48 protein-coding genes (1 of these 48 cut by a window edge) are annotated in these 57,007 nt (G+C 67.8%); 27 read left to right on the top strand and 21 right to left on the bottom strand.

From position 1 onward, the window contains the following. Together INR38_RS03290 and INR38_RS03285 are read right to left on the bottom strand one after the other, a co-directional pair. Positions 1–239, bottom strand: the start of a protein-coding gene (locus tag INR38_RS03290) for an NAD(P)H-dependent oxidoreductase (protein ID WP_207442568.1). 412 nt of this gene lie to the left of the window's left edge; only the first 239 of its 651 coding nucleotides appear in the window; the start codon lies at positions 237–239; its stop codon lies beyond the left edge, outside the window. A 52-nt stretch (positions 240–291) separates the two neighbouring features. After that, entirely contained in the window at positions 292–678 is a 387-nt protein-coding gene (locus INR38_RS03285; RefSeq protein WP_207442567.1) for a MerR family transcriptional regulator, read from the bottom strand. Between the two features lie 122 nt (positions 679–800). Between INR38_RS03285 and INR38_RS03280 the strand changes: the two genes are divergently transcribed. After that, the gene (locus INR38_RS03280) at positions 801–2,309 is read left to right on the top strand and encodes a M20 family metallopeptidase (RefSeq protein ID WP_207442566.1); all 1,509 of its coding nucleotides are present in this window, start codon (positions 801–803) and stop codon (positions 2,307–2,309) included. Next, positions 2,309–3,193: an alpha/beta hydrolase gene (locus INR38_RS03275; protein WP_207442565.1), complete on the top strand. Its 885-nt coding sequence runs from the start codon at positions 2,309–2,311 to the stop codon at positions 3,191–3,193. The genes INR38_RS03280 and INR38_RS03275 overlap by 1 nt, the downstream gene beginning before the upstream one ends. Here INR38_RS03275 and INR38_RS03270 read toward each other — a convergent pair. After that, entirely contained in the window at positions 3,180–3,932 is a 753-nt protein-coding gene (locus tag INR38_RS03270) for a 16S rRNA (uracil(1498)-N(3))-methyltransferase (protein ID WP_043820677.1), read from the bottom strand. The genes INR38_RS03275 and INR38_RS03270 overlap by 14 nt on opposite strands. A gap of 13 nt (positions 3,933–3,945) precedes the next feature. After that, positions 3,946–5,043 carry a phosphotransferase gene (locus tag INR38_RS03265; protein WP_207442564.1) on the bottom strand — a complete coding sequence of 366 codons (1,098 nt, stop codon included), beginning with the start codon at positions 5,041–5,043 and terminating at the stop codon, positions 3,946–3,948. 203 nt (positions 5,044–5,246) lie between these two features. Here INR38_RS03265 and INR38_RS03260 point away from each other — a divergent pair, with 203 nt between their 5' ends. The 3 genes from INR38_RS03260 (at position 5,247) to rsmA (ending at position 9,884) form a co-directional block, all read left to right on the top strand. Further along, a complete protein-coding gene (locus tag INR38_RS03260; RefSeq protein ID WP_224986425.1) occupies positions 5,247–7,571 on the top strand; it encodes an LPS-assembly protein LptD in 2,325 nt (774 codons plus the stop codon). Between the two features lie 41 nt (positions 7,572–7,612). After that, complete coding sequence (locus INR38_RS03255; RefSeq protein ID WP_013804794.1) at positions 7,613–9,040, top strand: peptidylprolyl isomerase; 1,428 nt, start codon at positions 7,613–7,615, stop codon at positions 9,038–9,040. A gap of 76 nt (positions 9,041–9,116) precedes the next feature. Continuing rightward, complete coding sequence (gene rsmA, locus INR38_RS03250; protein WP_043783066.1) at positions 9,117–9,884, top strand: 16S rRNA (adenine(1518)-N(6)/adenine(1519)-N(6))-dimethyltransferase RsmA; 768 nt, start codon at positions 9,117–9,119, stop codon at positions 9,882–9,884. An 86-nt stretch (positions 9,885–9,970) separates the two neighbouring features. On the opposite strand, the gene INR38_RS03245 is transcribed toward rsmA, so the two are convergent. From INR38_RS03245 to INR38_RS03200, 10 genes are all read right to left on the bottom strand, one after another. Next, positions 9,971–10,396, bottom strand: a complete 426-nt coding sequence (locus INR38_RS03245; protein WP_013804792.1) for a barstar family protein — start codon at positions 10,394–10,396, stop codon at positions 9,971–9,973. Between the two features lie 149 nt (positions 10,397–10,545). Continuing rightward, positions 10,546–10,965 carry a ribonuclease gene (locus tag INR38_RS03240; protein ID WP_192368507.1) on the bottom strand — a complete coding sequence of 140 codons (420 nt, stop codon included), beginning with the start codon at positions 10,963–10,965 and terminating at the stop codon, positions 10,546–10,548. Positions 10,966–11,283: 318 nt separating this feature from the next. Further along, on the bottom strand, positions 11,284–13,593 hold the full coding sequence (locus INR38_RS03235) for an NADP-dependent malic enzyme (RefSeq protein ID WP_012207827.1): 2,310 nt from the start codon (positions 13,591–13,593) through the stop codon (positions 11,284–11,286). 209 nt (positions 13,594–13,802) lie between these two features. Next, on the bottom strand, positions 13,803–15,269 hold the full coding sequence (locus tag INR38_RS03230; protein WP_207442562.1) for a M81 family metallopeptidase: 1,467 nt from the start codon (positions 15,267–15,269) through the stop codon (positions 13,803–13,805). Further along, positions 15,266–16,561, bottom strand: a complete 1,296-nt coding sequence (locus tag INR38_RS03225; protein WP_207442561.1) for a Zn-dependent hydrolase — start codon at positions 16,559–16,561, stop codon at positions 15,266–15,268. Before INR38_RS03225 ends, INR38_RS03230 begins: the two co-directional genes overlap by 4 nt. A gap of 32 nt (positions 16,562–16,593) precedes the next feature. Then, positions 16,594–17,304, bottom strand: a complete 711-nt coding sequence (locus INR38_RS03220; RefSeq protein ID WP_207442560.1) for an ABC transporter ATP-binding protein — start codon at positions 17,302–17,304, stop codon at positions 16,594–16,596. Then, complete coding sequence (locus tag INR38_RS03215) at positions 17,301–18,080, bottom strand: ABC transporter ATP-binding protein (RefSeq protein ID WP_012207823.1); 780 nt, start codon at positions 18,078–18,080, stop codon at positions 17,301–17,303. Before INR38_RS03215 ends, INR38_RS03220 begins: the two co-directional genes overlap by 4 nt. Further along, positions 18,077–19,069 (bottom strand): branched-chain amino acid ABC transporter permease, encoded by a 993-nt coding sequence (locus INR38_RS03210; protein WP_170962116.1) that lies wholly within the window; start codon positions 19,067–19,069, stop codon positions 18,077–18,079. The genes INR38_RS03215 and INR38_RS03210 overlap by 4 nt, the downstream gene beginning before the upstream one ends. A 5-nt stretch (positions 19,070–19,074) precedes the next feature. After that, positions 19,075–19,935, bottom strand: coding sequence for a branched-chain amino acid ABC transporter permease (locus INR38_RS03205; RefSeq protein ID WP_012207821.1), 861 nt, complete (start codon positions 19,933–19,935; stop codon positions 19,075–19,077). Between the two features lie 172 nt (positions 19,936–20,107). Continuing rightward, complete coding sequence (locus INR38_RS03200) at positions 20,108–21,313, bottom strand: ABC transporter substrate-binding protein (protein WP_063328574.1); 1,206 nt, start codon at positions 21,311–21,313, stop codon at positions 20,108–20,110. A 244-nt stretch (positions 21,314–21,557) separates the two neighbouring features. On the opposite strand from INR38_RS03200, the gene INR38_RS03195 reads away from it, so the two are divergent. After that, positions 21,558–22,574, top strand: a complete 1,017-nt coding sequence (locus INR38_RS03195; RefSeq protein ID WP_071953989.1) for a FadR/GntR family transcriptional regulator — start codon at positions 21,558–21,560, stop codon at positions 22,572–22,574. Between the two features lie 113 nt (positions 22,575–22,687). After that, positions 22,688–23,704, top strand: coding sequence for a tripartite tricarboxylate transporter substrate binding protein (locus INR38_RS03190; RefSeq protein ID WP_207442559.1), 1,017 nt, complete (start codon positions 22,688–22,690; stop codon positions 23,702–23,704). A 79-nt stretch (positions 23,705–23,783) separates the two neighbouring features. Here the strand turns inward: INR38_RS03190 and INR38_RS03185 are convergent, their stop codons facing one another. Continuing rightward, complete coding sequence (locus INR38_RS03185; protein ID WP_013804783.1) at positions 23,784–25,142, bottom strand: aspartate aminotransferase family protein; 1,359 nt, start codon at positions 25,140–25,142, stop codon at positions 23,784–23,786. A 245-nt stretch (positions 25,143–25,387) separates the two neighbouring features. On the opposite strand from INR38_RS03185, the gene INR38_RS03180 reads away from it, so the two are divergent. Further along, on the top strand, positions 25,388–26,356 hold the full coding sequence (locus tag INR38_RS03180) for a LysR family transcriptional regulator (RefSeq protein WP_207442558.1): 969 nt from the start codon (positions 25,388–25,390) through the stop codon (positions 26,354–26,356). Positions 26,357–26,783: 427 nt separating this feature from the next. Here the strand turns inward: INR38_RS03180 and INR38_RS03175 are convergent, their stop codons facing one another. After that, complete coding sequence (locus tag INR38_RS03175) at positions 26,784–27,041, bottom strand: DUF2061 domain-containing protein (protein WP_043783055.1); 258 nt, start codon at positions 27,039–27,041, stop codon at positions 26,784–26,786. A gap of 150 nt (positions 27,042–27,191) precedes the next feature. Between INR38_RS03175 and INR38_RS03170 the strand changes: the two genes are divergently transcribed. The 5 genes from INR38_RS03170 to sigJ all read left to right on the top strand — a co-directional run bounded on the left by INR38_RS03170 (position 27,192) and on the right by sigJ (position 34,171). Next, the gene (locus tag INR38_RS03170; RefSeq protein ID WP_207442557.1) at positions 27,192–30,962 is read left to right on the top strand and encodes a PAS domain S-box protein; all 3,771 of its coding nucleotides are present in this window, start codon (positions 27,192–27,194) and stop codon (positions 30,960–30,962) included. Further along, a complete protein-coding gene (locus INR38_RS03165; RefSeq protein ID WP_012207812.1) occupies positions 30,959–31,960 on the top strand; it encodes a two-component system response regulator in 1,002 nt (333 codons plus the stop codon). Before INR38_RS03170 ends, INR38_RS03165 begins: the two co-directional genes overlap by 4 nt. A gap of 94 nt (positions 31,961–32,054) precedes the next feature. Beyond that, positions 32,055–32,579, top strand: a complete 525-nt coding sequence (locus INR38_RS03160) for a GNAT family N-acetyltransferase (protein WP_013804779.1) — start codon at positions 32,055–32,057, stop codon at positions 32,577–32,579. A 79-nt stretch (positions 32,580–32,658) separates the two neighbouring features. Further along, entirely contained in the window at positions 32,659–33,159 is a 501-nt protein-coding gene (locus tag INR38_RS03155) for an NUDIX hydrolase (RefSeq protein WP_034397443.1), read from the top strand. Between the two features lie 70 nt (positions 33,160–33,229). Then, entirely contained in the window at positions 33,230–34,171 is a 942-nt protein-coding gene (gene sigJ, locus INR38_RS03150; RefSeq protein ID WP_207442556.1) for an RNA polymerase sigma factor SigJ, read from the top strand. A gap of 8 nt (positions 34,172–34,179) precedes the next feature. On the opposite strand, the gene INR38_RS03145 is transcribed toward sigJ, so the two are convergent. The 3 genes from INR38_RS03145 to fur form a co-directional block, all read right to left on the bottom strand. Continuing rightward, positions 34,180–35,394, bottom strand: a complete 1,215-nt coding sequence (locus INR38_RS03145) for a DUF1501 domain-containing protein (protein ID WP_207442555.1) — start codon at positions 35,392–35,394, stop codon at positions 34,180–34,182. A gap of 18 nt (positions 35,395–35,412) precedes the next feature. Then, a complete protein-coding gene (locus tag INR38_RS03140) occupies positions 35,413–36,990 on the bottom strand; it encodes a DUF1800 domain-containing protein (RefSeq protein WP_207442554.1) in 1,578 nt (525 codons plus the stop codon). A 142-nt stretch (positions 36,991–37,132) separates the two neighbouring features. Further along, a complete protein-coding gene (fur, locus tag INR38_RS03135) occupies positions 37,133–37,558 on the bottom strand; it encodes a ferric iron uptake transcriptional regulator (protein ID WP_013804774.1) in 426 nt (141 codons plus the stop codon). 156 nt (positions 37,559–37,714) lie between these two features. Here fur and INR38_RS03130 point away from each other — a divergent pair, with 156 nt between their 5' ends. The 4 genes from INR38_RS03130 (at position 37,715) to INR38_RS03115 (ending at position 40,527) form a co-directional block, all read left to right on the top strand. Further along, positions 37,715–38,263: an outer membrane protein assembly factor BamE gene (locus INR38_RS03130; RefSeq protein WP_065345015.1), complete on the top strand. Its 549-nt coding sequence runs from the start codon at positions 37,715–37,717 to the stop codon at positions 38,261–38,263. 124 nt (positions 38,264–38,387) lie between these two features. Further along, a complete protein-coding gene (gene dapB / locus INR38_RS03125) occupies positions 38,388–39,224 on the top strand; it encodes a 4-hydroxy-tetrahydrodipicolinate reductase (protein WP_063328566.1) in 837 nt (278 codons plus the stop codon). A 64-nt stretch (positions 39,225–39,288) separates the two neighbouring features. Then, positions 39,289–40,023, top strand: coding sequence for a MotA/TolQ/ExbB proton channel family protein (locus INR38_RS03120; RefSeq protein WP_207442553.1), 735 nt, complete (start codon positions 39,289–39,291; stop codon positions 40,021–40,023). 24 nt (positions 40,024–40,047) lie between these two features. Continuing rightward, positions 40,048–40,527 (top strand): biopolymer transporter ExbD, encoded by a 480-nt coding sequence (locus tag INR38_RS03115; RefSeq protein WP_012207802.1) that lies wholly within the window; start codon positions 40,048–40,050, stop codon positions 40,525–40,527. A gap of 27 nt (positions 40,528–40,554) precedes the next feature. Here the strand turns inward: INR38_RS03115 and INR38_RS03110 are convergent, their stop codons facing one another. Further along, positions 40,555–41,769, bottom strand: coding sequence for a mechanosensitive ion channel domain-containing protein (locus INR38_RS03110; protein WP_043783749.1), 1,215 nt, complete (start codon positions 41,767–41,769; stop codon positions 40,555–40,557). A gap of 362 nt (positions 41,770–42,131) precedes the next feature. Here INR38_RS03110 and leuS point away from each other — a divergent pair, with 362 nt between their 5' ends. Genes leuS through holA form a run of 3 tightly spaced genes read left to right on the top strand, consistent with a single transcriptional unit; the run spans position 42,132 to position 46,476 of the window. After that, complete coding sequence (gene leuS, locus INR38_RS03105) at positions 42,132–44,867, top strand: leucine--tRNA ligase (protein WP_207442552.1); 2,736 nt, start codon at positions 42,132–42,134, stop codon at positions 44,865–44,867. Between the two features lie 44 nt (positions 44,868–44,911). After that, a complete protein-coding gene (lptE, locus tag INR38_RS03100; RefSeq protein ID WP_012207799.1) occupies positions 44,912–45,418 on the top strand; it encodes an LPS assembly lipoprotein LptE in 507 nt (168 codons plus the stop codon). Positions 45,419–45,423: 5 nt separating this feature from the next. Further along, entirely contained in the window at positions 45,424–46,476 is a 1,053-nt protein-coding gene (holA, locus tag INR38_RS03095; protein ID WP_088166372.1) for a DNA polymerase III subunit delta, read from the top strand. Between the two features lie 10 nt (positions 46,477–46,486). Here holA and INR38_RS03090 read toward each other — a convergent pair whose 3' ends face one another. Next, positions 46,487–46,789: a hypothetical protein gene (locus INR38_RS03090; protein WP_013804767.1), complete on the bottom strand. Its 303-nt coding sequence runs from the start codon at positions 46,787–46,789 to the stop codon at positions 46,487–46,489. A 189-nt stretch (positions 46,790–46,978) separates the two neighbouring features. Here INR38_RS03090 and INR38_RS03085 point away from each other — a divergent pair, with 189 nt between their 5' ends. The 7 genes from INR38_RS03085 (at position 46,979) to gshB (ending at position 56,889) form a co-directional block, all read left to right on the top strand. Then, a complete protein-coding gene (locus INR38_RS03085; RefSeq protein WP_207442551.1) occupies positions 46,979–48,259 on the top strand; it encodes a glutamate-5-semialdehyde dehydrogenase in 1,281 nt (426 codons plus the stop codon). An 89-nt stretch (positions 48,260–48,348) separates the two neighbouring features. After that, entirely contained in the window at positions 48,349–49,806 is a 1,458-nt protein-coding gene (trkA, locus tag INR38_RS03080; protein WP_012207796.1) for a Trk system potassium transporter TrkA, read from the top strand. 10 nt (positions 49,807–49,816) lie between these two features. After that, positions 49,817–51,283, top strand: coding sequence for a potassium transporter TrkG (locus INR38_RS03075; RefSeq protein ID WP_013804766.1), 1,467 nt, complete (start codon positions 49,817–49,819; stop codon positions 51,281–51,283). 81 nt (positions 51,284–51,364) lie between these two features. Next, positions 51,365–52,660, top strand: a complete 1,296-nt coding sequence (gene gshA, locus INR38_RS03070; RefSeq protein WP_012207794.1) for a glutamate--cysteine ligase — start codon at positions 51,365–51,367, stop codon at positions 52,658–52,660. A 97-nt stretch (positions 52,661–52,757) separates the two neighbouring features. Beyond that, positions 52,758–54,626, top strand: a complete 1,869-nt coding sequence (locus tag INR38_RS03065; protein WP_207442550.1) for a potassium transporter Kup — start codon at positions 52,758–52,760, stop codon at positions 54,624–54,626. A gap of 50 nt (positions 54,627–54,676) precedes the next feature. Further along, positions 54,677–55,858, top strand: coding sequence for a benzoate/H(+) symporter BenE family transporter (locus tag INR38_RS03060; RefSeq protein WP_192368496.1), 1,182 nt, complete (start codon positions 54,677–54,679; stop codon positions 55,856–55,858). Positions 55,859–55,938: 80 nt separating this feature from the next. Then, a complete protein-coding gene (gene gshB / locus INR38_RS03055) occupies positions 55,939–56,889 on the top strand; it encodes a glutathione synthase (protein WP_012207791.1) in 951 nt (316 codons plus the stop codon). Positions 56,890–57,007 lie beyond the last annotated feature (118 nt).

The raw sequence follows: 57,007 nt of genomic DNA, 5'->3' as shown, positions 1-57,007 counted from the left end.
TGCAGGTCAGGCTCCAGGGGCTGGTCCTGGCGGTAGCCGGCATGCAGCAGCGGGTCGAAGTCCAGTTCGCCCAGGCGCAGCAGGCGTACCTCGGCGCCGCTGTCGCGTGCGCCCTGTGCGTAGGCGTCGGCCAGGCCTGCGCACAGGCTGCTGGCCGACGGGTGGCCGAGGATGATCAGGATGCGCTGGGGATGCGTATCGGCAGGCGGGTGGGAGGTGCTTGGAGACATGGCGCCCATGTTCGCCTTGCCCCTTGGGGCAGGGTCAAGCACCCGGGCTCAGGCCGCGTGCTCAGGCCAATGCGGGTTCGCAGGCGCCCTGGGTACCTGTCGTCTCCAGGCTGCAATCGAGCAGTTCGCGCTCCAGCGCCGCCAACTGGGACTGCTGTGCCTGAAGGCGCCGGATTTCTGCCTGAACCTGGGTGCTGCGCTCACGCAGCAGCCGGGCCAGGGCTTCCCAGCTTGTGGCCTCATGGATGCGGTGCAGGCCGTGCAGCTCGTCCAGCCGAAAGCCCAGTCCCAGCGCCTGGCGTATGCGCTGCACAAGCACCAGGTCCTGCTCGCCATAGATGCGGTAGCTGCCTGCCCGTGCCACGGCGCCGAGCAGGCCCCGTGATTCATACAGCCGGACGGCCTTGGGCGAGCAGCCGGCGCGTCGGGCGAGTTCTCCGATATACATGGCGCGATCGTAGTCGTTGGCAGCGGGGTGTCTGGGGTCCGTGCCGCCTTGGCGCACAATGACCGGATCGCGGCGCTGGCTTCGCTCGAACGGTGCGCCGACCCATGACACGAGGACCCGCCATGAACGCACGCACCCCTTCGCAACTGCTGCAGCCCGCAGCCGCGCTTGACCAGATCAGCCGCTCCTGGGACGAGCGCATCGTCCCGGCGCTGACCGAGTACATCGCCATTCCCGCCAAATCGCCCATGTTCGCGCCCGACTGGGAGCAGCAGGGCCACCTGGAGACCGTGCTGCGCAATGCGGCCGACTGGGTGCTGGCGCAGAAGGTGGCCGGCCTGACGCTGGAGATCGTGCGCCAGCCCGGCCGCACGCCGGTGCTGTTCTTCGAGGTGGAAGGCACGCAGGACAAGGCGGCCTCCAGCCCCACGGTGCTGATGTACGGCCACCTGGACAAGCAGCCAGAGTTCGACGGCTGGCGCAGCGACCTGGGCCCGTGGACGCCCAAGTACGAGAACGGCAAGCTCTATGGCCGTGGCGGCGCCGACGACGGCTATGCGGTCTACGCCAGCATCGCGGCCGTGCAGGAGCTCAAGCGCCAGGGCGTGCCGCACCCGCGCATCCTGGGCCTGATCGAGACCTGCGAGGAAAGCGGCTCGCGCGACCTGCTGCCCTATGTCGATGCCCTGCGCCCGCGCCTGGGCGATGTGGGCCTGGTGATCTGCCTGGACAGTGGCGCCGGCAACTACGACCAGCTGTGGCTGACCACCAGCCTGCGCGGCATGGCCAGCGGCACGCTGAAGGTGGAAATCCTCACCGAGGGCGTGCATTCGGGCGATGCCTCGGGCGTCGTGCCGTCGTCCTTCCGCATCCTGCGCCAGGTGCTGGACCGGCTGGAGGACAGCAAGACCGGGCGCCTGCTGCCCACCAGTTTCCACTGCGAGGTGCCGGCCGAGCGCATGGCGCAGATGCGCGACACGGCGGCCATCCTGGGCGAGGAAACCTATGCCCGCTTCCCCTGGGCGCACTACGACTGCGGCGGCTCCACGCTGTTCGCCCTGCCCACCACCACCGACCCGGTCCAGGCCCTGGTCAAGCGTACCTGGGAGCCCACGTTGAGCGTGACCGGCGCCGAGGGCCTGCCCGCGCTGCAGGACGCCGGCAACGTGCTGCGCCCCTATACCGCCTTCAAGCTCAGCCTGCGCCTGCCGCCCCTGGTCGATGCCGCTGCCTGCGTGCAGGAAATGAAGGCGCTGCTGGAGGACAACGCGCCCTACCAGGCCCGTGTGACCTGGCAGGGCCTGTCGGGCGCCAGCGGCTGGAATGCGCCAGCCATGGACGGCTGGTTCGAGGACGCGCTCAACGCGGCAAGCCAGGCGCATTTCGGCGCCTCCTGCGGCTACATCGGCCAGGGCGGCACGATTCCGCTGATGAACATGCTCAGCCAGGGCTTTCCCAAGGCCCAGATGATGGTCTGCGGCGTGCTCGGCCCCAAGAGCAATGCCCACGGTCCCAATGAATTCCTGCACGTGCCCTATGCCAAGAAGCTCACGGCCGCCGTGGCCCAGGTGATCGCCGCCATGGCCGGGGCGCAGGCAGCCGCCGAGCCTGGCGCTGCTGGCGTGGCGTGATGGCAGCGCCGGCCCCCGCACCCGTTCCCGCACCTGCCTCGCAAGGCCAGGTCACGCGCCTTGCGTCCAGCGATGGCGCCGAGCTGTCACTGCGCGACTGGCCCGTGGACGGGGGCCAGGCGCGCGCCACCGTGCTGCTGGTGCACGGCCTGGGCGAGCACATCGGCCGCTATGAGGCGCTGGCCCGGCGCCTCAATGCCTGGGGCTATGCGGTGCGCGGCTACGACCAATACGGCCATGGGCGCTCGGCAGGGCCGCGCGGCGGCTTGACGGCCGATGGCCGGCTGCTGGATGACCTTGCCGCCGTGGTCGATGCCACGCGTGCCCAGCAGCCCGCTGGCCAGCCGCTGGTGCTGCTGGGCCACAGCCTGGGCGGCCTGGTGGCTGCGCTGTTCGTGGCGCGTGCCATCCGGCCTGTCGATGCGCTGGTGCTGTCTTCGCCAGCCTTCGACGTGGGCCTGTCGCCCATCCAGAAACTGCTCGTGGGCACGCTGCCGCGCCTGGTGCCCGACCTGCGCGTGTCCAACGGCCTGCAGATTCCCTATCTCTCGCATGACGCGGCGGTCTGCGATGCCTACCGTGCCGATCCGCTGTGCCATGACCGCATCTGCGCGCGGCTGGCGCGGTTTCTGGCGCAGGGCGGCCCGCAGGTGCTGGCCCGCGCGGGGCAGTGGAGCGTGCCCAGCCTGCTGATGTGGGCGGGGGACGACAGGCTGGTGGCACCGGCCGGCAGCCAGGCCTTTGCCGACCGCGCGCCGCCAGCCGTGGTACAGGCGCAGTGCTTTGACGGCGCCTACCACGAGCTGTTCAACGAGCGCGATGACTTCGCCGCGCCCGTGTTCGCGCGGCTGCGCGACTGGCTGGGCCGCTTCAGGCCAGCGTGAGCGCCGCCAGCGCGGCCAGGGGCGCGGTTTCCGCGCGCAGCACGCGTGGCCCCAGCGTGACGGGCACAAAGCCTTGGGCGCGGGCCAGGGCCTCCTCGGAAGGCGACAGGCCGCCCTCGGGGCCGGAGAGAAAGACCACGGGTGCATCCTCGGCCGTGGCATCCAGGATCTCACCCAGCGGCCGCGTGCCCTCGCCCAGCGACAGCAGCAGGCGCAGCGTGCCGGGCGGGAGCTGTTTCGCACCGCCCTCCAGCCAGTCCTCCAGGTCTGCAGGGGTGTGCAGCGGGGGAACGCGGTTGCGCGTGCACTGCTCGCAGGCCGATACGGCCACGGCCTGCCAGTGGGCGAGTTTTTTCTCGGCGCGCTCGCCCTTGAGCTTGAGCACGCTGCGCTCGGCCACCAGCGGGGTGATGCTGGCGGCACCCAGCTCGGCCGCCTTCTCCACCAGCCAGTCCATGCGTTCGTTGGCCGTGATGCCGGCCAGCAGGTGCACGGGGCGCAGGGGCTCGCGTTCCACGGCGTGGTGCGCGCCTATGCGCACGGCCACGTCGCTGCGGCCCATGCGCAGCACGGTGGCCTCGAACTCGCCGCCGCTGAAGCCTTCGCCGGCACGGCCTTCGAAGAGGGTGATGCCGTCGCCGGGCTGCAGGCGCAGCACCTGCACATGGCGTGCCGCGCCGGGCGGCAGGTCGATGTCGGCGCCGCTGCGCAGCGCAATGGGGCAGTGAAAGCGTGGCATGGCGTATCCGTTCTCAGACGCGCCCGTAGGCCCAGCCGACCTGGGGCTGGATGTTTTCGATCTGGTCCACCAGGCGCAGCAGCGGCGTCAGCTCGCGGTAGCGGCTGCAGGTGGAGCGGATGTAGTGGATGAAGCGCGGCGCGTCGGCCAGGTAGCGGGGCTTGCCGTCGCGCAGCGTCAGCCGCGCGAAGATGCCGGCCACCTTGAGGTGGCGCTGCAGGCCCATCCACTCCACGCCCCGGTAGAACTCGCCGAAATCGTCGCCCCAGCCGCTTTGGCTGCGCGCGCCGACCAATCCCGACTTGCGCGCCTTCTCCCAGTAACGCACGGTAATGTCGATGACAAAGTCCTCTTCCCAGCTGATGAAGGCATCGCGCAGCAGGCTGGCGACGTCATAGGTCACCGGGCCATAGACCGCATCCTGGAAGTCCAGCACGCCCAGCGGGCCGCTGGCGGTCACGGGCTGCATGAGATTGCGCGTCATGAAGTCGCGGTGCACGAAGACGCTGGGTGCCGCCAGGTTGTGGGCCACGATCTGGTCGAAGGCCTTGGTCAGCGTGGCCTGCTGCCTGTCGTCGAGCATGGTCTCGCGGTGGCGCGCGATGTACCAGTCGGGGAACAGCTGCAGCTCGCGGCGCAGCAGCGCGTCGTCATACGCGGGCAGCACATCCGGGCGCGAGGCGGTCTGCCAGGCCAGCAGCACCTCCAGCGCCGAGCGGTACCAGGCTTCCGCGTCCTGGGGCTTTTCCGGGTCCAGCGCCTCGATGACAGTGTGGCCGCCCAGGTCGGACAGCAGCATGAAGCCGTGCGCCGCATCCCAGTCCAGGATCTGCGGCACGGCCAGCCCGGCCGAGGCCATCAGCGCCTGCACCTTGGCGAAGGGCGCGCAATCTTCCTTGTCCGGCGGGGCATCCATGACGATGAGGCTGGCGCCCGCGCTGGTGTCCAGGCGCAGATAGCGGCGAAAGCTGGCATCGGCCGAGGCAGGGCGCAGGGTTTCGGGGCGCAGCGCGTGGCGGGCGGACAGCGGGGCCAGCCAGGCGTCGAAGGCGGCGTGGCGGGCGGGGTCGGCCCAGACAACGCCGGCCGTGGGGGTGTTTGGATGGCTCATGGATAATCGCGATTCTACAAACCGCCACCCCGGCGAATGCCCGGCGGTGATGCTAGGCTTGCGCCTTTGTCCACCCGCCGCTGTTGACCACCGTGTACCTCCGACCGCCGCTCCCCGATCCGCTGGCTGCCCGCGCGCCCGCGCGCCCCGCTGTACGCCCGCTGGCCTGGCTTGTGGCTCTCGCATGGGCCGGTGGCTCCACCATGGCCCAGGCCCAGCCCGCTGCAGCCGACGAAGGCCGGCTGCAGCAAGTCCGCCCGCTGCGCCCCAGCACGCTGATGCAGGAAACCTATCCCGAGGCGGTGCGCTCCCAGCAGCCCGTCTATGTGCGCGGTGACGCGCTCAGCGGCCAGCCGGACATCAACTCGGTGGTCGAGGGCAATGCCGAACTGCGCCGTGGCGACACCATGATCCGCGCCGACCGGCTCGAGTACCAGGTGCCCGACGACCGCGTCAATGCCTCGGGCGCGGTGCACATCAACCAGGCCGGCAATGTCTACGAGGGCTCGCAGCTGGACCTGGAGGTCGATGCCTTCAAGGGCTTTTTCGACAACGCCGGATATCGCTTCCTGGCCAATGGCGCCTACGGCAAATCCTCGCGCGTGGACTTCATCGACCGCGACCATGCCGTGGTCCACGATGCCACCTACACCACCTGCCAGCGCGATGACGAGGCCAGCTGGGAGCCGGCCTGGATGCTGCGCGCCCGGACCCTGCACATCGATATGGCCGAGGAAGTGGGCGTGGCCGAGGGCGCGGCCCTGCAGTTCAAGGGCGTGACCGTGCTGCCCGTGCCGCGCATGAGCTTTCCGCTGTCGGACAAGCGCAAGTCGGGCCTGCTGCCTCCCACCATGGGCCTGGACAAGCTCAGCGGCATCGAATACACGCAGCCCTACTACTGGAACCTTGCGCCCAACCGCGACATGACCCTGTATCCCTCGGTCATGAGCAAGCGCGGCGTCAACCTGGGCGCCCAGTTCCGCTACCTGGAGCCGACCTATTCGGGCGAGGCCTATGCGGCCTACATGCCCGGCGACCGCCAGCGTGACCGGGACCGCTGGGCCTACTCGCTGCAGCACCGGGGCGTCATCGACTCGCCCATCGGTGGCCTGGGGTTGAACATGAACCTCAACCGCGTCAGCGACGACAACTACTGGCGCGACTTCCCGCTGGCCGCCAAATCGCTGCGCGAGCGCCTGCTGCCCAACGATGTGAACCTGTCCTGGGCACGTGGCGACAATGTGCTGACCCTGCGCACCCTGTACTGGCAGACCATGCAGGATGCATCGGCGCCCATTGCCCCCCCCTACGGCATGAAGCCGCAGCTGCAATGGCGCTACACGCCGCTGGACCTGCCGCACGGCCTGGACTTCAGCTTTGTGGCCGACACCACGCGCTTCGAGATCGACAAGCCTCTGGCCGGCATGACCTACAACAACGGCCAGCGCAGCTACATGCTGGCCCAGGTGAGCCGCCCCTTCCTGTCGCCGGGCGCCTTCATCACGCCCAGGATCCAGTTGCACACCAGCAACTACCAGGTGGACAGCCTGATGAGCAACGGCAGCCGCAATGCCTCGCGCACGCTGCCCACGGTCAGCGTGGACAGCGGCCTGGTGTTCGAGCGCGACACCACGCTGTTCGGCCGCCAGCTGCTGCAGACCTTCGAGCCGCGCGCCTTCTACACCTACACGCCCTACCGCGATCAGAGCTTTCTGCCGCTGTATGACACGGCGCGCAACGACTTCAACTTCGCGAGCATCTACTCCGAGAACGACTACAACGGCCAGGACCGCATTGCCGACAACCACCTGCTGACCCTGGGCGCGACCACGCGCCTGATCGACGGGGCCACGGGTGCGGAAAAGGCGCGCTTCGGCATTGCGCAGCGCGTGCGTTTCTCCGACCAGAAGGTCATCCTGCCCGGCGAGGTGCCGGCCACCAGCCGCCTGTCCGACGTGCTGCTGGGCGCGGCCATCAACTGGACCGATGCCTGGTCCACCGAAGGCACGACCCAGTACAACCGCGACCTCAACCGCTCGGTGCGTACCACCTTTGGCGCGCGCTACAGCCCCAGCTCCTACCGCACGGTGAACGTGGCCTACCGTACCCAGTACGACACCGTGGCGCGTACCGACGCCAGCAAGCTGGTCGATGTGGGCTGGCAATGGCCCATCAACGACCTGTGGGGCGACAAGGGGCGCGACCTGGGCGCTGGCCGTGGCCAGGGCGGCGGGCGCTGGTACACGGTGGGCCGACTGAACTACAGCCTGAAGGACCGCAAGCTCGTCGATACCGTGGTCGGGCTGGAGTACGACGGCTGCTGCTGGATTGGCCGCGTGGTGCTGGAGCGCCTGCAAAGCTCCATCACCCAGTCCAACACCCGGCTGCTGTTCCAGATCGAGTTCGTCGGCTTCTCGCGGCTGAGCCTGGGTGCAGACCCGCAGCGCAGCCTCAAGCAGAATGTGCCGCGCTACCAGTACCTGCGCGAGTCCGTGACGCCTCCCAGCCGCTTCACCAACTACGATTAGAGCCAACGCTCCAAACACGCTTTTTGCAAGGCATCTCTCCCATGCGTTTTCTTTCCCAGACCCATTGCTGCGCAGCTGCCGCTGTGGCGCTGGCCTTGCTGGCCACCACAGCCCAGGCGCAAGGCCTGCGTGTTCCGGGCCAGTCCAGGGCGCCCCAGGCCGGCGATGCCTCCGTCTCGCGTGCGCTGGACGCCACCAACCTGCCCTCGTCGCGCGATCGCGGCGCCAAGGCAGGCGTGCGCTCGGCCGATTACATCGTCGCCGTGGTCAACTCCGAGCCGGTGACCAACAACGAAGTGCGTGCCCGCATGGCGCGCGTGGCGCAGAACATCGCCGAGCAGGGCGGCCAGATGCCTCCCGAGGCGCTGCTGGCCCGCGAGGTGCTCGAGCGCCTGATCGTCGAAAAGGCCCAGCTGCAGGAAGCCAAGGACACGGGCCTGCGCGTGGATGACTACGCCGTGGACCAGGCGCTGACCAATGTGGCGCGGCAAAACGGCCTGGACAAGGCTGGCCTGCAGTCCCGCCTGCGGGCCGAAGGCGTGAACGAAAAGCAGTTCCGCGAAGAGCTGCGCCGCCAGATCACGCTGCAACGTCTGCGCGAGCGCGATGTGGACGGCCGCGTGCGCGTCACCGATGCCGACATCGATCGCTACCTGGCTGAGCAGCGCAGCGGCGGTGCCGACAAGGCACCGGCCGCCGTGAACCTGGGCCACATCCTGATTTCCGTGCCCGAGAACGCCAGCCCCGCCGAAGTGGCCGAGCGCGAGGCCCGCGCCAAGCAGGCCGCCGAGGCCGCCCGCACGCAAGGCGACTTCCTGGCCGTGGTCAAGGAGTTCTCCGATGTGCCCGACGGCCAGGGCGGCGGCGCCATGGGCATGCGCCCGCTGGACCGCTATCCCGAGCTGTTCACCAAGGCCGTGGGCCAGACGGCGCAGGGCGGCATCGTCGGCCCCTTCCGTTCGGGCGCGGGCTTTCACGTGCTCAAGGTGCTGGAGAAGTCGCAGGCCGGCATGCCGTCCGTGGTCACGCAAAACCATGCGCGCCACATCCTGCTGCGCATTGGCGACCAGATGACCGAGGCCGATGCCGCCAAGCGCCTGGCCGACTACAAGCGCCGCGTGGACAGCGGCCAGGCCAGCTTCGAATCGCTGGCCCGCGAGTTCTCGCAGGACGGCAGCGCGCGCAACGGCGGCGACCTGGGCTGGGCCTCGCCCGGCCAGTTCGTGCCCGAGTTCGAGCAGGTGCTCAATGCGCTGCAGCCCGGCCAGGTCAGCGACCCGCTGGTCTCGCGCTTCGGTGTGCACCTGATCCAGCTCATCGAGCGCCGCCAGGCTGCGCTGACGCCGCGCGAGCAGCGCGACATGGTGCGCAACGTGGTGCGCGAGCGCAAGCTCGAAACCGACTACCAGACCTGGCTCCAGGAGCTGCGTGGCCGCGCCTACGTCGAGTACCGCGAGCCTCCGCAATAAGACACCCCCCGAGCAGCTGCGGCTGCGGCAGTCCACAATGGAAGGCGGTGCCATGGCGCACCGCCTTGCTTTTTCTATGAAACACATTCCTCGCAAACGCTTCGGCCAGAACTTCCTGACCGATGACGGCATCATCGACGGCATCGTGAGCGCCATCGACCCCCGGCCGGGCCAGTCCATGGTCGAGATCGGGCCGGGCCTGATGGCCCTGACCCAGCCCCTGGTCGAACGCCTGGGCCGGCTCACCGTGATCGAGCTGGACCGCGACCTGGCCGTGCGCCTGCGCCTGCACGAGCAGCTCGACGTGGTCGAGTCCGACGTGCTCAAGGTGGACTTCCGTGCCATTGCCGCGCGCCTGGGCGTGCCCAAGCTGCGCATTGCGGGCAACCTGCCCTACAACATCTCCAGCCCCATCCTCTTTCACCTGCTCGAGCAGGTGGACGTGGTCGAGGACCAGCACTTCATGCTGCAAAAGGAGGTCATCGACCGCATGGTGGCGTCGCCCTCCACGGCCGCCTATGGGCGGCTGACGGTCATGCTGCAGTGGCGCTATGCGATGGAGAGCGTGCTGTATGTGCCGCCCGAGAGCTTCAATCCGCCGCCCAAGGTGGACAGCGCCGTCGTGCGCATGGTCCCGCGCGAGTCGCCGGCGGCACTGGACGCGAAGCTGCTGGAGGAGATGGTGCAGGTGGCCTTCAGCCAGCGGCGCAAGATCCTGCGCAACACGCTGGGGCGCTGGCTGGAAGCCAAGGGCTTTGACGGGGAATTCGACCTGCAGCGCCGCGCCGAGGAAGTGCCGGTGTCCGAATACGAGGCACTCGCCGCCCGGTTCACGCGGGCCTAGGCACAGGCACTCAGCGACTGCAGCGCCGACAGAGCCCACAGCGCCCGATTGGGCGCTGTCGGCTCTGGGCAATCAATGTCCTGTGCTTACAGGAACGAGTAGAAGCAGCGGAACGGAATCTTGCGCTCGGCCCAGTACTCGGCCGCGTCGCGGAAGCTGTCCAGCAGCTGCTCGCGCACTTCCTTGTCGAACTTGGGCGTGGTCGGGATCTGGTCGAGCACGAGCACAAAGCCCGGCTGCGGGCCGGCCTTGTGGATGGGGTCGGTCAGGCAGTCGTAGAGCGCGTCGAAGTTCTTGCCGAAATGCGCAGGGAAGAAGAACTGCGTGGCCAGCAGTTCCAGGATATCGGCCTTGGTCTGCGCATGGGCCAGGTTGGCATACAGAAAATGGCACCCCAGCGTCTCGGCCGCCTGTTGCAGATCCTCCACCCTGTAGGCGCGGATGGACTGCACGATGTTGGCGCGCACGTTCCGCAAAGGGGTGTCGGGGATCTTACGAAGTGGTGCATCCATCTCCGTGGCTCTTTCTCTAACGTGGATGTGGCCTGCGGGGACGGGCTCATGGCCTTCGGCATCCCTGGGCTGTGGATGAAATGCAGACCCCTGCCAGCGCACTGCGTCGGACACGGAGGGTCGAACTGGCTGTAGAGACTGGGTCGAGGTCATTCGATGATCTTGCGAAAGCTGCTGTAGTGGTCGCTGGTGTAGTAGCAGGCATCGGGCTGCTGGGGCTCTCCGCCGCAGACGATGCGGCGGGCTCCACGGTCACGCGAACCGGGCGTGCGCACCGTGTACTCACGGTAATAGCCGCGCGACTGGCGCGGCAGGATGCGCTCGCGGTTGCCGAACACCGTGCCGTCCTTGTCGTGGGCAAAAGGCCCGCCGCGCAGGATCAGCGTATACGTGGAACGGCCTTCGCGCGGCAACTCGGACAGGGGGACGGTGGCCACGGCCGCCGTCGTCTCCACGCTCTCGGGCGCCGAGCGGCGCGCATCAGCGAGCGAGGGCGACAGCACAAAGGCGGCCCCGACGATGAGCGCTAGACCGGACTGGTACGCCTTGGCGGCGGCTGCCTTCAGCATCAACTACACCTTTCAGAAATCCAGGGAAGCCCTGAAATCTCGACCCGCTAGTGTGACGGAACACCCCTCAAAATGCAAGTTCTGCCCAAAAAACAGGCAGCTTGACCAAGGAAATGTCTGGGGATTGAACAGTGGGCAGGCAACTCTGCGCCTGAGTTGCCTTCTATTCGATGCAGATGCCGCCCGTTGTCAAAAAAAGCGCGCGCGGCCAAAAAACCAGGGGCGCCGAGCGAGAGCCGCCTCGCGGCGAGGGCGCCGTCCCCCTCCCCCGCGAAGCGGGTAGAGAGGGGGAAGCCGCGAAGCGGCTCAGGGGGAGCCTCAACGGTTAGCGTTAGCGTCCGCCACCGTCAGCGCCGTCATGTTGACGATGCGGCGCACCGTCGTGCTCGGCGTGAGGATGTGCACGGGACGGGCGGCGCCCAGCAGCACGGGGCCGATGGCAATGCCGCCGCCAGCGGCCTGCTTGAGCAGGTTGTAGCTGATGTTGGCCGCGTCGATGTTGGGCATGACCAGCAGGTTGGCGTTGCCCAGCAGCGTGCTGTTGGGCATGAGCTGGGCGCGGGCCTTGCCGTCCAGGGCCACGTCGCCGTGCATCTCGCCGTCCACTTCCAGCCACGGGGCCTGCTCGCGCAGCAGCTCCAGGGTCTGGCGCATCTTGACGGCGCTGGGCTGGTTGCTGGAGCCGTAGTTGGAGTGCGACAGCAGGGCGGCCTTGGGCTTGACGCCGAAACGCATCATTTCCTCGGCGGCCATGATGGTGATCTCGGCCAGCTGCTCGGCCGTGGGGTCGTAGTTGACGTGGGTGTCCACCAGGAAGACCTGGCGGTCGGGCAGCAGCAGGCCGTTCATGCAGGCATAGGTCTGCACGCCGGCGCGGCGGCCGATCACCTGGTCCACATACTGCAGGTGGTGCGATGTCTGGCCCCAGGTGCCGGTGATCAGGCCATCGACTTCGCCCTTGTGCAGCAGCATGGAGCCGATCAGGGTCAGGCGGCGGCGCATCTCGATCCGGGCGATGGGCACGGTGATGCCCTTGCGCTCGGTCATGCGGTGGTAGGTCTGCCAGAAGTCGCGGTAGCGCTCGTCGTGCTCGACGTTGACCACGTCGTAGTCCGTGCCTTCCTTCAGGCGCAGGCCGAATTTCTCGATGCGCTGGGCAATGATGGCCGGGCGGCCGATCAGCGTGGGGCGCGCAATGCGCTCGTCCACCACGATCTGCGTGGCGCGCAGGATGCGCTCTTCCTCTCCCTCGGCGTAGGCCACGCGCTTCTTGGCGGCCTTCTTGGCCGCGGCGAACAGCGGCTTCATCATGGTGCCCGAGGCGTAGACGAAGGTCTGCAGGTGGGCGCGGTAGGCATCCATGTCCTGGATCGGGCGCTGGGCCACGCCGCACTCGGCGGCAGCCTGGGCCACGGCCGATGCGATCTTCATCATCAGGCGCGGATCGAAGGGCTTGGGGATCAGGTACTCAGGGCCGAAAGTCAGTTGCTCGCCCACGTAGGCGGCCGCCACTTCCTCGCTTTGCTCGGCCTGGGCCAGCTCGGCGATGGCGTGGACGGTGGCGATTTCCATCTCGGTGGTGATGGTGGTCGCGCCGCAGTCCAGGGCACCGCGGAAGATGTACGGGAAGCACAGGACGTTGTTGACCTGGTTGGGGTAGTCCGAGCGGCCCGTGGCGATGATGGCGTCGCTGCGCACGGCCTTCACGTCTTCGGGGATGATTTCGGGGTTGGGGTTGGCCAGCGCGAAGATCACCGGACGCGCGGCCATCTTGACCACCATGTCCTGCTTGAGCACGCCGCCAGCCGACAGGCCCAGGAAGACGTCGGCGCCTTCAATGACCTGGCCCAGCGTGCGCAGCTCGGTGGCGCGCGCGAACTGGGCCTTGTCCTCGTCCATCAGCTCGGTGCGGCCCTCGTAGACCACGCCGGCCAGGTCGGTGACGAACACGTTCTCGCGGCGCAGGCCGACCTTGAGCAGCAGGTTCAGGCAGGCCAGGGCAGCGGCGCCCGCGCCCGAGGCGACGAGCCGGACCTCCTCGATCTTCTTGCCGGCCACCTTGAGCGCGTTGACCATGGCCGCTGCCACGGTGATGGCCGTGCCGTGCTGGTCATCGTGGAAGACCGGGATCTTCAGGCGGCGGCGCAGCTCGCGCTCCACGAAGAAGCACTCGGGTGCCTTGATGTCTTCAAGGTTGATGGCACCGAAGGTGGGCTCCAGCGCGGCGATCACATCGACCAGCTTTTGCGGGTCCTTCTCGTTGATCTCGATGTCGAAGACGTCCACGCCCGCGAACTTCTTGAACAGGACGGCCTTGCCTTCCATCACCGGCTTGGAGGCCAGGGCGCCGATGTCGCCCAGGCCCAGCACGGCGGTGCCGTTGGAGATCACGGCCACCAGGTTGCCGCGCGCCGTGTACTTGAAGGCGGCGGCCGGGTCCTTGACGATCTCTTCGCAGGGCGCTGCCACGCCGGGCGAGTAGGCCAGGGCCAGGTCATGCTGGTTGGCCATGGGCTTGGTCGGCACGATGGTCAACTTGCCGGGCTTGGGAAACTCGTGGTATTCGAGTGCGGCACGGCGCAGCTGGGCACGTTTATCGGAAGGGGTCGGGGCCGTGTTGTCGGACATCAAGCGTCTCCAGCGAAGGCATGGCCAACGCACGCGCGGATCAGCCCGCGTGCCGTCGGCCGAGGTAGGGGGGAACCGATTGTAGGCCGACAGGCAATAGCCGGGCCCTGCTGTGAAACTGTTGTGATGCCTGGTTGCCCAATGCCCCGCGGCGGCGGCGGTCTTTGCTTGCGCGCCGCCGCAAAGCCGGGCTAATCACATGGCATCCATCAGATGGCGTCCAGCGGAAACACCGGGCGGCTGACCCGGGCGAACGGAAAGCGCGAATAGTCCGAGGTGGTCACGCCCGGGCTGTCGCACTCGACCAGGCCGGCCGACAGCGGCACGAAGACGGGCCGGCAGTACATGCGCGACTTGAGCAGCACGAAGCGAAAGCGCGTCGGGTCCATGCCCACGCAGTGGAAAACGCCCAGGTCCCAGGGCTCGTGCGTCTGCTCGGTGATCACGATCTGCGCGGCGCCCGTGTCCAGGCAGACCGTGCGGCCCATGTGGCAGCGCTGGCCCGTGTAGATGGGGCCGCTGACCGTGTAGGTGCCGTCGCTGACGGCACGCACCGTGCCGCGCAGCCGCAGCGGCTGCTTGTGCAGGCCGATGCGCTCCAGCGATACCTTGTTGCCCAGCGCGATCTCCACCTCGGCGCCTTCGCCCGCCGCCGTGAGCGAGGCAACCGCTTCGGGGTCGCACAGCGGGCCCACGGCAATGCCTGACAGGCCCAGCTCCAGTGCGGTCTGCAGCACGTCCATGGTGTCGCAGGTGCCGCCGGACATGCAGTTGTCGCCATGGTCGAGCAGCAGCACGGGGCGGTCGGCGCCTTCGGCCAGGGCCTGGGCGCGGCGCAGCGAATCGGCCAGCGGCTCGCTGCGGTAGACGTAGTCGGCGCGGCGCTGCCAGATCCGGGCGGCCAGCGCGTCCACGCTCGCCTGGGTGGCCGCGCGCTCGTCGGTTCTGCAGGTGGCGACCACGCTCACGCAGGGCGCGGCGATGTCGGCCAGCGAGAAGCCGCCGAACACCGAGACCGCCGGCAGGCCCTCCGCTTCCAGGGCGCGCGCGGCGTTCACGGCGTCCAGCATGGGGCCGTCCAGCGTGGTGCTGCGCAGCGTGTGGCTCATCAGGGGCAGGCGGTGCCAGCACACGGCGTAGCGCGCGCGGCCGGCCAGCATGTCCAGCAGCAGCCGGCCCGCGTGCTCGCCGGTCTCGTACATGTCGATGTGCGGATAGGTCTTGAAGCCGACCATCACATCGGCATTGCCCACCATTTTTTCGGTGATGTTGCCGTGCAGGTCCAGCGCCACGCCAACGGGCACGCCGGGCGCGGCGGCGCGCACGCGTTCGAGCAGGTCGCCTTCGCCATCGGCACTGTTCTCGGCCACCATGGCGCCGTGCAGGTCCAGCAAGATGGCATCGCAGCCCGGCGCGGCCGCCACGATGCGGCGCGTGAGTTCGTCATAGGCGGCTGCATGCACGGGGCCGCTGGGATTGGAGGTGGCCGACACGGGCGTGACCAGGGTGGCGCCCGCCGCCTCGGCCAGGTCGATGAAGGCGGCCATGGCCGTGCGCATGCCCTTGTTGGCCGAATAGGCGGCCTCTCCATAGGTGGGCGCAAACGCCTCGATGGGCGTGGGCACGGGCGAGAAGGTATTGGTCTCGTGGTTGAGCCGGGCGATCAGGATCTTCATGCCGGCACCCCGCCGTCCGCTGCCTGCACCACGCCCGCGGCCGCCAGCATGGCGCGCAGCAGCACGTTGCAGCCGGCCTCCAGGTGGGCGGGCTCGGCATCCTCGATCTCGTTGTGGCTGATGCCGTCGGCGCAGGGCACGAAGATCATGGCCGCTGGCGCCACGCGTGCCAGGTAGACGGCATCGTGGCCCGCGCCGCTGACCACGTCCATGGCGCTGTAGCCCAGGTCGGCGGCATTGGCGCGCACGGCCTCCACCAGGTGCGGCGTGAAGGGCTGGGGCGGGAAGTAGACGACCTGCTCCACGCCAATGGTCACGCCACGCGCGGCGGCAATGTGCTCGCAGGCCGCGCGCAGTGCGGCGTCCATGTCCAGCAACTGGCCGTCGTCCGGCGCGCGCAGGTCCACGCTGAGCTTGACCCCGCCCGGGATCACGTTGCGCGAGTTGGGAAATACCTCCAGCGATCCCACGGTGCCGCGCGCATGCGGCAGGCGGTCCACGGCGATGCGGTTGACCTCGGCCACGATGCAGCTGGCGGCCAGCAGTGCGTCGTGGCGCAGCTCCATGGGCGTGGGGCCGGCATGGGCCTCCATGCCCTGCACGCTGACGTCGTACCAGCGCTGGCCCAGCGCGGCGCTGACCACGCCGATCACGCGTTCATGGTTTTCCAGCACCGGGCCCTGCTCGATATGGGCTTCGAAATACGCGCCCACCGCAGGCGCCGGGCCGGCCGGCCCGGCATAGCCGATGGCGCGCAGCGCCTCGTCCACGCTCACGCCCTGGGCATCGCGCTGGGCCAGCGCATGCTCCAGCGTGAAGGCATTGACGAACACGCCCGAGCCCATCATCACCGGCACGAAGCGCGAGCCTTCCTCATTGGTCCACACGGCCACCTCCACCGGGGCGCGCGTGCGCACGCCGCCATCGTTGAGCGTGCGCAGCACCTCCAGCCCGGCCAGCACGCCGTAGTTGCCGTCGAACTTGCCGCCCGTGGGCTGGGTGTCGATGTGGCTGCCCGTCATCACGGGCGGCAGCGCATCGTCCAGGCCCGCGCGCCGCGCGAAGATGTTGCCGATGGCATCGACGCGGATGCTGCAGCCGGCCTCGCGCGCCCACTGCACGAAGAGATCGCGCCCCTGGCGGTCCAGGTCCGTCAGCGCCAGGCGGCACACGCCGCCCTTGGGTGTGGCGCCTATGCGCGCCAGGTCCATCAGCGATTGCCACAGGCGGGCGCCGTCGGTGCGCAGCCCGGCCGCAACGGCGGTGGCTGCAAGAGGGGTACTGAGATCCATGAATGACTCCTGGGAATGCGAAAGGCGGTGGATCAGGCGATCCCTACACCGAGATACCGGTCCTTGATGGCGTCATCGGCCAGGAAATCGGCATTGCCTGCCTCGTGCGCAATCGCACCCTGTTCGATGATGTAGTGGCGGTCGGCCAGCTGGGTGCAGACCTCCAGGTTCTGCTCCACCAGCAAGATCGCCACGCCAGCGGCCTTGATGGTCTTGAGCTGGGCCACGATCTCCTCCACGATCACGGGCGCCAGGCCCTCGACGGGCTCGTCCAGCATGAGCAGGCGCGGCGCGTTCATCAGGGCGCGGCCTATGGCCAGCATCTGCTGCTCGCCGCCCGACAGCTGGCCGCCGCCGTTGCCGCGCCGCTCCTTGAGGCGCGGGAAGATGCGGTAGATGTCGGCCAGCTGCCAGGGGGAGCGTTTGCGCTGGCCCAGCAGCAGGTTCTCCTCCACCGTGAGCAGTTTGAAGATGCCGCGGTGCTCTGGCACCAGGCAGATGCCGCGCTGGGCCACCTGGTGCGTTGCCAGCCGGTGCACGGGCTCGCCGCCGAAGCGGATCTGCCCCTGCGAGGGCTGCATCACCCCCGCGATGGACTTGAGCGTGGTGGTCTTGCCCGCGCCGTTGCGGCCCAGCAGCGTGACCAGCTCGCCGTCCTGCACCTGCAGCGACACGCCCTGCAGCACATGGCTCTTGCCGTAGTGGGCGTGTATGCCCTCGACCGAAAGCAGGGGACCGCTCATGCCTTTCCTCCCGTGATCATGTTGCCCAGATAGGCGCTGCGCACGCGCTCGTCGGCGCGGATCTCGTGGGGCAGTCCTTCGGCCAGCACGCGGCCTTGCTGCATGACGGTGATGGTGTCGGAGATGTCCATGACGATGTTCATGTTGTGCTCGATGAGGACCACGGTGTGCTCGTCCCTGAGGCCCTGGATCAGGCGCTTCATCTCGTCCAGGTCGTCGATGCCCATGCCCGAGGTCGGCTCGTCCAGGAAGATGGCCTTGGGCCGTGCGGCCAGGGCCATGCCCACCTCCAGCCGCCGCTGCTGGCCGTGCGAGAGGTTGCCGGCCGGCGTGTCCGCATGGCGCTCCAGGCCCAGGCGCGACAGCACGCTGGCCACGGTATCGGCCAGGGCGCGAGCACCCACGGGCGCGTTCCAGCAGTCCAGGGCCCTGGCGGGGGCCACGCCCTGCGCGGCCAGGCGCAGGTTCTCGCGCACGGGCAGGGTCAGGAACAGGCTGGTGACCTGAAAGGACCGTGCCATGCCACGGCGCACGCGGCGGTGGTCGGGCTCGCGCGTCACGTCGTGGCCGTCGAAGACGATGCGCCCGCCGCTCACGCTCTTGGTGCCCGTGAGCATGTGGAACAGCGTGGTCTTGCCCGCGCCGTTGGGGCCGATCACCGAGTGCACGGTGTGGGCGCGGACCTTGAGGTCCACGCCGCCCAGGGCGACGAACTTGTCATAGCGTTTCTCGACGCCCACGGCCTCGAGCAGGATGGGAGATGCTGCGGCGCTCATGCCTGGCCTCCTTTGGTTTCTGCAGCGGCCGCCTCGGCATCTGCCGGCCCTTTGCGGCGCACCAGGGCCCACAGGCTCTCGCCCAGGCCCCACAGGCCGCGCTGCAGGCCCAGGCTCACGATCATCAGCACCACGCCCAGCAGCAGCAGCCAGCGTGGCCACAGGGTGGACAGCCAGTCGCCCAGCAGCACATAGAAGGCCGCGCCCAGCACCGAGGCCAGCAGGTTGCCCGTGCCACCGATCACGGTCATCACCAGGATCATTTCGCTGGTGTGGTACTCGGCGTTGGACAGCGGGGCGATGCCCGTCATCATGGCGTGCAGCGCGCCGGCCAGGCCCGTGACCGCGCCCGAGATCACGAAGGCCTGCAACTTCAACAGCCTCAGGTCGTAGCCCACGGCGGCGGCGCGCTCCTCGTTGTCGCGCACGGCCAGCAGGGTGCGGCCGAACATGGAGTCGCAGACGCGGCGCAGCAGCCAGAACACCACCAGAAAGAGCACGGCCACAAAGCCGTAGTACTGCCAGGGCGTGGCCAGCGGCCACAGCGTCTGGCCGGCCACCGCGAGGGCGGGGCGGGGCACATCGAGCAGGCCGTTGTCGCCGCCGGTGATGTCCGTGGCCGAGTAGGCCAGAAAATAGAACATCTGCGCAAAGGCCAGGGTCAGCATCACGAAGTAGGTGCCACGCTGGCGTATGGCCACCCAGCCGACGATGGCCGCGCCCACGGCCCCCATGGCCGTGGCGGCCAGCAGGGCCAGCGGCATGGGCAGGGGCCAGCGCGTCAGCAGCAGGGCGATGGTGTAGCTGCCCAGGCCGAAGAAGATGCCCTGCCCGAAGGACAGCAGCCCCGTGTAGCCCAGCAGCAGATTGCAGCCCATGGCCGCGAGGCCGAAGATCAGCACCTCGCTGGCCAGCGAGCCCGACTGCATGCACAGCGGCATGGCGACCACGATGGCCAGCGCGAGAAGGAGATGGGAATGCCTGGTCATGGTCTTCATCCTTTGCGGCCCAGAAGGCCATGGGGTCGCAGCAGCAGCACCGCGGCCATGGCCACGTAGATCATCAGGCGCGCGCCCTCGGGCCACAGCGTGCTCATCACGCTTTGCACGATGCCGATCAGCAGGCCGCCGACCAGGGCGCCGCCGAAGCTGCCCAGCCCGCCCACGACCACGATCACGAAGGCCACGCCCAGCGCCTCCACGCCCATGAAGGGCTCGGCGCCGCGTATGGGCGCAGCCAGCACGCCGGCCAGCGCCGCCGTGGCCGCGCCCAGCGCGAACACCAGGCTGAAGATGCGCAGCACGTTCACGCCCAGCAGAGACACCATCTCGGTCGATTCGCTGCCCGCGCGCACCGCGCTGCCCAGCCGCGTGCCCTCCAGCAGCCACCACAGCAGCACGGCCAGCACGGCGGTGAAGCCGATCACGAACAGCCGGTACTTGGGATAGACGAAGCTGCCCCACATCACCACGCCCTGCAGCAGATCGGGCACGGCCACGCTGTCGCCCAGCGGGCCCCATTGCACGATCACCAGCTCCTGCACCACCAGGGCCAGGCCCACGGTGACGATGATGTGGAACTCATGCGCCTTGGCATACACATGGCGCAGCATGAGCTTTTCCACCAGCCAGCCCAGCGCGCCAACGGCCAGCGGCACCACGACCAGGGACAGCCAGAAGCTCATGCCCCAGCGCGTCATCTGGTAGCAGAAATAGGCGCCCAGCAGGTAGAAGGCACCGTGCGCGAAATTCACGAAACGCAGCAGGCCGAAAACGATGGACAGGCCCACGGCCAACAGGAAATACAGCATGCCTATGCCGATCCCGTTGATGGTCTGAAGCAGATAGATGCTCATACAGGGTCCGAAACGATGGACGAAGGAGGCGCCGTGGCGGCCTTGATGCGCGGTTCGCCATAAAACTGGCGAGGCCCAGGCGAGGGGCACCGAGCAAGGGCCGCCCCGCCGCGAGGGTGCCGTCCCCCCCGCGACGCGAGAGGGGGAAGCGGCGTAGCCGCTCAGGGGGCTTTCAAGCCAATTTGCAGCCGGTCTGATCGATGGGCAGGAAGGACTTGCCTGAGCTGACCACATCCACGTAGTCGTCCTTGTTCTTCATCTTGGACTTGGCCTTGCCCTTGAGCAGGTAGTAGCTCTTGAGCACCTGGTGGTCGGCCTTGCGCACTTCTTCCTCGCCCGTCAGGCCCTGGTACTTCATGCCTTCCAGCGCGGCGACCACGGCCTTGGGGTCGGCCGTGCCGGCCTTGATGATGGCGTCGATCATCAGCTTGGTGCAGATGTAGTGGCCGGCCAGGCTGTAGTTGGGATTGGCCTTGAACTTGTCGTTGCAGCGCTGCACCAGATCGCGGTTGAGCGGCGTGTCCACCGTGTGCCAGTACTGGGCGCCGAAGTACACGCCGTCGCACAGGTCGGCGCCCAGCGATTCGAACTGCTCCAGCCCCGAGGCCCAGGCGATCAGGATGGTCATGTTCTTGTTCATGCCGAAGCTGATGGCCTGGCGCAGCGTGTCCGAGGACTGGGCGCCGAAGTTCAGCAGCAGCAGCACGTCGGGCTTGGCGGCCACGGCATTGGTCAGGTAGCCGCTGAACTCCTTTTCGGTCAGCGAGTGGTAGCTGTTGCCCACATGCTCGATGCCCTTTTCCTTGAAGATGTTCTTGGCCGCCGTCAGCAGGCCGTCGCCGAACACGTACTGCGGCGTGATGGTGTACCAGCGCTTGGCCTTGGGCAGGGATTCGACCAGGGGGCGCACGGTCTGCTCGATGGCGCCGAATGTGGGTGCCGACCAGCGGAAGGTGGCGCTGTTGCAGTCCTTGCCCGTGATCTCGTCGGCGCCTGCGGTGGTGATGAAGATGCCGCCTGTCTTCTCGGCCTCCTTGCCCATGGCCAGCGCCTCCGACGACAGGATGCCGCCTGCGAAGAAGCGCGTGCCCTGCTGCTGCGAAGACTCCTGCAGCTTGCGCACGGCCGTGGCGGGCTTGCCCTCGGTGTCCAGCACGGTGTAGGCCAGCGGGCGGCCCAGCGCCTTGCCGTATTGCTCTATGGCCAGCTTCATGCCCAGGTCCGCGTACTTGCCGTTGGCCGCGAAGGCGCCCGACATGGGCACGGGGCAGGCGAACTGGATGCTGTCCTTGGACTGCGCCCAGACGCTGCGGCCCAGGCCCAGCGATGCGGGCAATGCGCCCAGTGCCGAGAGTTGCAGGAGGTGACGACGTTGCATGGGATCTCCGTGATGGGGACTGAAGGCGCTGCGGCCCGGGTACGCTTTTCAGAGCAAGTTGCATGCCAGTCGAAATGGGTGCGTGCAGGCTCCTTGATTCATATTTATAGTGATAAATAGAAGAAATAGGGCGCGTGCTAACCCTAGGCGGGCGCGGCCACGCGCCATGGCGGTGCATACTGCACCAAACCCGCATGCAGACTGGGCGCGGACACGATCCGGTGCCCTTCCGGAGAACACAACAATGGATACACCCAAGTCGCCCTCCCTGGCAATCAGGCAGCTCAAGCGCCCGGATCTCGTGGCCCAGGAGATCAAGCGCCTGATCACCGAAAAGAACCTCAGCCCCGGCGACCGCCTGCCGCGCGAAAGCGAGCTGCAGGCACAGTTCCAGGTCAGCAAGGGCACGATCCGCGAGGCCCTCAAATCGCTGGAAGTGCAGGGGCTGATCACCATCTCCACCGGCCCTTCGGGCGGTGGCACGGTCGTCGAGGTGCCGCTGGACCGCACGCTGCAGTTCATGCAGAACTACCTGTTCTTCCAGGAGGTGACCATCGACGACATCTACACGGTGCGCCAGATGCTGGAGCCGGAGCTGGCGGCAGGCGCCGTGCCCCATCTGACCGAGGCGGATTTCGACGCGCTGGAGCACAGCATCGCCTGCTGCGACCCCACGCAAAGCAGCGAGGACCTGGTGAGCCAGCGGCGCGAGGACGTGAACTTCCACGACATCCTTGCAGCAGCCAATCCCAACCCCTTCCTGCGCTTCACCTGCGAGCTCATCAACGAGATGATTCGCCAGCTCATCGTCTTCGCCAACCGCACGCCCCAGTCCGAGCACCGGCGCTTTGGCGAGGCCAATGCCCGAATCCACCGCGACATCGTGCAGGCCGCACGCGAACGGGATGCCGTGAAGGTGCATGCACTGATGCAGCAGCACATGCGGGATGCGGCCAGCAGCGTCAAGCGCATGAAGGGGCGCATCCAGGGGCGGCTCATCCTGGATGCCGACAGCCTGCGCAGCCCGCGTCCGCAACGCGCCGTGCAGCCGGTGGAAAAGCCTGCGATGGCAGTGCCGAGGACTGCACCAAAAAAGGCACCGAAACCGGCAGCAAAAGCAGCGCCAACAACAACGGCAAGGCCGGCCGCAAAGACCGCCGCAAAAGCCGTCGCGAAGACCACCGCAAAGGCGGCTCCGAAGGCGCCCGCCAAGTCACCGTCGGCGCGTCCCGCCGCAGCACGCAAGCGCGCGGCCTCCTGAACTGTCCCGCGCCGGTCATTGCCGGCCCAGGCCACGCGTTTCGCGCCGCCCGCTGCTGGTATGCTGCCGCGCGCTCGGCCTTCACGCATTCCACCCCCTCACGAGACAACAGCATGAGACAAACCCCTTTCGCATCTTCCCGTACCCCTGCCCTGTGGCGCGCCCTGGCCGGCGGCCTGGCGCTGGCGGCCACGCTGGCGGCGCCCCTCGCCCATGCCCAGGGCGCAGGCAGCTATCCGTCCAAGACCATTCGCCTGGTCGTGCCCTTTGCGCCTGGCGGCTCCACCGACATCCTGGGTCGCCTGCTGGCGCAAAAGATGGGCGAGAGCATGCACACCACGGTGGTGGTGGACAACAAGCCCGGTGCCAACGGCACCATCGGCTGCGACCTGGTGGCCAAGGCGCCGGCCGACGGCTACACCGTGGTGCTGGGCGATGTGGGCTGCATGGCCATGGCCAAGGGCCTGTACACCAAGCTGCCCTATGACCCGCTGCGCGACTTCGCGCCCATCAGCCTGGTGGCACGCAGCCCGCTGGTGCTCACCGTGGGCGCGCAAAGCCCGTTCCACTCGCTCAAGGAGCTGACGTCGGCGGCCCAGGCCCAGCCCGGCAAGCTCAACTACCCCTCGTCGGGCACGGGCGGCCCCAACCACCTGGGCGCCGAGCTGTATGCCATGCAGGCCAAGGTCAAGATCGGCCACGTGCCCTACAAGGGCAGCGCGCCTTCCGTGGTCTCGCTGGCCGCCGGTGAGACCGACTTCGGCTTTCTCACGGCCGTGACGATTGCCGCGCAGCTCAAGGCCGGCAAGGTGCGTGCCCTGGCCGTGGCCCACAACGAGCGCCTGCAGTCCATGCCCGACGTGCCCACCATGTCCGAGGCCGGCCTCAAGGACTTCACGGCCGATGCCTGGTTCCTCGCGGCCGTGCCCGCAGGCACGCCCAAGCCCATCGTGGACCGGCTCTACGCCGAGATCGCCAAGGCCCTGCCCGCGCCCGAGGTCAAGGAAAAGCTGGACGCCATGGGCGTGCTGCCCTCGGGCCTCAAGCCCGATGCCTCGGCCCAGTTCCTGCGCGTGGAAGTGGACAAGTGGCGCGATGTGATCAAGAACGCGGGCATCACGCTGGACTGATTTCGCAGCCTTGCCATTGCCATGTAAAAAGCCCCTGCGGCCTCACGGCCCAGGGGCTTTTCTCATGTGCCGGAGATGCTCAGTTCGTTTCCGTCAGGGCATCGCCCAGGGCGCTGACCAGCCGCTCGATCTCGGCCTTCTCGCTGATGAAGGGCGGCGCGATCTGGATGGTGTCGCCGCCGTAGCGCACGTAAAAGCCCTTGTCCCAGCACTTCATGGCGATCTCGTAGGGACGGCGGGCCGGCTCGCCGGGCAGCGACTCGATGGTGAAGCCCGCAGCCAGGCCGAAGTTGCGGATGTCGGCCACATGCTTTGCTCCCTTGAGGCTGTGCACGGCCTGCTCGAAGAACGGGGCCAGCGCGCGCACGCGGCCCGGGCCGTCCTCGCGCTGCAGCAGGTCCAGCGCGGCCACGCCTGCTGCGCAGGCAATGGGGTGGGCCGAGTAGGTGTAGCCGTGCGGGAACTCCAGCATGTACTCGGGGCCGCCCGCTGCCATGAAGGTGTCGTAGATCTCCTTGCTGGCCACCACGGCGCCCAGGGGCTGGGCGCCATTGGTCACCTGCTTGGCGATGTTCATGATGTCGGGCGTGACGCCGAAGGCCTCGGCACCCGTCATGGCGCCGCAGCGGCCAAAGCCCGTGATGACCTCGTCGAAGATCAGCAGGATGTTGTTCTGCGTGCAGATCTCGCGCAGGCGCTGCAGATAGCCGGCCGGCGGAATCACCACGCCGGCCGAGCCCGAGAAGGGCTCGACGATGACGGCCGCGATGTTGCTGGCGTCATGCAGGGCGATCAGGTCCAGCAGCCGGTCGGCCAGCGCGCGGCCATCGGTGGTGGGCATGCCTTTGTGGAAGGACCCCAGCGCTGGCTGCGTGTGCGGCAGGTGGTCGGCCTCCACGCCCTGGCCGAAGGTCTTGCGGTTGCCCACCATGCCGCCGACGGAGATGCCGCCGAAGTTCACGCCGTGGTAGCCCTTCTCGCGCCCGATCAGCCGGGTCTTGCCGCCCTGGCCCTTGGCGCGCCAGTAGGCGCGCGCCATCTTCAGCGCCGTGTCGGCCGCCTCCGAGCCCGAGCCCGTGAAGAACACATGGTCCAGGCCTGCAGGCGTCAGCTCCTTGATCTTGTTGGCCAGCGCAAACGAGGCCGGGTGGCCGAACTGGAAGGCCGGCGCATAGTCCAGCTGCTGGGCCGCGCGGCCGATGGCTTCGGCGATCTCGCGGCGGCCATGGCCCAGGCCCGAGCACCACAGGCCCGACAGGCCGTCGAAGATCTTGCGGCCGTCGGCATCGGTGTAGTAGGCGCCCTGGGCGCTGGTGATCATGCGCGGGCGCGCCTTGAACTCGCGGTTGCCGGTGAAGGGCATCCAGTGGGCGTCAAGCCAGGCGGCATCGGTGCGCGTGGCGGCTGCAGCGCCTTGTTCGGTGGGAACCAGGGTCATGGTGATCTCCTCGGGCCGGGAAAGAAATAAAGGAACCGGCCCATTGTGATCGTGCCTTTTGATTTCTCGAAGTGCGTGATATCGAGGTTCACTTGCGAATTTCTGCAAGTGAACAAGGGCTTGCCGATCCGGGCCCGGAGAGAGCGCATTGTGGGAATCCATGGCCGTCTCCGCCCTGGTGCTCGCCTATAGTGGCTCCCCTGTAGTGGTGGCCAGTTCAGGCGGGCACCGGGAGGCGAAGGGCGATGGCGGATTTTTCGATGGACAGCACCCCAGGCCGCCCGGCGCGGGACGGGCGCGCGCGGGCCGCGCTGGGCCAGCTGGGCGACATGGACCTGCGCCTGCTGCGCGTGTTCAAGGCCGTGGTCGAGTGCGGCGGCATGTCGGCTGCCGAGCTGGAGCTGAACATCGGCAGCTCCACGCTGAGCCGCCATATGAAGGACCTGGAGGAGCGCCTGGGCCTGACGCTGTGCCGGCGCGGGCGCGCGGGCTTCGCGCTCACGCCCGAAGGCCACCGCATCTATGAGGCCACCTTGCAACTGCTCGGTGGCGTGGAAGGCTTCCTGGGCCAGGTGGACGACATCCATGGCCGGCTGGCCGGTACGCTGGACGTGGCGCTGTTCGACAAGACCGTGGGCAATCCGCAGTCGCGCATTCCCGAGGCGATCGGCGTTTTGCACGACCAGGCGCCGCAGCTGCATCTGCGCCTGCATGTGGCCTCCATCCAGGCCATCGAGCGGGGGCTGATGGAGGGGCGCTGGCAGGTGGGCGTGCTGCCATCGGCACCCAGTTCGGGCGCGCTGGACAGCGCCCGGCTGTTTGGCGAGCGCATGCAGCTGTATTGCGCTCCCGGCCATCCGCTGCATTGCGCCGACCATGGCGCGCTGGACTGGGACAGCCTGGGCGCGCATGCCTTCGCAGGCCTGGGCTACCAGTCGCCCAACATGGCGCTCAGCCACCAGGCCGGCCTGCAGCGCCAGGCCACGGGTTTTGACCAGGAGGCCATTGCCATGCTGGTGCGATCGGGCCGCTACCTGGGCTTTCTGCCCGATCACTATGCACAGGCCATGCAGGACCAGGGCCTGCTGCAGGCCGTGGCACCGCACCGCTTTTTCTATCTGTGTGATTTCTTCGCGGTCTGGCGCAATGCCGTGGCCCCTGGGCGTGCGGCCCGGGTGTTCATTGACGCCCTGCTGTCCGTGCACCATGGATGAACGGGTTCATCACAGCCTTGGAAAGAGGAAATTCACAGGTTTTATATCAGGATGTGCACAGGTTTTTGCACAGCTTGTGCTCAGGTTTTTGCAGCGTATGCGCTTGACAATGTTTGGCATTGTGGCCGGGGCCAGGGCTTCAGTCCGCCCCGATTGCGCCGACATGCATGCATGGATTCCGTGTCGGCCCTGGGCCGTACGAGCAGCGCCTTGATACCAACGATTTCGCATTTCCCGGGTTCTTGCCACCATGCGCCGCCATGTCCACCTCTCTTGCCGCCACGGCAGGGCCGGGTTTCAGCCCGTGCCGCCATCGACCATCCTGGCCAGGGTCTCGGCCAGCCATTTCCCGAACGAGTCTGCGCCAAGGGGCTGCATGGGTGCCGGCATGGGCATGGGCATGTTCATCTCCGCGCTCCCGGCAGGCTCAGGCTGCAGCCGTGGGCGGCGCCATGACGGCGGCATCGGCACGGCGGCGCAGGCCCCGTTCCCAGAGCTTTTCATGGAAGAAGAAGGCCACGGCCTGGACGGTGGGCTCCAGCAGGCTGAGCGTCAGCGCAGCCCAGAGGTTGCGGGTCACGGCATAGGCCACGGCCGCCGCCACCGTGACGTGGATGACGTAGTAGCTGGCGGTTTTCATCAGCGTGTGGCGGTGGTGGTGCAAGGTCTGGCGGATGCGGGTCATGGGGCTTTCCTCGGGGCTTTTCTCGTGATGAGACTCCATGCTAGGTGTGATCAATAGCTGCGGCCAATCGAAAATGATTATCAAAGACATGAAGACTATCGATGGCGGGCAGGCAGGTGCCGTGGCCCTGTGCCATTCAGGGGGGGCACCATGAATTGGGACGAGATCTTCGTGCTCGGATGGGCACCCCATCCGCAGTGGTTCCAGTGGCTGCATCCTGGCCTGGTGGCGCTGTCGGTGGGGGTGGCCGTGGCCACGTCGATGATGGCCATGCAGATCGCGGGGCTGGCGCGCAATGCCGCCTCGCCCCGGATACGCCGCACCGGCGTGCTGACCGGCGCCTTCTGCCTGGGCGCCGGCATCTGGGCCATGCACTTCATCGGCATGCTCGCCTTTGTGCCCTGCACCTTCGGCGACTACGACCCCTGGATCACCGCGCTGTCCATGCTGCCCAGCATGCTGGCGTCCTGGCTGGCGCTGACGCTGATGGTGCGGCCCCGGCTGTCCGCCCAGGCGCTGGTCGGCGGCGGCGTGCTCATGGGGCTGGGCATTGGCTCCATGCACTACATCGGCATGGCGGCGGCCCAGACCTGGAGCCTGATGCTCTACGACCCCTGGGGCGTGCTGCTGTCGGTGATCGTGGCCGCCACCATGGCCATGCTGTCGCTGTGGGTGCGCTTTCGGCTGGGCAACACGGGCCGCCTGTGGCCCACGCTGGTGGCCGGCATAGTCATGGGCCTGGCCATTTCCTGCATGCACTATGCGGGCCTGTACGCACTGCGCCTCAAGCCCGGTATCGATGCGCTGGCGCAGCAGCAGGCGCCCACGCATGCGCTGCTGGTGTTCTCCATCGTGGGCGTGGTGGTGCTGATCTTCGGCCTGGTGCTCGCGGTCAACATGACGCTGCGCTACCGCCAGATCTACCGGCAGGTCCAGCGCAGCGAGTCGCGCCTGCGCGCCGTGGTGGATACGGCGGTGGACGGCATCGTGATGATCGACGGGCGCGGCAGCATCGTCTCGTTCAATGGCGCGGCCGAGCGGCTGCTGGGCTGGACGGCGCAGGAGGTGCTGGGCCGCAGCGCCAGCCTGCTCATGCCTGCGTCGGGCTGCGATGGTGAGGGCGGCTCGCTGGAAAAGCAGCTGGCCGCGGGCTTTGCAGGCCTGCTCGGCTCCAGCCGAGATGTCCATGCCCTGCACAAGGACGGCACGCAGATCGCCGTGCGCCTGGCCGTGGGCCGGGTGGCGATTGCGGGCGATCCGCTGTTCGTGGGCTTTGTGACCGACATCCGCGAGCGCCGCCAGATGCTGCAGTCGCTGCGCCGCAGCGAGGAGCAGTACCGCACCCTGATCAACAACGTGCCCGGCACCACCTTCCGCTGCCTGTACGACGGCAAGTGGACGCCGCTGCTGCTTAGCCGCTCCATCAAGGAGTTGACCGGCTGGACGGAGCAGGACTTCACGGACGGACTCACGGGCTGGGACCGGCTCATCCATGCCGAGGACCGCGACCGGCTGGAGGCTGCGGTCTCGCATTCGCTGTCACGGCGCCAGACCTACAACGCCGACTACCGCCTGCTGCACCGCGACGGCAGCACCCGCTGGGTGTCCGAGACCGGGCGCGGCGTCTTCAACGAGCACGACGAGCTGACCTGGATCGACGGCGTGATCATGGACCAGACGGCGGCGCGCGCGCGCAATGCCGAGTTCGAGGGCACGGTGCGCGCCATCGACCTGTCGCTGGCCACCATCGAGTACGACCTGCTGGGCCAAGTGCTGCGCGCCAACCGCAATTTCCTGGACCTGTTCGGCTACCGGCTCGACGAGGTCGCGGGCCGCCACCACGGCATGTTCTGCGAGCCCGGCTATGCCCACACGCCCGAGCATGTGCAGTTCTGGCGCCGCCTGGCCGAGGGCGAATTCCAGGCCGGCGAATTCCTGCGCTGCGGGCGCGAGGGGCGGCGCATCTGGGTGCAGGCCACCTACAACCCCATACGCGACGCCGATGGCCGGCCCTACAAGATCGTCAAGCTGCTCACCGACATCAGTGCCCAGCGCAAGCTGGCCCAGGAGCTGGTGCTGGCCAAGGAGCATGCCGAGGCGGCCGCCGCCGCGCGCAGCACCTTCCTGGCCAACATGAGCCACGAAATCCGCACGCCCATGAACGCCATCATCGGCTTCACCGAGGCGCTGCGCGAAACCGCCCTGCAGCCCACGCAGGCGCGCTACCTGGACACGGTGCACTACGCGGCGCGCTCCATGCTGCGCCTGCTCAATGACATCCTGGACACGGCCAAGCTCGACAAGGGCGCGGTGGAGCTGGAGATCGAGGATTTCTCGGTGCGCGAGCTGTGCCAGCAGATCCTGGCGTCGCTGCGCATCACGGCCGACCGCAAGGGCCTGGACCTGCGCCTGGACTACGACCCGCACACGCCGGCGGCCCTGCGTGGCGACGGCATGCGCGTGCAGCAGATCCTGGTGAACCTGCTGGGCAATGCCGTGAAGTTCACCGAGCGTGGCCATGTGCTGCTGCGCGTGCGCTACGAGCAGGGCGTGCTGCAGCTCGATGTGCATGACACGGGCATCGGCATCGCGCCCGAGAAGATCCACCGCATCTTCGACCCCTTCGCCCAGGCCGACGCCTCGACCACGCGGCGCTTTGGCGGCACGGGCCTGGGCACGACCATCTCGCGCCAGCTGGCCGAGCTCATGGGCGGCAGCATCCAGCTGCACAGCACCGTGGGCGTGGGCACGGTGTTCGAGGTGCGCCTGCCCCTGCCGGTCGGCGAGAGTCCGCTGTCCGAGCGCGGCGCGGCCAGCCGCGGCCTGCCGCCGCTGCACATCCTGGCCGTGGACGATGTGCCCGAGAACCTGGAGCTGCTGCAGATCAACTTCTCCAGCCAGAACCACCAGATGGCGCTGGCGCATGACGGCGCCGAGGCGCTGCGCTGCGTGCAGGCGCAGGAGCCGCCCTTCGACGTGGTGCTGATGGACCTGCAGATGCCGGGCATGGACGGCCTGGCGGCGGCGCGTGCCATCCGCGTCTGGGAGCGGCAACTGCAGCGCCGGCCCGTGCCCATCGTCGCGCTGTCGGCCAGCGTGCTGGAGAAGGACCGCAGCGACGCCAGCGCCGCCGGCATGGACGGCTTTGCCTCCAAGCCGCTGGACATGGCGCGGCTGCAGGCCGAGATCGCGCGGCTGCTGTCGTTGCAGGTGGCGCTCAAGGAGGCCAGGCCGCCCGCGCCCGCCAGTGCCCAGGCGGGGCTGCCCGATGTCACGGTGGACTGGGCCTCGGGCATTGCGCTGTGGGGCCGGGTCGATCCGCTGGTGGCCGCCATTCGGCGCTTTCTGAACGAGCAGCTCGACCTGGCCGATCGCCTGCGCCGCGCCCTGCAGCGCCCGGGGACCGAAGCCCTGGTGGGCCTGGCGCACCGCGTGCGCGGCGCGGCAGGCAACCTGGGGCTGCAGGCCGTATACCGCCTGGCATCGCGCCTGGAAGGCCATGCGCAGGATGGCGCCCCGCAGCCCCAGCTGCTTGCCCTCATCGACCAGTTGCAGCAGGCGCTGGATGCCGTGACGCAGGAGCTGCGCCAGCGCCATCCGGCCGCCATGCCGGTGGCCGAGGTCGCGGGCCAGGCGCTGCCCGGCGGCACGGCACCGGCGCCGCCCGTGGCCGATGCCGGGCCGCAGGGCGGCGCGTCCTGCCTGCCGGCCGATGCCCGGCCCTGGCTGGAGCGCATCGTTGCCGCATTGCAAAGCGGGGAGCTGGACGGGCAGGCCATGCAGGCCCTGGTGCGCATACTGACGGCCGAACAGCTGCAACCACTGCAGCAGGCACTGGATAATTTCGACTTCGAGCGTGCGCAGGAATGCGCCCAGCAGCTGCAGCAGCAACTGCCCTCGATCGATGGAGACAGAGCATGAATGCGCCCAATCTACTGGCAACGGACAAGCGCCCGCGCCTGCTGCTGGTCGATGACGACCCGACCAACCTGCATGTGCTGCGCCAGATCCTGGGCGAGGACTACCGGCTCTCGTTCGCCACGGATGGGCGCAAGGCACTGCAGCTGGCACAGCACCAGCCGGACCTGATCCTGCTGGACATCATGATGCCCGAGCTCGATGGCTACGCCGTGTGCCGCCAGCTCAAGGCACAGGCCGACACCGCCCGCATCCCGGTGATCTTCATCACGGCCCTGTCGGACGGGCAGGACGAGGCGCTGGGCTTTGCCTCCGGCGCGGTGGACTACATCGTCAAGCCCGTTCGTGCGCCCGTGGTGCGCGCGCGGGTGCGCAACCACCTGTCGCTGGTCAAGCTCGACGAGTTGCGCAGCACCCGCCTGCAGATCGTGCAGCGCCTGGGCCGCGCGGCCGAGTACCGCGACAACGAAACCGGCATGCACGTGATCCGCATGAGCCACTACGCAAAGACGTTGGCGCTGGCAGCCGGCTGCACCGACGAGTGGGCCGACGACCTGCTCAACGCCGCGCCCATGCACGACGTGGGCAAGATCGGCATCCCCGACGCCATCCTGCTCAAGAACGGCCCGCTGACGGCCGAGGAATGGACCGTCATGCGCCGCCATCCGCAGATCGGCGCCGAGATCATCGGCGAGCACGACTCCCAGGTGCTGCAGATGGCCTACAGCATTGCGCTGACCCATCACGAGAAATGGGACGGCACGGGCTACCCGCAGGGCCTGGCGGGCGAGGACATTCCGCTGGCCTCGCGCATCGTGGCCGTGGCCGACGTGTTCGACGCCCTCACCACGGAGCGCCCCTACAAGCACGCCTGGACCGTGGACGACGCCATGGAGCACATAGAGCAGCAGGCCGGCGCCCACTTCGACCCGCGCCTGGTGCCGCTGTTCATCGGCCTGCGCCCGCAGCTCGAAGACATACGCGAGCGCTGGAAGGATTGACTGCACCGGCAGCACCGATTCCGGCAGGGCATGCTGGGGCATGGGCCATCGCTTACCCTGGCGGGCCTGCCATCGGCGCTCAAATGACCTGTCCATGTCTTCTCCCCCGCCCCTCGCTGGCCGCTTCCATGTCCGCGCACTGACCGCTGCCGACCTGTCCGATCTGCTGCACATCCAGCTGGCCTGCTATGGCGCGGACTATGCCGAGAGCGGCGAGGTCTTTGCGCGGCGCCTGGCCAGCGCGGCGAACTGCTCGCTGGCGCTGGAGCAGGGCGGCCGGGTGCGCGCCTACCTTGCGGCCTACCGCAGCCGGATGGCCAAGATCACCCCGCTGCACGGTGACTTCGAAGCCGTGGAGCAGGCCGACACCCTCTACCTGCACGACATGGCCGTGCACCCCGACGCTGCAGGCCAGGGCCTGGCGCGCGCGCTGCTGGCGCCGCTGTGGGACAGGGCGCGTGCCGAGGGCCTGCGCCACACGGCCCTGGTGTCGGTGCAGGGCTCGCGCGGCTACTGGGAGCGCCATGGCTATGCCGTGCAGGCGCTGGCGAACCCGCTGCAGCAGCAGCGCCTGGACAGCTATGGCGATGGTGCGCTGTACATGGTCCGGCCGCTGTAGGGCGCGGTGTCGCGTGGGTGGCCGGCAGGGCGTGTTGAGGGGGTTTTGGCCGGGGACGTGGCGGCCGCCTCTGGTCATAATGCGCGCCATGCCCGATCGCTGGAAACCCAATGTCACTGTGGCGGCCATCATTGAGCGCGATGGCCGTTTTCTGCTGGTGGAAGAAGACACGGCCGATGGCGTGCGCTACAACACGCCCGCAGGCCATCTCGACCCGGCCGAGTCGCCCATCGCCGCCTGCGTGCGCGAGGTCGATGAGGAAACCGCGCACGACTTCGTGCCCACGGCCCTGGTCGGCATTTACCTGAACCGCTTCGTGCGCACGCGCACGGGTTCGGACATCACCTATCTGCGCTTTGCGTTCACGGGCGAGCTGGGCGGGTTCCGGCCCGGCCAGCCGCTGGATGACGGCATCCTGCGCACGGTCTGGATGACGCTGGACGAACTCAAGGCCTGCACCGCCCAGCACCGCAGCCCGCTGGTGATGCAAAGCATCGAGGACTACCTGGCCGGCCGCCGCTACCCGCTGGAGCTGATCCATACCGATCCCAGCGTGATGCAGGCTCCGCAGCCCCACTGAGTCACCAAGGCACCGAGCACCATGCCGGCCCTGTCTGTCACAAAACGCCACGCTCCCGCGTCTTGATGGCATGCAGACCTCCTCCGCCCCTGACGATCCCCTGGCGCTGTTCGAGCGCCACCGCCCGCGCCTGTTCGGCCTGGCCTACCGCATGCTGGGCCAGCGCGCCGATGCCGAAGACCTGGTCCAGGAAGCCTGGCTGCGCTGGCATGGCGCCGAGCGCGCCGGCATAGAGCAGCCCGAGGCCTGGCTGGTCTCCGTGACCACGCGTCTGGCCATAGACCGGCTGCGCCGCCTGCGCGCCGAGCGCGAGCACTACCAGGGCTTCTGGCTGCCCGAGCCCCTGGTCCAGCCCTGGGCCGAGGAGGCCGCGCCCTCGGCCGAAGACCTGCTGGAGCGGGCCCACGACGTGTCCACGGCCCTGATGTTCGTGCTGGAGCAGCTCACCCCCGACGAACGTGCGGCCTTCCTGCTGCGCGAGATCTTCGATGCCGACTATGCCGAGGTGGCCCAGGCCCTGGGCCGCAGCGAGGCCGCCTGCCGCCAGCTCGTGCACCGCGCCCGCAGCCATGTACAGGCCGGCCGCCCGCGCTTTGCGGCGCCGCCCGAGGTCCATGCCGCGCTGCTGCAGCGCTTTGCGCAGGCCGTGCAGGGGGGAAACTTCGCGCAGATCCAGGCGCTGTTCGCGCCCGATGCCGAGCTCATCAGCGACGGCGGCGGCAAGGTGCCCTCGTTCGGCCGCGTGCTGGAGACGGGCCGGCGCCTGGCCCTGCTGTACTTCGCCACCACGCGCCGCATGCGGCGCAACGGCCAGCAACAGAGCCTGCATCTGGCGCGCGTCAACGGCCTGCCGGGCCTGCTGCGCTGCATCGACGGCGAACTGGAGTCCGTGCAGACGCTGCTGGTCGAGGACGGCCTGATCCGCTGCATCTACACGCTGCGCAACCCCGACAAGCTGGCCGGCGTGGCCGTGCCGGCGCCATTGCCGTTCCCGGCAGGCCCTGCAGCGTAGTCAGAGGGTCAGATGAACTGAAGATCGCGGGGCGTGACGCCCTCGAACACGCGCTGCAGCTGGGCCGAACTCAATCCATACATGCGCTGGAACAGGCCGCCCAGCACGGCGCGGTACTCGTTGAGCACGGGATGGTCGCGGTTCTGGAACAGGTTTTTCTGGTTGACCTCGACCTGCTCGCCCACGATGCGCCCGCCCGCGCGCGAGGACAGCCCGCCGCCCAGCAGCCAGTAGGTCGTGCCGTGGCCGTGGTCCGTGCCCTTGTTGCCGTTCTCGCGGAAGGTGCGGCCGAACTCGCTGATCACCACCACCACCGTATGCCGCCAGGCCTCGGGGCCGATCTCCTGGGCAAAGCCGGCCAGGCCCCGGCCCAGCTCGTCCAGCCGCCCGGCCAGCGCGCCCGTGGCGCCGCCCTGGGCCACGTGCGTGTCCCAGCCGCCTACATCGACGAAGCCCAGGTCGAAGCGATCGCGCATCAGGGCCGCCATGCGCTGCGCCACCAGGGCAAAGCCGCGTGCGCTGATGGCATTGCGCCCGGCCTGGTCCATTTCCTCCTGCACGCTGCGCTGCACGGCATCACGCACCGCAAAGCCCTCCTGCACGGCCGGGCCCAGGGCAGTGCCCGCATACATGGCGGCAATGGCCTGGCTGCGGCGATCGTCCAGGCCGCCCTTGCCCACGGATGCCAGCGCCATGTTGGCGGCCGGCAGGCTGCCGCGCAGCAGCAGCGGAAGCTGGGGCGTGAAGGCCATGGGCGATACCGCCGTGCGGCCATCCTGTCCCAGCACCTGGGCCAGCCGGTTCAGAAAGCCCGACTGGTAGCTGCGGCGCCCGTCCAGGCCCTGGCCCAGCTCGATGGAGTCCTGCGTCTCGAAATGGCTGCGCGACAGGTCGTGCGTGCCCGCAAAGGGCACAAAGCAGGCCTGGCCTGCCTGGAACAGCGGGTGGATGCTGTCCTGCAGCACCGGGTGCAGGCCCCAGCGGTCGTCCAGCGCCAGGGCGCCCCGGGCCTCGCCGGGCCGGGCAATGGCGATGCTGGGGCGGGCCTCGTAGTAGAAGTCGCTGTGCGTGGGCACGAGCAGATTGCTGCTGTCATAGGCGCCACGCAGGAACACCAGCAGCAGGCGCGGCGTGGCTGGCTGGGGCGTGGCGGCCTGCAGCCGGCCCAGGTGGGCGGCAAAGGGCAGGGTGGAGGCCAGGGACAGAAAGTGGCGTCGCTGCATGGACAGTCTCCCCGGGGGTCAGCGGAACATCATTTCGGGGGCGGACAGGAAGTAGGTATTCCAGTCCGCCGGATTGCGGGCCTGTGCCAGTGCCGCCTGCGTGGCCTGGCTCCACTGCGGCAGGCGCTGGCGCACGCTGGCCAATTCCGACAGCGTGGGGTAGGGCGGCTTCTCCAGCCCGTCTGCGGGGTCGGCGCGGAACAGCACGGCGCTGCGCGTGGCGATCTGGCGCGCCACCTCGAAGCGCGCCGCCATCTGGCCCGAGCTGGCCCAGTCGGACTGCATCTGCGGATAGCCGTCCGGCGTCTCATGCGCATAGAGGTTCTGCCCCAGCCGGTTGACCCAGCCCAGCACCGGCGCCACGTCGGCCGCCACGCGCTGGTCCACCGACAGCCGCGTGGCGGCCAGCACGTAGTGCAGCGGATCGCGGAACTTGCGGCCGAAGCGGGCGGCCTCGGGATCGGCCAGCAGCGTGGCCACGGTGGCCGTGATATCGCCCCGGCTGCGCGTGAAGGCCTGGGCCGTGCGCTGCACCAGGGCGGGCGGCGGATCGTCGGCAATGAAGAACACCGCCAGCTTGCGCGCGATGAACTGCGCCGTGGCCGGCGAGGCGACGATGCGGTCCAGCGCCTCCTGGACCTCGGCCATGCCGCGTGCGTGCAGGGGCTGGCCCAGGAAGGTCTTGGGGCCGTAGTCGTGCCGGTTGGGGTTGAACTCGAAAAAGCCCGAGCGCAGGTAGTCGCCCTGGCGCTCGGGGCGCATGCGCGGCGGCGGCGTGCCGGCCGGCTGCAGGCTGATGCCCACGCCGGTCAGGATGCGCGCCATCTCCTGCACATCGGCCTGGGTGTAGCCGCTGCCCACGCCCATGGTGTGCAGCTCCAGCAGTTCGCGCGCGTAGTTCTCGTTGATGCGGCCTGCCGCATTGCTGGCGTTGTCCAGGTAGCGCAGCATGGCCGGGTGGCGCAGCGAGGCCTCCAGCAGGCTGCGGAAGCTGCCCAGCGCATGCGGGCGTATGGCCTGCTCCTCGTAGTCGCCCACCCAGGCGCGGATATCGGCCTTGCGCAGGCTGACGCTGAAATGGTTCATCCAGAACCAGGTCATCTGCTCCTGCAGCTGCGCCGGCGAGTACAGCGCACGGATCACGAAGCGCTTCTGGGCATCGTTGCCCAACTGGTTCAGCGTGCGCTGGTAGGTCTGCTGCAGCGCGGCCTTTTCATCGGCCGATGCCGCCTCCTGCACGGCCTTGCGCTGGGTCTCCAGTTCCAGCAGCACCTCGTTCATGGGGCGCTGGCTGATGCCCAGCTGGTCAATCCGCTGCTGCGCCTGCGGCGGCAGCGGCCGGGGGCCGGGCTGCAACTGCCGGGCCAGCCAGGCCTTGAGGCCCAGGCGCTGCAGCTGTGCATCCTCGCTGTCGGTGGCGCCCCAGGTCACGCGGTCCAGCCATTGCTGGCGCTGCGCGGCGGTGAGGGGCGCATCGGGCAGGGCATGGAGTGCAGGCGTTGCGGAGGAGGGCGGCGCCTGCAGGGGCGCGCAGCCCGTGGCCAGGGTGATGGCGCAGAACGTGAGAGCGATGGCGAACGGCGATGTGCGGCGCATGGTGTCTCGGTGGGTAGGGGCATCCATTGGACGCCAGCATCCTCCGCCCATGTGCTTCGCCCTGTAAAGCGCCGGTAGCAAAAAGTAAAAGGCAAAAAAAAGCGGAGTGCTTCACACTCCGCTTTTTCTGAGGGACCCGGCCTTATTTGCTGGGCCGGCTCGCGCATTCCGCGCACTGTCCGTAGAGGGCCATCGAATGGTCCTGGATCACCCAACCCTTGGCCTTGGCGATCAGGTTCTGGCGCTTTTCGATATCGGGATCGTAGAACTCCTCGACCTTGCCGCAGCTGGTGCACACGAAGTGGTCGTGGTGCTGGCCTTCATTGAGTTCGTAGACGGCCTTGCCGCTCTCGAAATTGCTGCGGATGAGGATGCCGGCCTGCTCGAACTGCGTGAGCACGCGGTAGACCGTGGCCAGGCCGATGTCCGAGCGTTCGTCCAGCAGCACGCGGAACACGTCTTCGGCCGTCATGTGGCGTTGCGCACCCGTCTGGAAGATCTCCAGAATCTTCAGGCGGGGAAGCGTGGCCTTCAGGCCGGTACTCTTGAGTTCGTCGATGTTCTTCATGTCTGGGTCTTTGGCAGAGACTGCCCGCTGGACTGCCACCATGGCAGGCGCGGGGCGGCGAACAAAATGGCCCTGGTGCCAGGGGCGTCGCATGATCGCAAGCCCTAGGGACCAGCCGCTACAATGATCCACGATCATATCCCTATGCTGATACCAATGCATGTTCAAGCCCGTTGCCGCACGAGTGCGGCCCTGATGCTGTCGATCGGGGTGGCGCTGGCAGGCTGCAGCAGCCTCGATGGCGCCGCGCACCGAGTCGCCAATGTCGTCACTCCCTACAAGGTCGAGGTCGTCCAAGGCAACTTCGTCTCCCGTGAACAGGTCGAGGCCCTGCAGCCCGGCATGAGCCGCCAGCAGGTGCGCGACATTCTCGGCACGCCGCTGGTCACCAGCGTATTCCACGCCGACCGCTGGGAATATGTGTTCACCATCAAGCGCCCCGGCGTCGATTCTCAGGTGCGCAAGCTGACCGTCTTCTTCAACGGCGACCTGTTTGCCCGCTCCGAAGGCGACGAGATGCCCACCGAGGCCGAATTCGTCGCCAGCCTGGGCTCCAAGAAGAAGCTGGGCAAGATTCCGCAGCTGGAAGCCAGCGAGGAGCAGCTGTCCAAGTTCCCGGCCGCCAAGCCTGTGGAAGAGCCCGTGGCCGCCGAGCCGCCGCCTGCAGCGGCCAGCTACCCGCCACTGGAATCCGGCGCCCGTTGATATCGCCGCCCGCGCGCCGCAAGGCATGCGGGCGTTTTTCCGTGGATGAAGGCCGCCGCAGTGCCTGTCTGGCGCCGCTTTTGCCTGCTGTCCATGCATTGAGCTTGTGCATCCCTTTCCCGACATGAACGCCACGACTGCCACTTCCTCCAGCAACAACCAGCGCCTGCGTGTGGCCGTGGCCGGCGCCTCCGGCCGCATGGGCCGCATGCTGATCGAGGCCATCGCGCAAAGCGATGACCTTGCGCTGGCCGCCGCGCTGGACCGCGCCGACAGCCCTTCGCTGGGCACCGACCCCTCGGCCTTCCTGGGCCAGCCCAGCGGCATCGCCATCGAAAGCGATGTGCGTGCCGCGCTGTCCAAGGCCGATTGCCTGATCGACTTCACGCGCCCCGAAGGCACGATGGACCACCTGGCCATCTGCGCCGAGCTGGGCGTCAAGCTGGTCATCGGCACCACGGGCTTCAGCGACGAGCAAAAGGCCCGCATCGCCGAGTACGCCCAGCGCACGGCCGTGGTGCTGTCGCCCAACATGAGCGTGGGCGTGAACGTGACCTTCAAGCTGCTGGAGATGGCGGCCAAGGCGCTGTCCAGCGGCTATGACATCGAAATCGTCGAGGCCCACCACCGCCACAAGGTCGATGCCCCCTCGGGCACGGCCCTCAAGATGGGCGAGGTCATCGCCGAAGCCCAGGGCACGAAGCTGGCCGACCGCGCCGTCTACGAGCGCTTCGGCCACACTGGCGCGCGCGAGGACAACACCATCGGCTTTGCCACCGTGCGCGGCGGCGACATCATCGGCGACCACACGGTGCTGTTCGCGGGCACGGGCGAGCGCATCGAGATCTCGCACAAGTCCAGCAGCCGTGCCGGCTATGCGCAGGGCAGCCTGCGGGCGGCGCGCTTCCTGGCAGGCAAGGCAACGGGCCAGTACGACATGAACGATGTCCTGGGTCTGTGATGGCACAGACCCAGGGCCGTAGCGCCGCGTACCTCTCTTTGGTCATACGGGCGAGATAAAGACCATGACCGGCCCACTCTGGCTCTGGTGGCAGCAAGGCGACGCCGTGGCGCGCGGCACGGCGCTGCTGCTGCTGGCGCTGTCGGTGGCCAGCTGGGTGGTCATCGTTTGGAAGATCTGGTTCATGGCCGCCAGCCGCCGCCGCGTTCCACAGGCCATTGCGGCCTTCTGGAGTGCGCCGGACCTGGCCACGGGCCAGGCCCGCATGGCCGAGGGCGATCGCCAGCAACTGGTGGTGCCCATGGCCGGGGCCGTGTCCCAGGCCCTCGCGCCCACGGGTGGCAGCGGCATGGCGCTCTCGGGGCGCGCAGCGCGCTCCGTGCGCCTCACGCGCGGCCTGCGCCAGGCGTTGCAGTCGGCCAGCCACCAGCTTCAATGGGGCCAGACCCTGCTAGCCACCGTGGGCGCCACGGCGCCCTTCGTCGGCCTGCTGGGCACCGTCTGGGGCATTCACCACGCGCTGGCCACATTGGCCGGCAGCGGACAGATCGGCATCGAGCAACTGGCCGGCCCTGTGGGCGAGGCCCTGGTGATGACGGCAGCCGGCCTGGCCGTCGCCCTGCCGGCCGTGCTGGCCTATAACCTGCTGGGCCGCGCCGCCGCCCAGATGGAAGCCCTGCTCGAAGGCTTTGCCCATGACCTGCAGGCCATGTTCGCCCTGGAGCAGCCCGGGCAGGCGCAGCAGGATGACGGCATGCCCGTCGCCGGCCTGCCGGCCGGCCCCATGGAAGCGCCCTGACCGGGCGGCCAGGCAGGAGCGCACATGGCCTTCGGACGACTGAGCGGCAAGGAGAGCGCCCCCCAGCCCATGCACGCCATCAATGTCACCCCGCTGGTGGACGTGATGCTGGTGCTGGTGGTCATCTTCATTCTTGCGGCACCCATGCTGGCCGCCTCCCTGCGCGTGCAATTGCCCCAGGCCCAGGGCACCCAGCCCATGGCGGCGGCGGGCGAGGACGATGCGCTGCTGCTGGAGGTCGATGCGCAGGGCGCGCTCTGGGTGCAGGGCCAGCCCACCACGCCCGAGGCGTTGCGCGAGCGCCTGGCCCGGCTTGGCGCCCGCAATCCCCAGGCCGAGCTGCAATTGCGTGCCGACCAGGCCGTGCCCTATGGCCGCGTGGCCGAGCTCATGGGCTGGGCCCACGCGGCGGGCCTGACGCGCATGGGCTTCGTGGCGGAGCCTGCGCGAAGCCAGGAGGGCCGGTCCGCCGCCGTCCTGGGCCCCTCCGGCGCCGGGCGCTGAAGCGCCGCCGGGCCTGCGCCCGCGAACCTATTCCTGTCCTTCGGGCCAGCGCTCGCTGCCCGCCAGCCGCAGATGCTGGCCATGGTCCGAGGAACGCTGGTACAGGCTGAGCCCGAACAGGGGCAGCATGCCGATCAGGTGGTCGAAGATCGCGCCCTGTATGGCCTCGTACTCCACCCAGACCGTGGTGCTGGTGTAGCAAAACAGCTCCAGCGGCACGCCCATGGGCGAAGGCTCCATGGTGCGCACCAGCAAAAACATGTTCGGCGTCTTGTGGATGTGCGGATGGCGCAGCAGGTAGGCGTATGCATAGGCCTTGAAAACGGCCAGATTGCTGAGTTGCTGCGCGGCCATCTCGCTGCCTGCAGGCGCGTCGGCCATGCGCAGGTCGCCGCTGCGGGTCCAATGGTCCTTCAGGGGCTCCAGCAGCGCCAGTTTCTGCCGCTGCTCGGGCGTCAGCAGGCGGATGGTGTGGGCGTCTATGTGCAGCGAGCGGCGGATGCGGCGCCCGCCCGACTCGAACATGCCGCGCCAGTTCTTGTAGCTGTCGCTCATCAGCCGCCAGGTGGGAATGGTGGTGATGGTCTTGTCCCAGTTCTGCACCTTCACCGTGTGCAGCGCGATGTCGATCACGAAGCCATCGGCGCCGACCTGGGGCATCTCTATCCAGTCGCCCACGCGCAGCATGTCGTTGGAGCCCAGCTGCACGCCGGCCACGAAGGACATGATGGTGTCCTTGAAGATCAGCATCAGCACGGCCGAGGCCGCGCCCAGGCCCGACAACAGCAACAGCGGCGAGCGGTCCACCAGGGTGGCGACGATGAGCACGATGGCGATCAGGAACACCAGCAGCTTGCCCAGCTGCACATAGCTCTTGATCGAATGGGCCTGCGTGGCCTTGCGCTCTTCCTTGAGCTCGTGCGCCTCGTTCATGGCGTTGAGCAGGGCGCTGATCACGCGGGCCACGTGGTAGATGGTGCAGGCGATGGCCAGGTTCAGGATCAGCGTGGCCCACTGCGGCTGCAGCTGCGGTATGGCCTGCACGCCCGACTGCATGACCAGCGAAGGCACGGCCTTGGCCAGCCGCTGCAGCACGCTGTCGTGCAGCAGCACCTGTGCCCATTCCATCTCCACCAGCGTGCTGCGCATGCGCGGAAGCACGCGCAGCAGCAGCCATTGCACGACAAACCCCGCCGAGCGGGCCAGCAGCACCAGCGCGCACAGCGCGGCCAGGGCCTGCATGACGGGATCCCAGCCGGAAATCAAAGACCAGTTCAGCAAGAAAAACTCCAGGGCGTTGCAGTGCCGGCCTGCCTGCGGCCGGCACCATGAGGCCGCGCGCGGTGGCGGCATGCCCGGGAGATGCGCATCGGTTCCTGCGCAAGCCCGGGCTGGCGATGGAGGAACGCCTGCGGCATGGCGCCGCAGAGTTGGCAAGCATACGCAGTGCGGCTTTTCCCCGTGCCACAGGCGGGCAAGCGGCCGCCGATGACGCAGTACCGCCTGCGGGCTTGTGGGCGGCTTCGGGCACGGCCGGGCCGGGGGCCTAAAATCGCCGGTTGATTCCGGCAATCCACCTTGTCAGGCCCCTGGGCCGCAGCACCATGCAAGAGAAATACAACCACATCGACGTTGAGCGCGCAGCGCAAGACCACTGGTCCGCCCGCGACGCTTACCGCGTGACCGAAGACCAGGCCAAGCCCAAGTTCTACGCCTGCTCCATGCTGCCCTACCCCAGCGGCAAGCTGCACATGGGCCATGTGCGCAACTACACCATCAACGACATGCTGACGCGCCAGCTGCGCATGAAGGGCTACAACGTCCTCATGCCCATGGGCTGGGACGCCTTCGGCCTGCCGGCCGAGAACGCTGCGCTCAAGAACAAGGTGCCGCCCGCGCAGTGGACCTACGACAACATCGCCTACATGAAAAAGCAGATGCAGGCGATGGGGCTGGCCATCGACTGGAGCCGCGAGATCGCCACCTGCGACCCCGACTACTACAAGTGGAACCAGTGGCTGTTCCTGAAGATGCTGGAAAAGGGCATTGCCTACCGCAAGACCCAGGTCGTGAACTGGGACCCGGTGGACCAGACCGTGCTGGCCAACGAGCAGGTCATCGACGGCCGCGGCTGGCGCACGGGCGCGCCGGTCGAAAAGCGCGAAATCCCCGGCTACTACCTGAAGATCACCGACTACGCCCAGGAGCTGCTGGACCATGTCCAGGTGGGCGGCGACAAGGCCACGCTGACCGGCTGGCCTGAAAAAGTCCGCCTGATGCAGGAAAACTGGATCGGCAAGAGCTCCGGCGTGCGCTTTGCGTTCACCCACGACATCCGTGGCGCCGACGGCCAGCCCATCCAGGACGGCCGCCTGTACGTGTTCACCACGCGTGCCGACACCATCATGGGCGTGACGTTCTGCGCCGTGGCGCCCGAGCATCCGCTGGCCCTGCACGCCGCCGCCACGAGCCCCAAGCTGGCCGCCTTCATCGAAGAGTGCAAGAAGGGCGGCACCACCGAGGCCGAACTCGCGGTCAAGGAAAAGGAAGGCCTGCCCACGGGCCTGTTCGTCACGCATCCGCTGACGGGCGCCCAGGTCGAGGTCTGGGTCGGCAACTACGTGCTCATGAGCTACGGCGACGGCGCCGTCATGGGCGTGCCCGCGCATGACGAGCGCGACTTCGCCTTTGCGAAGAAGTACGGCATCGCCATCCGCCAGGTCATCGCGGTCGAAGGCGAGACCTTCAGCACCGAGGCATGGGCCGACTCGTACGGCGACAAGCAGCGCGCTGTCTGCATCGAATCCGGCGAACTCGACGGCCTGCCCCATGTGGCGGCCGTGGACAAGGTGGCCGAACTGCTCGCCGCCAAGGGCCTTGGCGAGAAGAAAACCACCTGGCGCCTGCGCGACTGGGGCGTGAGCCGCCAGCGCTACTGGGGCACGCCGATTCCCATCATCCACTGCGAGGACTGCGGCGCCCAGCCCGTGCCCGCCAAGGACCTGCCCGTGGTCCTGCCCCAGGACCTGGTGCCCGATGGCTCGGGCAACCCCCTGATCAAGAGCGAAGCCTTCCACGCCGGCGTGGCCTGCCCCTGCTGCGGCAAGAGCGCGCGCCGCGAGACCGACACCATGGACACCTTCGTGGACTCGTCCTGGTACTTCATGCGCTATTGCGACGCCAGGAACAGCGAGCAGATGGTGGCGGAAGGTGCCGAGTACTGGATGCGGGACCAGAATGCCGCCACCGGCGGCAGCGGCATGGACCAGTACATCGGCGGCATCGAGCACGCCATCCTGCACCTGCTGTACGCGCGCTTCTGGACCAAGGTCATGCGTGACCTGGGCCTGGTCAAGGTCGATGAGCCCTTCACCAAGCTGCTGACCCAGGGCATGGTGCTCAACCACATCTACAGCCGCCGCACGGCCAAGGGTGCCAAGGAGTACTTCTGGCCCAAGGATGTCGAGCATGTGTTCGACGAGACCGGCAAGATCGTGGGCGCCAAGCTCAAGGCCGAGGTGGACAGCGCCGATGGCCTGCTGCCCGTGGGCACGGACATCGACTACGAGGGCGTGGGCACCATGTCCAAGTCCAAGAACAACGGCATCGATCCGCAGGAGCTGATCGAGAAGTACGGCGCCGACACCGCGCGCCTGTACACCATGTTCACCGCGCCGCCCGAGCTGACGCTGGAGTGGAACGATGCCGCCGTCGAAGGCAGCTACCGCTTCCTGCGCCGCGTCTACAACTTCGGCGCCAAGCTGTCGCAGATGGACATGGCCGGTGCCGTGCAGAGCGTGGCCGGCGCCAAGTCGCTGGACGACGTGGAGTTCGGCAAGGCCGCCAAGTCCCTGCGCCTGGAGATCCACACCGTGCTCAAGCAGGTGGAATACGACTACCAGCGCATGCAGTACAACACCGTGGTCTCGGGCGCCATGAAGATGATCAACGCGCTGGAGGACTTCAAGTCCTTCGACGACGCGGGCGCCCAGGTGGCGCTGATCGAAGGCTTCGGCATCCTGCTGCGCGTGCTCTACCCGGCCACGCCCCACCTGGCCCATGCGCTGTGGAGCGAGCTGGGCTACGCCGCCCACCTGGGCGACGTGCTGGATGCTCCCTGGCCCCAGGTCGATCCCCAGGCTCTGGTGCAGGACGAGATCTCTCTGGTGCTGCAGGTCAACGGCAAGCTGCGCGGGGCCATCCTGGTGTCCTCGACGGCCGACAAGGCCGAGATCGAACGCATTGCCCTGGCCAACGAGGAATGCCAGAAGTTCACCAACGGTGCCGTGCCCAAGAAGGTGATCGTGGTGCCTGGCCGCCTGGTCAACGTCGTGGTCTGACCCCCTGGGCGCCGGGCCTGCCCGGCGCCCGCAAGGAACCAAGCATGCAAAAACGTACCCTGCTCACCGCCCTGGCCCTGGCTCCGCTGCTGGGGGCCTGCGGCTTTCGCCTGCGGGGGGTGCCGACCTTCGTGTTCCGCTCGCTGTACATCCAGGCGGGCCGGGGCTCTCCGGTAGCGCGGGAGCTGTCGCGCAATCTGGCCAGTGCCAGCGACAAGCTGACCGTGCTGCGCGATCCGGCATCGCCCGACGATGCCGAAGCGATCTTCCAGATCGTCAGCGAGCGGCAGGAGCGGGTCATCGTCGGCATGAACGCGCTGGGCCAGGTGCGCGAGTTGCAGCTGCGCCTGCGCGTGCGCTTCAAGCTGCGCACGCCCAATGGCGACGAGCCGATTCCCGAGACCGAAATCCTGCAGCAGCGCGATGTGACGTACAACGAAACCAACGCGCTGTCCAAGGAAGCCGAAGAAGCCATGCTCTACAAGGACATGCGCACCGACATCGTGCAGCAGTTGCTGCGCCGTCTGGCCGCCGTCAAGAGCCTGACCTGAGTTCCATGCAGCTTGCCCTGAACCAGCTCGGCGGCCATCTGGCCAAGGGCCTGCGCTCGCTCTATGTGCTGCACGGCGACGAGCCGCTGCAGCAGCAGGAGGCGGCCGATGCCATCCGCGCCGCGGCGCGCGCGGCCGGTTATACCGAGCGCAGCAGCTATACCGTGGCCGGCGCGCATTTCGACTGGAGCGCCGTGCTGGCGGCCGGTGGCTCGCTGTCGCTGTTTGCCGACCGGCAGATCGTCGAGATCCGCATTCCCTCGGGCAAGCCCGGCAAGGACGGCGGCGCCGCGCTGCAGCAGATCGCCGAGTCCGCGCGGGGCAACGACAGCACGCTCACCCTGGTCCTGCTGCCGCGCCTGGACAAGGCCACCAAGACGGGGGCCTGGTTCAGCGCGCTGGAGGCCCAGGGCATGACGCTGCAGATCGATCCCATTGAGCGCGCCCAGTTGCCGGCCTGGATTGCCCAGCGGCTGGCGGCCCAGGGCCAGCGCGTCGCACCCGGCGAGGAAGGGCAGCGCACGCTGCAGTTCTTTGCCGACCGCGTCGAAGGCAACCTGCTGGCCGCGCACCAGGAAATCCAGAAGCTGGCGCTGTTGCATCCCGAGGGTGAACTGAGCCAGGCCCAGGTCGAGCAGGCCGTGCTCAATGTGGCGCGCTACGACGTTTTCAAGCTGTCGGAGGCCGTGCTGGGCGGGCAGCTGGCGCGCGTCTCGCGCATGCTCGATGGCCTGCAGGCCGAAGGCACGGCCGAGGTGCTGGTGCACTGGACCCTGGCCGAGGACATCCGCGCCATCTGCCGCGTGAGGGACGCCATGGCCGCAGGCCAGCCCCTGCCGATGGCGCTGCGCGCCCAGCGCATCTGGGGCGTCAAGGAACGCTTGTTCGAGCGCCTGCTGCCGCGCATCACCGACGCCCAGGCCGCGCGCCTGCTGCAATCGGCCCACGCGGTGGACGGCATCGTCAAGGGCCTGGCCTTCGAAGGCTGGCCGCGCGACGGCTGGCAGGCCCTGCGCCGCCTGGCCGTGGACCTGGCCCAGGCCGGCGCCAAGGGCTGACGTACCGTTCCTAGCGCGTCTTTTCCAGCTGCGCCTGGGCCTTGGTGGCCCAGGTCTCAAGGTTGTCCAGCAGGTCCTTCTGGCTGAAGGAGCAGCTTTCCTCGCTGAACAGCGCGCTGGACTCCAGTCGGTCCAGCAGATTGAGCAGCACTTCGCCGTAGCGCGGCGGCAGGGCCTGCAGCAACTCCGATGAGGCCCTGGCCTGCTGTCCGAGCACGGCGGCCGACAGCTGCTGCTGTGCCAGTTGGGCGAAGCCGGCATGCAGCTGGGCGAGCTGCTGGGCGGCGAGAAGAGTGTCGTGGCTGGTGGACATGGCGGGAAAACCTCTGCGTACTGGGCAGCAGTGTAGGGTGGCCGCGACATCCTGCCGGCCGCCGCGACGCGGGGTTTGCCCTCTGGCGGCCTTGCGCAGACGCATCCCGGCCGCATCGCAGCCGCATGTCGGCGCGGGGCATGCCCGGTCCCGGTGCGCAAATGGGCGCAACTCGGCGAGAATCTCGGAATGAACGCGCTCAATATCGTCGAATACACCCACAACCTGGGCGTTCAGGCCAAAGTGGCCTCCGCCCAGATGGCCCGAGCCTCGGCTGCCGTCAAAAGCCGCGCCCTGCTGGCGCTGGCGCGCCTGCTGCGGGAGAACGTGGAGCCGTTGCAGACCGACAACGCCCGTGACCTCGACCGCGCCGTGGCCAACGGCCTGTCCGCTCCCATGGTGGACCGCCTGCGCCTGACGCCCAAGGTGCTTGAAACCTGTGCCCAGGGCTGCGAACAGCTGGCATCCATGGCCGACGTGATCGGCGAGATCATCGGCATGAAGCAAATGCCCAGCGGCATCCGCGTGGGCCAGATGCGCGTGCCGATCGGCGTGTTCGGCATGATCTACGAGAGCCGCCCCAACGTGACCATCGAGGCGGCCAGCCTCAGCATCAAGAGCGGCAACGCCTGCATTTTGCGCGGCGGCTCGGAAGCCATCGACTCCAACAAGGCACTGGCCGCCCTCGTGGCCAGGGCGCTGGCCGAGGCCGGCCTGCCCGAGCAGGGCGTGCAGCTGGTGCAGACCACGGACCGCGAGGCCGTGGGCCAGCTCATCGCCATGCCCGACTACGTGGACGTCATCATCCCGCGCGGCGGCAAGGGCCTGATCGAGCGCATCAGCCGCGAGGCCAAGGTGCCCGTCATCAAGCACCTGGACGGCAATTGCCACACCTATGTCGATGATCCCTGCGACATCGCCATGGCCGTCAAGGTGGCCGACAACGCCAAGACCAACAAGTACAGCCCCTGCAACGCCAGCGAGAGCCTGCTGGTGGCGCGCGGCGTGGCCGCCGAGTTCCTGCCGCAGATCGGCGCCATCTACGCCGCCAAGGGGGTCGAGATGCGCGGTTGCCCCGAATCGCTGGCCATCCTGAAGTCCGTGGCCGGTGCCCAGCTGGCCGAGGCCACCGAGCAGGACTGGAGCGAGGAATACCTGGCGCCCATCATCAGCGTCAAGATCGTCGCGGGTGTGGACGAAGCCATCGCCCACATCAACCGCTACTCCAGCCACCACACGGATGCCATCCTCACGCGCGACCACATGCATGCCCAGCGCTTTCTGCGCGAGGTGGACTCGGCCAGCGTCATGGTCAATGCCAGCACGCGCTTTGCCGATGGCTTCGAGTACGGCCTGGGCGCGGAAATCGGCATCAGCACCGACAAGTTCCATGCGCGTGGTCCTGTGGGCATCGAAGGTCTCACCTCGCTCAAATACGTGGTGCTGGGTGAAGGCGAAGTCCGCACCTGACCGGACCGTGCTGCGCGCCGGCAGGCACCCGGCCGGGACGCCCCGCGCCGGGATGCCCCGCGCCGGCACCGCAGCACCGTAATGAACCCATGAAAATTATCATTCTTGGCGCCGGCCGTGTGGGCTACAGCGTGGCCGAAAGCCTGGTGTCCGAACGCAACGACATCACGGTGATCGACACCGATGCGCGTCGCCTGCGCGAGCTGGAGTCGCGGTTCGACCTGCGCGGCGTCGTGGGCAACGGTATCGATCCCCAGGTGCTGGCCGAGGCCGGAGCCAAGGACACGGACCTGCTGATCGCCTGCGCCGCGCTCGACGAAACCAACCTGGTGTGCTGCAAGCTGGCCCAGGTGCTGTTCGAGATTCCCACCCGCATCGCGCGCGTGCGCTCCTCGGGCTTTGGCGATGACGAGACGCTGCTGGGCAAGGAAGGCTTCGGCGTGGACCGCATCATCTGCCCCGAGGAATCGCTGACCAACTACATCAGCAAGCTCATCGAGTTCCCCGAAGCCATGCAGGTGCGCGCCTTCGCGGGCGGACGCGCCGCGCTGGCCTCGGTGCGTGCGCGCGACGGCGCCCCCGCCGTCGGCAAGCACATCGGCGAGCTGCGCGACTGCATGCCCGAGCTGGCCATGCGCATCGTGGCCATCTACCGGCGTTTCCTGGAGGAGCCCGACCGCTTCGTGCGCTGCGACGGCAACACCCGCATCGAGCCCGGCGACGAGGTCTTCATCCTGGCCGCGCGCGAGCATGTGGCCGAGGTGCTGCGCGCCATCCACCAGCCCGCGGGCCGGCCTTCGCGCCCCGTCTACCGCATCATGATCGCCGGTGGCGACCAGGTCAGCCTGCGCCTGGCGCTGCAGCTGTCGCGCGTGCCGGGCCGCTTTCACATCAAGATCATCGAGCCCGACGAGCAGCGCTGCCAGGACCTGGCCTCGCTGCTGCCGGCCGAGGTGCTGGTGCTGCACGGCGATGCCACCGACGAGGACCTGCTGGCCGATGAAAGCGTGGAGGACGTGGACCTGTTCCTGGCCCTCACCGACGACGACGAGAACAACATCATGGCCAGCCTGCTGGGCAAGCGCATGGGCGCGCGGCGCGTGCTCTCGCTGATCACGCGCCGCGCCTATGCCGACCTGATGCACGGCACGCAGATCGACATTGCGCTGTCGCCGGCCCAGGCCATGCTCGGCGAGCTGCTGGCCTATGTGCGCCGCGGCGACGTGCAGGCCGTGCACAGCCTTCGCCGGGGCGTGGCCGAGGCGCTGGAGATCGTGGCGCGCGGCGACCGCAAGAGCTCGCGCGTGGTCGGCCGCAAGGTCGAGGACCTGCGCGTGCCCGAGGATGCGCACATCGGCCTCATCGTGCGCGGCATTCCCGAAGGCGTGCCGGCCGACGAGATCGCGGCCGGTGCCGAGCCCGAGGTCATCATCCCGCGCGGCAACACCGTGATCGAGAGCGGCGACCACGTGGTCTTCTTCCTGCCCCACAAGCGGCTGGTGCGGGACGTGGAAAACCTGTTCCGCGTCAGCGCCACCTTCTTCTGAGCCCATACCCATGCGCGACCTGTTCCCCGTCCTGCGCGTGCTTGGCATGCTCATGGTCATGTTCGCGCTGTCCATGCTGCTGCCCTTTGCCGTGTCCTGGTTTGCCGACGACGGCATCTGGCGCATCTACCCCTGGGCCATCGGCATCACGGCGGCGGCGGGGCTGTCGCTGTGGGTAGGCCTGGACCATTTCCGGCGCGAGCTGCAGCCGCGCCACGGCGTCATCCTCGTCACCCTGGTCTGGGTGGTGCTGCCGCTGTGCGCCATGCTGCCCCTGGTGCTGGGCCTGGGCCATGTGGGCCTGAGCATCAGCTTCACCCACGCCTATTTCGAGGCCGTCTCGGGCCTGACGACGACGGGGGCCACCGTGCTCACGGGGCTGGATGCATTGCCCGTGTCCATCAACGTCTGGCGCACCTTCCTGCAATGGCTGGGCGGCATGGGCATCCTGATCCTGGCCGTGGCCATCCTGCCGCTGCTGGGCGTGGGCGGTGCCCAGCTGTTCCGCGCCGAGGCCGCCGGCCCCATCAAGGACACCAAGCTGACGCCGCGCATGACCGAGACCGCCAAGGGCCTGTGGGGCGTCTACGGCGTGTTCTCGCTGGCCTGTGCACTGGCCTTCTGGGCCGCGGGCATGGAGCCGCTGGATGCGCTGATGCACATGTTCGCCACGGTGAGCCTGGGCGGCCTGTCCTCGCACGACGCCAGCTTCGCCTACTTCGACTCGCCGCTGATCGAGCTGATCGCCCTGGTCTTCATGCTGCTGGCCAGCTGCAACTTCGCGCTGTACTTCGTGGCCATGCGCAAGGGCCGCTGGGACGGCTTCTGGCGAGACCCCGAAATGCGCGCCACGCTGGCCGTGCTGCTGGGCGGCGGGCTCATCGTCGCGCTGCTGCTGTGGGCCAAGGGCGTGTACGGGCCTGTCGAGGCGCTGCGCTACGGCATCTTCCACGTGGTCTCGGTGGCCACGACCACGGGCTTCACCACCGTCGACTACCTGAGCTGGCCCGTCTTCGCGCCCGTGCTCATGCTGCTGCTGTCGGGCGTGGCCACCAGCGCGGGCTCCACGGGTGGCGGCATCAAGATGGTGCGCATGCTCATCCTGCTCAAGCAGGCGCGGCGCGAGCTCACGCGGCTCGTGCACCCGCGCGCCATGCAGCCCGTGCGGCTGGGCAACGGCGTGGTGGACGACCGCATGATCTTCTCGGTGCTGGCCTTCATGCTGGTCTATGGCGCCACCGTGATCACGCTCAGCATGGTGCTGCTGCTCACCGACCTGGACCCGGTGACCGCCTTTTCCGCCGTGCTGGCCAGCGTGCACTGCATGGGGCCGGGCCTGGGCGCGCTGGGGCCGAGCTCCAACTATGCTGTGCTCACCGACTTCCAGACCTGGATCTGCACCCTGGCCATGCTGCTGGGGCGCCTGGAAATCCTCAGCTTCATGGCGCTGCTTTCCCCGGCTTTCTGGCGCCGATGATGCCGAAGAGACTAGGGAAAACACTTAGACCATGGTCCAATCTCTACAATTGCCCCCCACCGCCGTACCCAGAGGGTCTTTATGGTTCCACATCTCATCACGGCCCTGACAGGCCCGATCAACGAGCTTGAGCAGCGCATCCTCGACTCCATGCCGGCGATCGAGCGCTGGTTCCGGCTCGAATGGATGGAACACACGCCGCCTTTCTATTGCTCGGTGGACATCCGCAACGCCGGCTTCAAGCTCGCGCCCGTGGATACCAACCTGTTTCCTGGCGGCTGGAACAACCTGACCGACGAAATGCTGCCGCTGGCCGTGCAGGCGGCCATGGCGGCGATCGAGAAGATCTGCCCCGAAGCGCGCAACCTGCTCATCATTCCCGAGAACCACACGCGCAACACCCATTACCTGGCCAACGTGGTGCAGCTCAAGCGCATCTTCAACATGGCCGGTCTGAATGTGCGCATCGGCTCCATCAGCCCCGATGTGAAGAAGACCACCACCGTCACCCTGCCGCATGGTGACACGGTGACGCTGGAGCCGGTGATCCGCAGCAAGCGCCGCATCGGCCTCAAGGATTTCGATCCCTGCACCATCTTGCTCAACAACGACCTGTCCTCCGGCGTGCCGGGCATCGTCGAGGAGCTGTACGAGCAATACCTGCTGCCGCCCCTGCATGCAGGCTGGAGCGTGCGCCGCAAGAGCCGCCATTTCCAGAGCTACGAGGAAGTGGCCAAGCGCTTCGGCAAGCTGCTGGGCATCGATCCCTGGCTGATCAACCCGTTGTTCGGGCGCAGCGAAGGCATCGACTTCGCCAATGGCGTGGGCATGGAAGGCCTGGCCGAGCAGGTCGATGTGCTGCTGGCCAAGGTGCGCCGCAAGTACAAGGAATACGGCATCAAGGAAAAGCCGTTTGCCATCGTCAAGGCCGACAACGGCACCTATGGCATGGGCGTGATGACCGTGCGCGATGCCAAGGAACTGGCCGAGCTGCCGCGCAAGAGCCGCAACAAGATGGGCATGATCAAGGACGGCCAGACCGTGCACGACGTGATCATCCAGGAAGGCGTGCTCACCCAGGAGCGCATGAACAACGCCGTGGCCGAGCCCGTGGTCTACATGATGGACCGCTACGTGGTCGGCGGCTTCTACCGCATGCACCCCGAGCGCGATGTGGACGAAAACCTCAACGCGCCCGGTGCCGGCTTCGTGCCGCTGGCCTTCCAGCACAGCACCCAGCTGCCCCAGATCGGCGCCCGCCCGGGTGCCAGCATGCCCAATCGCTTCTACATGTACGGCGTGGTGGCCCGGGTCGCCATGCTGGCGGCCAGCTATGAGCTGGAGGCGACCAACCCCAACGCGGAAATCTACGACTGATCGGGGTGCTGTCCGATGCGCTCGTCATCAGGACAGCGGACAATGCCGGCATTTCAATTGACTGAAGCCATCTCCCCACGGGATGGCGCATAGACCTGTGCAGAAAACCAAATCTTCGTTGGCCGCGCTCACCCTGGGCGCCATCGGCGTGGTCTATGGCGATATCGGCACCAGCGTGCTGTATTCGGTCAAGGAGGTGTTCGGCTCCGGCCATGTGCCGTTCACCCAGGAGAACATCTACGGCGTCCTGTCGCTGCTGTTCTGGACGCTGACGGTCATCGTCTCGCTCAAATACGTAGTCCTGGTGCTGCGCGCCGACAACAACGGCGAAGGCGGCCTGGTCGCCATGCTGGCCCTGGCCTCGCAGACCGTCAAGGACAAGCCGCGCTTGCGCAGCGTGCTGCTGCTCATCGGCATCTTCGGCACCTCGCTCTTCTATGGCGACGGCGTGATCACACCGGCCATCTCCGTGCTTTCGGCCGTCGAGGGCCTGGAGGTGGTGTCCCCGCACTTCACCAAGGCGGTGATCCCGCTGACCCTGGTCATCCTGTTCCTGCTGTTCTGGTTCCAGAAGCACGGCACGGCAGGGATAGGGCGCTTTTTCGGCCCCATCACCCTGGTCTGGTTCGCCACCATCGCCGCGCTGGGCATACACCAGATCGCCGGCCATCCGGAAATCCTGGCGGCCATCAGCCCGCACTTCGCGGTGCGCTTCATCTGGGACAACCCCGGCACCAGCTTCATCATCCTGGGCGCCGTCGTGCTGTGCGTGACCGGGGCGGAAGCGCTCTACGCCGATCTGGGCCACTTCGGCAAGAAGCCCATTCGCCTGGCCTGGTTCTCCGTGGCCATGCCTGCCCTCACGCTCAATTACTTCGGCCAGGGTGCGCTGCTGCTGGCCAACCCGGCCGCCGTGAAGAATCCCTTCTACATGATGGCCCCGGCCTGGGCCCTGCTGCCCCTGGTGCTGATGGCCACCATGGCCACGGTCATCGCTTCGCAGGCCCTGATCACGGGCGCCTTCAGCGTCACGCGCCAGGTCATACAGCTGGGCTATCTGCCGCGCCTGGAAGTGCGCCACACCAGCGTGCGCGAGGCCGGCCAGATCTACATGCCCCTGGTCAACTGGAGCCTGTTCGTGGCCATCGCGCTGGCCGTGGTGCTGTTCCGCTCCAGCGGCAACCTGGCGGCCGCCTACGGCATTGCGGTGACGCTGGACATGCTGATCACCACCACGCTGACCTTCTTCGTGATCCGCTACCGCTGGAACTACCCGCTGACCCTGTGCATTGCCGCCACCGGCTTCTTCTTCCTGGTGGACCTGGCCTTCTTCTCGTCCAACCTGCTCAAGCTGTTCGATGGCGGCTGGTTCCCGCTGCTGATCGGCGGCACGGTGTTCTCGCTGATGATGACCTGGCGCAAGGGCCGCGAGCTGCTGCACCAAAAGCTGCAGGCCGATGCCATCGACCTCAAGAGCTTCCTCGAATCGGTCTGGCGCCATCCCCCGGCGCGGGTGCCGGGCACGGCCGTCTTCCTGTCCGGCGAGCCTGGCACCGTGCCCAATGCCCTGCTGCACAACCTCAAGCACAACAAGGTGCTGCACAGCCAGAACATCTTCGTCACGGTGCGCAACCACGAAATTCCCTGGGTGGGCCTGGACAAGCGTACCGAGATCGAGGCCCTGGGCAGCGACTGCTGGCAGGTCATCATCAACTACGGCTTCAAGAACGAACCCGATGTGCCGGCGGCGCTGTCTCTGCTGCGCCCCCGGGGCTGCCAGCTCGACGCCATGGAGACCAGCTACTTCCTGTCGCGCGATGTCATCATCCCGCGCATCAGCCACCGCATGGCGCCTTGGCGCGAAAAGCTGTTCGCCCAGATGCACCGCAACGCCAGCCGTGTCTCCGACTTCCTGCACCTGCCCAGCAACTCCGTGGTGGAGCTGGGCTCCAAGATCGAGCTGTAGGCGTCGCCCGCGCATCGCACGATCCGCGACTGTGGTGACAGAATCGCGCGATGCGCTTTCTCCGTGACTTGAGTCCCTCCGCCTTTGCGGCCGGCTTCGTGGCCGTGCTCGTGGGCTTCACCAGCTCGGTGGCCCTGGTCTTCCAGGCCGCCCAGGCCTTCCATGCCACACCCGAGCAGATCACCTCCTGGGTCTGGGCGCTGGGGCTGGGCATGGGCCTGTGCTCCCTGCTGCCCTCGCTGATACTGCGCATGCCCGTCATGGTCGCCTGGTCCACGCCAGGCGCTGCCGTGCTGGCCACGGCGGGGCTTGCCGGAGGCTTTTCCATGGGCGAGGCCGTCGGCGCCTTCATCATCAGCGCGGGGCTGATCATCCTGGTGGGTGTCACAGGCTGGTTCGAGCGCGTCATGAATCGCATCCCCATGGAAATCGCTGCCGCCCTCCTGGCGGGCGTACTGGCCAACTTCGGCATGCAGGCCTTTGCCGCCGCCAGGCACGCGCTGCCCCTGGTGCTGGTCATGCTGCTGACCTATCTGCTGTCGCGCCGCTTGGCACCGCGCTATGCGGTCATCGCCACGCTGGCGGTCTCCATCGCCTGGGTGGCGCTCACCGACCAGATGCAATGGTCTGCCGTGCATGCAGGCCTTGCCTGGCCGGTCTTCACCATGCCCGAGTTCTCCGTGCCCGCCCTTGTGAGCCTGGCTTTGCCCCTGTTCGTCGTCACCATGGCCTCGCAGAACCTGCCCGGCGTGGCCGTCATCCGCGCCACGGGCTACAACCTGCCCATCTCCCGCATCATCAGCATGACCGGCATCGCCACCCTGGTGCTTGCCCCCTTTGGCGGATATGCGCTCAACCTCAGCGCCATCACCGCCGCCATCTGCATGGGGCCGGAGGCCCATGAGGACAAATCACGCCGCTATACGGCAGCGGCCGTCTGCGGTCTCTTCTATATAGTCATCGGCATCTTCGGCGCCGTGGTCACAGGGCTGCTCACCGCCTTCCCCAGGGAACTGGTGGTCTGCATTGCGGGACTGGCCCTGCTGGGCTCCATCGGCAGCGGCCTGGCCACGGCCCTGCAGGGAGAGGAGCACCGGGAGGCGGCGCTGATCACCTTCCTGGTCACGCTCAGCGGCGTGGTGATAGCCGGAGTCGGCTCGGCGTTTTGGGGCGTGGTCGCAGGCAGCCTGGCGCTATTTGTGCAACATTACCGACGTGCACGGGCCAGCTGACATGCGGCCCAGGCCCGGGCACCCCCTTTTGCTTCCTATATATAGGCGAGGCACGGGCCGCCGCCTTCCGCACACAAGCCATGCAAATCCTCTTCGTTGCCGATCCGCTCGAATCGTTCCAGACCTACAAGGACACCACCTTCGCCATGATGAGGGAGGCACAGCGGCGCGGCCACTCCATCGTGGCCTGTGAACCCAGGCAGCTTTCCTGGCAGCGTGGCGGCAAGGTCGTCGCCCATGTGCGGCACATCCAGCTCACGGGGGATGCGCAGCAGTGGTTCGAGACAACCCAGGAGGGCCTGGCTGAACTGGCAGGCTTTGACGCCATCCTCATGCGCAAGGACCCGCCCTTCGATTCCGAATACTTCTATTCCACGCACCTGCTCGAACAGGCCGAGCGTGAAGGCGCCAAGGTCTTCAACAAGCCCAGGGCGCTGCGGGACCATCCGGAAAAGCTGGCCATCCTCGAATTCCCGCAATTCATCGGCCCCACCCTGGTCACCCGCAGTGCACAGGACATCCGTGCCTTCCACGAAGAGCACCAGGACATCATCCTCAAGCCGCTGGACGGCATGGGCGGCATGGGCATCTTCCGGGTCGGCGCCGATGGCCGCAACCTGGGCAGCATCATCGAAACCCTGAACCAGGGCGGTGCCAGCAGCGTCATGGTGCAGAAGTTCCTGCCTGAGATCACCCAGGGCGACAAGCGTGTGCTCGTCATCGGAGGCAAGCCGGTTCCCTACTGCCTGGCACGCATTCCCCAGGGCAACGAAGTGCGTGGCAACCTGGCAGCGGGCGGCAAGGGCGTGGCCCAGCCGCTGAGCGAGCACGACAAGGCCATGGCCGAAGAGATCGGTCCCATCCTCATGGAGCGTGGACTGCTGCTGGCGGGCGTCGATGTCATCGGGCAATGCATCACCGAGATCAATGTGACCAGCCCCACCTGCTTCCAGGAGATCTATGACCAGACCGGCTGCGACGTGGCCAGCCTCTTCGTCGATGCCCTGGAACAGGCTCTGGCGACGGCCTGAAAAAATCCTGGCGGATGACGCCAGTCATCCGCCAGGATTGGTGCTAGAATTGCGCCCCTGCACTCGATGACATGCAAATGTCTGAAAAGTGAAGCTTCCAGGGTTTTGCAAGAACGTC

It is taken from the genome of Delftia sp. SD018 (assembly GCF_017355445.1).
Lineage (GTDB): Bacteria > Pseudomonadota > Gammaproteobacteria > Burkholderiales > Burkholderiaceae_C > Comamonas > Comamonas acidovorans.
Note: the sequence above shows the minus strand (reverse complement) of the source record. Positions and strands in the feature narration are given on the sequence as shown.

Coding starts and splice junctions, on each gene's coding strand:
- INR38_RS03225 (WP_207442561.1), bottom strand. CDS start 16,561: ATGGATCTCAGTACCCCTCTTGCAGCCACCGCCGTTGCGGCCGGGCTG.
- INR38_RS03175 (WP_043783055.1), bottom strand. CDS start 27,041: ATGACCCGCATCCGCCAGACCTTGCACCACCACCGCCACACGCTGATG.
- INR38_RS03260 (WP_224986425.1), top strand. CDS start 5,247: ATGGCCCAGGCCCAGCCCGCTGCAGCCGACGAAGGCCGGCTGCAGCAA.
- INR38_RS03155 (WP_034397443.1), top strand. CDS start 32,659: ATGCGCGCCATGCCCGATCGCTGGAAACCCAATGTCACTGTGGCGGCC.
- INR38_RS03140 (WP_207442554.1), bottom strand. CDS start 36,990: ATGCGCCGCACATCGCCGTTCGCCATCGCTCTCACGTTCTGCGCCATC.
- INR38_RS03275 (WP_207442565.1), top strand. CDS start 2,309: ATGGCAGCGCCGGCCCCCGCACCCGTTCCCGCACCTGCCTCGCAAGGC.
- INR38_RS03200 (WP_063328574.1), bottom strand. CDS start 21,313: ATGCAACGTCGTCACCTCCTGCAACTCTCGGCACTGGGCGCATTGCCC.
- gshA (WP_012207794.1), top strand. CDS start 51,365: ATGGTTCCACATCTCATCACGGCCCTGACAGGCCCGATCAACGAGCTT.
- INR38_RS03060 (WP_192368496.1), top strand. CDS start 54,677: ATGCGCTTTCTCCGTGACTTGAGTCCCTCCGCCTTTGCGGCCGGCTTC.
- dapB (WP_063328566.1), top strand. CDS start 38,388: ATGAACGCCACGACTGCCACTTCCTCCAGCAACAACCAGCGCCTGCGT.
- INR38_RS03185 (WP_013804783.1), bottom strand. CDS start 25,142: ATGACCCTGGTTCCCACCGAACAAGGCGCTGCAGCCGCCACGCGCACC.
- INR38_RS03160 (WP_013804779.1), top strand. CDS start 32,055: ATGTCTTCTCCCCCGCCCCTCGCTGGCCGCTTCCATGTCCGCGCACTG.
- lptE (WP_012207799.1), top strand. CDS start 44,912: ATGCAAAAACGTACCCTGCTCACCGCCCTGGCCCTGGCTCCGCTGCTG.
- INR38_RS03195 (WP_071953989.1), top strand. CDS start 21,558: ATGGATACACCCAAGTCGCCCTCCCTGGCAATCAGGCAGCTCAAGCGC.
- INR38_RS03110 (WP_043783749.1), bottom strand. CDS start 41,769: ATGCAGGCCCTGGCCGCGCTGTGCGCGCTGGTGCTGCTGGCCCGCTCG.
- fur (WP_013804774.1), bottom strand. CDS start 37,558: ATGAAGAACATCGACGAACTCAAGAGTACCGGCCTGAAGGCCACGCTT.
- INR38_RS03235 (WP_012207827.1), bottom strand. CDS start 13,593: ATGTCCGACAACACGGCCCCGACCCCTTCCGATAAACGTGCCCAGCTG.
- leuS (WP_207442552.1), top strand. CDS start 42,132: ATGCAAGAGAAATACAACCACATCGACGTTGAGCGCGCAGCGCAAGAC.
- INR38_RS03240 (WP_192368507.1), bottom strand. CDS start 10,965: ATGCTGAAGGCAGCCGCCGCCAAGGCGTACCAGTCCGGTCTAGCGCTC.
- INR38_RS03115 (WP_012207802.1), top strand. CDS start 40,048: ATGGCCTTCGGACGACTGAGCGGCAAGGAGAGCGCCCCCCAGCCCATG.
- INR38_RS03280 (WP_207442566.1), top strand. CDS start 801: ATGAACGCACGCACCCCTTCGCAACTGCTGCAGCCCGCAGCCGCGCTT.
- sigJ (WP_207442556.1), top strand. CDS start 33,230: ATGCAGACCTCCTCCGCCCCTGACGATCCCCTGGCGCTGTTCGAGCGC.
- INR38_RS03230 (WP_207442562.1), bottom strand. CDS start 15,269: ATGAAGATCCTGATCGCCCGGCTCAACCACGAGACCAATACCTTCTCG.
- holA (WP_088166372.1), top strand. CDS start 45,424: ATGCAGCTTGCCCTGAACCAGCTCGGCGGCCATCTGGCCAAGGGCCTG.
- INR38_RS03130 (WP_065345015.1), top strand. CDS start 37,715: ATGCATGTTCAAGCCCGTTGCCGCACGAGTGCGGCCCTGATGCTGTCG.
- INR38_RS03205 (WP_012207821.1), bottom strand. CDS start 19,935: ATGAGCATCTATCTGCTTCAGACCATCAACGGGATCGGCATAGGCATG.
- INR38_RS03180 (WP_207442558.1), top strand. CDS start 25,388: ATGGCGGATTTTTCGATGGACAGCACCCCAGGCCGCCCGGCGCGGGAC.
- gshB (WP_012207791.1), top strand. CDS start 55,939: ATGCAAATCCTCTTCGTTGCCGATCCGCTCGAATCGTTCCAGACCTAC.
- INR38_RS03165 (WP_012207812.1), top strand. CDS start 30,959: ATGAATGCGCCCAATCTACTGGCAACGGACAAGCGCCCGCGCCTGCTG.
- INR38_RS03255 (WP_013804794.1), top strand. CDS start 7,613: ATGCGTTTTCTTTCCCAGACCCATTGCTGCGCAGCTGCCGCTGTGGCG.
- INR38_RS03265 (WP_207442564.1), bottom strand. CDS start 5,043: ATGAGCCATCCAAACACCCCCACGGCCGGCGTTGTCTGGGCCGACCCC.
- INR38_RS03220 (WP_207442560.1), bottom strand. CDS start 17,304: ATGAGCGGTCCCCTGCTTTCGGTCGAGGGCATACACGCCCACTACGGC.
- INR38_RS03285 (WP_207442567.1), bottom strand. CDS start 678: ATGTATATCGGAGAACTCGCCCGACGCGCCGGCTGCTCGCCCAAGGCC.
- INR38_RS03190 (WP_207442559.1), top strand. CDS start 22,688: ATGAGACAAACCCCTTTCGCATCTTCCCGTACCCCTGCCCTGTGGCGC.
- INR38_RS03075 (WP_013804766.1), top strand. CDS start 49,817: ATGCGCGACCTGTTCCCCGTCCTGCGCGTGCTTGGCATGCTCATGGTC.
- INR38_RS03145 (WP_207442555.1), bottom strand. CDS start 35,394: ATGCAGCGACGCCACTTTCTGTCCCTGGCCTCCACCCTGCCCTTTGCC.
- INR38_RS03090 (WP_013804767.1), bottom strand. CDS start 46,789: ATGTCCACCAGCCACGACACTCTTCTCGCCGCCCAGCAGCTCGCCCAG.
- INR38_RS03245 (WP_013804792.1), bottom strand. CDS start 10,396: ATGGATGCACCACTTCGTAAGATCCCCGACACCCCTTTGCGGAACGTG.
- INR38_RS03210 (WP_170962116.1), bottom strand. CDS start 19,069: ATGACCAGGCATTCCCATCTCCTTCTCGCGCTGGCCATCGTGGTCGCC.
- INR38_RS03120 (WP_207442553.1), top strand. CDS start 39,289: ATGACCGGCCCACTCTGGCTCTGGTGGCAGCAAGGCGACGCCGTGGCG.
- rsmA (WP_043783066.1), top strand. CDS start 9,117: ATGAAACACATTCCTCGCAAACGCTTCGGCCAGAACTTCCTGACCGAT.
- trkA (WP_012207796.1), top strand. CDS start 48,349: ATGAAAATTATCATTCTTGGCGCCGGCCGTGTGGGCTACAGCGTGGCC.
- INR38_RS03215 (WP_012207823.1), bottom strand. CDS start 18,080: ATGAGCGCCGCAGCATCTCCCATCCTGCTCGAGGCCGTGGGCGTCGAG.
- INR38_RS03270 (WP_043820677.1), bottom strand. CDS start 3,932: ATGCCACGCTTTCACTGCCCCATTGCGCTGCGCAGCGGCGCCGACATC.
- INR38_RS03170 (WP_207442557.1), top strand. CDS start 27,192: ATGAATTGGGACGAGATCTTCGTGCTCGGATGGGCACCCCATCCGCAG.
- INR38_RS03085 (WP_207442551.1), top strand. CDS start 46,979: ATGAACGCGCTCAATATCGTCGAATACACCCACAACCTGGGCGTTCAG.